The following is a 55,397-nucleotide window of genomic DNA, read 5'->3' as shown; positions in this document are numbered from 1 at the left end:
ATCAGCACCGCGTCGTCGCCGAAGCTGTTGATCGCTTCGCGCTGGCACGAGGCCAGCGCGGCGGCGAAGTCTTGCGCCTTGTCGACCGCGCGCATGCCCTTGCCGCCGCCGCCGGCGCTGGCCTTGATGAGCACCGGGTAGCCGATGCGGTCGGCCTCGCGCTGCAGCAGCGCCGGGTTCTGGTCATGGCCGTGGTAGCCGGGCACCAGCGGCACGCCGGCCTTTTCCATCAGCTGCTTCGACTCGGCCTTCAGGCCCATGGCCTTGATGGCCGAGGGCGGCGGGCCGATGAAGACCAGGCCCGCGTCGGCGCAGGCCTGCGCGAACTCTTCGTTCTCGCTCAGGAAGCCGTAGCCCGGGTGCACCGCCTCGGCGCCCGTGGCCTTGGCGGCTTCGAGGATGCGCTCCCAGCGCAGGTAGCTGTCCTTGGGCGCGCTGCCGCCGATGTGGACCGACTCGTCGCAGGCGCGCACATGGTTGGCATGCGCGTCGGCATCGGAATACACGGCCACGGTGCGAATGGCCATGCGGCGTGCGGTGGCGGCAACGCGGCACGCGATTTCACCGCGATTGGCGATCAGGATCTTCTTAAACATTCGGAGTGTCTCCCGGAGGATTCTTTTTCAGTTGAAACGCGGGCACCACGCCCGGATCGGATCGGCCGCTGAAGATGCGGGCCACGCGGGCGAACAGCGCCTTGAGGAAACGCCAGCTCTTGCGAATGAGCCACACGCTCGCCACAAGCACCAGCACGAACAGCACCAGAAAGACGAAAGGGTGCGCCACCGCGAGCCACAGCCCCGCCGGCACCATCGTGTCCTCGACCAGCGAAGCGCCCACGTTGGAGAACGGCTCGGGCGAGGTGTTGATGGCCGCGCGCGTGGTGGCCTTGGCCGCATGCGCCGTGGCCGCGAAGCCGCCGCCCAGCAGCGCGGCGACGACGGCCAGCGCGCTGTGGTCGGCGCCGAACACGCTGGCCGCGAGCGCCGCGCCGGCCGGGATGCGGATGGCGGTGTGCACCATGTCCCACAGCGAATCGAGGCCGGGAATCTTGTCGGCGAAGAACTCGATGAACACCATGAAACCGCTGGCCGCGATGACCACCGGATGCGCCAGCAGCTGCAGCCCGCTGGGCAGCGGCACCCAGCAGAAGTAGCCGACCACGCCCGTCAGCAGCACGACCAGGTAGAGCCGCACGCCGCTGGCCCAGCCGATGGCAGCGGCCAGTGCGAGCAGTTGGGGCATGTCGAGGCTGGTGTTCATGGGCGGCCCTCAGTCGAATTCGATCGTGCCGGCTTCCATGGAAGCCACGAGGTCCGCGAGCCATGCATCGACGGACGCATGCTCCACGGGGCGGTCTTCGTCGGCTTTCCAGAAGGCGACGAGTTGCCCCGGCTGGCCGCCGCCTTCCGCATCGATGTCCACGCACAGGTAGCTGCCACCGCCGTTCGACAGAAAAGGCACCCAGCCGCGCCGCCAGGTGGCAGGGTCTTCGAAGTCGGTGCCGATCATGTCGTCCAGCATCTCCTTGGTGTCGGCGATGTCCCCGAGCGCGCTGAACATGCGGTTGTGCTGCAGGCTGTCGAAGTTGCTGTTCGGCTGGCCGTCGCGCCAGCGGTAGAGCGCGCGGAAAGCCTCGGGCAGCTTGAGCGAAAACTTCGCCTCGAAGGCATCGAGGTCGTCATCGCCCACGCCGGGCCGCAGCGACGCGTGGTAGTCCGCGCGGTGGGCGGACAGCCACGTGTCCATGCGTTCGATGAGTGTGTGCGGCATGGGCGTCAGGCCTTGGCTGCCAGCCATGACGGCTTGCGCTTCTGCAGGAAGGCCTGCACGCCCTCGCGGCCTTCGTCGCTCGCGCGGATGTCGGCGATGCCCTCGACGGTCCTGGCGATCAAGGCGTCGTCGATCTCGCGGCCGTCCACCTCGGCAATCAGCTGCTTGCAGGCGCGCACGGCGGCCGGGCTCGCGCCGGTGAGTGCCTTGACGAGTTCGTCGACCTTGGCATCGAGCGCGTCGGCGCCGACCACTTCGTGCACGAAGCCGATGCGGTGCGCCTCGGCGGCCGTGAAGCGCTCGGCCGTGAGGAAGTAGCGCTGCGAGGCGCGCGTGCCCATGGCGCGAAGCACGTAGGGGCTGATGGTCGCGGGCACGAGGCCGATCTTCACTTCGCTCAGGCAGTACCAGGCGGTGTCCACGCTCACCGCCATGTCGCAGGCCGCGACCAGCCCCATGCCGCCTGCATACACATCGCCCTGCACGCGCGCGATGGTGGGCTTGGGGCACTCGGCGATGGTGCGCAGCATGGCGGCCAGCTTGCCCGCGTCGGCGATGTTCTCGTCGCGCGTGTAGTCGGCCATGCGACGCATCCAGTTGAGGTTGGCGCCCGCGCAGAAGGCCGGGCCGCTCGCGCCGAGCACGATGGCTTTCACCTGCGCGGTGGCGCCGGCCTCCGTGAAGGCCCGCGTCAGCTCGGCGATGACGACATCGTCGAAGGCGTTGCGTGCGTCGGGCTGGTCGAGCCAGATGCGCGCCACGGCGCTTTCGCCGTCGATGGAAAGTTTCAGCTTGGTGTAGTCGCTCATGTCCGTTGTGTCTTGTCTGTCTTCATTGCACCTGCCGGGCCAGGCCCAGCTTCGCGAGGAACTGGTCCACCATGGGCACCCAGATCGCGGCCTTGTCGCGGCCTTCGAAGAAGGCGTGGCCGTCGTTGCCGTAGGGCGGCACGCCCTCGAAGCGCACGTCCACACCCTGGGCCTTGTACGCCGCCAGCAGGCGGCTCGCCAGCGCGGGCCCGAAGAAATGATCGTTCTCGGAATAGACCCACAGCATCGGCACCTTCGTGGTCGAGGCGTAGCGGCCGAAGGCATCGACCAGCTTCGCCTCGTTGCACACGTCGTCCGGACCGCGCGAGCCACGTCCGCCCGCGAAGTTGATGGTGCCGACCACGCCGGCCGGGTTCAGGCTCGACAGCGCCAGCACGCCGAAGCCGCCGGCCGACTTGCCCAGCAGCACCATGTGCTGCGCATCGGCGTACGGCAGCGAGCGCGCGTAGTCGAGCGCCGCGCCGATGTCCTTCGCGGTTTCGAGCCCGGCGTGCACGTAGTCGGGGTTGGCGCAGCTGAAGTAGTTCTCGGCCCACGGCCCGTCGGACTTTCCGTAGCCGCGGCGCAGCGGGTTGATGACCAGGAAGCCACGCTTCGCGAAGAACTCGGCCTGCCGCGCATAGCGGTCCTGCATCTTCGGAAAGTCGGTGGGCGAGCGCGGCGTGCCGTGGTTGATCACCAGCACCGGAAACGGGCCGTCGCCCTCGGGCCTGTATTCGGTGGCGGCGAGCTTGATGTGCGACTCGCCGAAGAAGCCTTTGACCGCCATCGGTATCTCGACGTCGCGGCGCGCCACGTTCTGCGCGTGCGCGCCCAGCGACATGCAAAGCAAGGCGGTGATGAGCGAGAGGCGGCGCAGCGTCATGAAAGCGTCTCCGTGCGGTTCCTACATGCGGAAGATGCCGAACTTCGGCTCGGGAATCGGTGCATTGCGCGACGCCGCCAGGCCCAGCGCCAGCACGCGGCGCGTGTCGGCCGGGTCGATGATGCCGTCGTCCCACAGCCGCGCGGTGGCGTAGTAGGGGTGGCCCTGGTCTTCGTACTGCTGGCGGATGGGGGCCTTGAAGGCTTCTTCCTCGTCCTTGCTCCAGCTGCCGCCCTTCAGCTCGATGCCGTCGCGCTTCACCGTGGCCAGCACGCTCGCGGCCTGCTCGCCGCCCATGACGCTGATGCGCGCGTTGGGCCACATCCAGAGAAAGCGCGGGCTGTACGCACGCCCGCACATGCCGTAGTTGCCGGCGCCGAAGCTGCCGCCGATGATGATGGTGAACTTGGGCACGTTGGCGGTGGCCACGGCCGTCACCATCTTGGCGCCGTGGCGCGCGATGCCTTCGTTCTCGTACTTGCGGCCCACCATGAAGCCGGTGATGTTCTGCAGGAACACCAGCGGGATCTTGCGGTGGCAGCACAGCTCGATGAAGTGCGCGCCCTTCTGCGCCGACTCGCTGAACAGGATGCCGTTGTTGGCGATGATGCCCACCGGCATGCCTTCGATCTCGGCAAAGCCGCAGACCAGCGTGGCGCCGAAGCGGGCCTTGAACTCGTGGAACTCGCTGCCGTCGACGATGCGCGCAATGATCTCGCGCACGTCGAAGGGCTTGCGGGTGTCGGTGGGGATCACGCCGTAGAGCTCTTCGCGCGGGAACGCGGGCTGGCGCACCTCGGCACCGCCCTTGGCTGCTGCCGGCGCCTCGGGCGCCTTCGCATTGAGGTTGGCCACCGCGGTGCGCGCCAGCGCCAGCGCATGCAGGTCGTTCTGCGCCAGGTGATCGGCCACGCCCGACAGGCGCGTGTGCACGTCGCCGCCGCCCAGGTCTTCCGCCGTGACCACTTCGCCGGTGGCCGCCTTCACGAGCGGCGGGCCGCCCAGGAAGATGGTGCCCTGGTTCTTCACGATGATCGATTCGTCGCTCATCGCCGGCACGTACGCGCCGCCGGCCGTGCACGAGCCCATGACCACCGCGATCTGCGGGATGCCCTGGGCGCTCATGTTGGCCTGGTTGTAGAAGATGCGGCCGAAGTGGTCGCGGTCGGGAAACACCTCGTCCTGGTTCGGCAGGTTGGCGCCGCCCGAATCGACGAGGTAGATGCAGGGCAGGCGGTTCTGCTCGGCGATTTCCTGCGCGCGCAGGTGCTTCTTCACCGTGAGCGGGTAGTAGGTGCCGCCCTTCACGGTCGCGTCGTTGCAGACGACCATGCAGTCGACGCCGTTCACCCGGCCAATGCCCGCGATGAGGCCCGCGCCGGGCGCCGACTCGGCCCCCTTGGCGTCGAGGTACATCGCATGCGCGGCCAGCGGCGCGATCTCCAGGAAGGGCGTGCCCGGGTCCAGCAGCTCGGCCACGCGGTCGCGCGGCAGCAGCTTGCCGCGTGCCGTGTGCTTGGCGCGCGCGGCCTCGCCGCCGCCCTGCTCCACCTTGGCGAACTGCGCCTGCAGGTCATCGACCAACGCGCGCATCGCCGCGGCGTTCGCCTGGAAATCGGCCGAACGCGCATTCAGTTTGGTTTCGAGTTTGCTCATGCTGTCTTTTCTTTCGTCAGACCGAGCTGCTCGGTCATGGCGTCGCGGATCTTGAATTTCTGGATCTTGCCGGTCACCGTCATCGGGAACTCGGTGACGAACTGGATGTACTTCGGCACCTTGTAGTGCGCGATCTGGCCCTTGCAGAAGCTGCGGATGTCTTCGTCGGTGGCGCTCTGGCCGGGCTTGACGATGATCCAGGCGCACAGCTCCTCGCCGTACTTCCTGTCGGGCAGGCCGACGACCTGCACGTCCTGCACCTTCGGGTGGCGGTACAGGAACTCCTCGATCTCGCGCGGGTAGATGTTCTCGCCGCCGCGGATCACCAGGTCCTTGATGCGCCCGACGATGTTGACGTAGCCCTCGGCGTCCATCGTCGCCAGGTCGCCCGTGTGCATCCAGTGCTCGGCGTCGATGGCTTCGCGCGTGCGCGGCTCGTCTTCCCAGTAGCCGTGCATCACCGAGTAGCCGCGGGTGCACAACTCGCCCGATTGGCCGGTCGGCACGATCGCGCCGGTCTCGGGGTCGATGATCTTCACCTCCAGGTGCGGCTGCACCGTGCCCACGGTGGACACGCGCTTGTCCAGCGGCGTGTCGGTGCTGCTCTGGCAGCTCACGGGGCTGGTCTCGGTCATGCCGTAGGCGATGGTGATCTCACCCAGGTGCATCTGGTCGACCACGCGCTTCATCACCTCGGTGGGGCACGGCGAGCCGGCCATGATGCCGGTGCGCAGCGTGGACAGGTCGAACTCCTTGAAGCGCGGATGGTCGAGCTCGGCGATGAACATCGTGGGCACGCCGTGCAGCCCGGTGCATTTCTCGGCCTGCACGGTCTCCAGCACGGTGAGCGGATCGAAGCCGTCGTTCGGGTAGACGATGGCCGAGCCGTGCGTGAGGCAGGCCAGGTTGCCCAGCACCATGCCGAAGCAGTGATACAGCGGCACCGGAATGCAGAGTTTGTCAGCGGGCGAGAGCTTCATGCACTCGCCGATGAAGAAGCCGTTGTTCAGGATGTTGCGGTGCGTGAGCGTCGCGCCCTTGGGAAAGCCCGTGGTGCCGCTGGTGAACTGGATGTTGATGGGGTCGGTGGCCTTCAGCGTCTTCTGGACCTGCGCGATGCGCGCGTCGGTCGCGTCGCCGCTCGCGAGCAGCTGCGAGAAGCGCTGCATGCCGGCCTGTTCTTCGCCTTGGCCGGGCTTGTCGATCCAGAACGTGTGCAGCAGCTGCGGCAGCTTCGCCGGGCCCAGCTCGCGCAGCATGCCGAGGTAGTCGCTGGTCTTGAACTGCGCCATCGTCACCAGCGCCTTGCAGCCGACCTTGTTGAGCGCGTACTCGAGCTCGGAGGTGCGGTAGGCCGGGTTGATGTTGACGAGGATCAGGCCGACCTTGGCGGTGGCGATCTGCATCAGCACCCACGGCACGTTGTTGTGCGACCAGATGCCCACGCGGTCGCCGGGAGCGAGGCCGAGGTTCAGCAAGGCGCTCGCGAGCTTGTTCGACTCGGTCTGCAACTCGCGGTAGGTGTAGCGCCGGCCTTCGTGGCGGCTGATGAGCGCTTCGCGGTCGGGGTGTTTCTCGACCATGTCGTCGAAGAAGTCGCCGATGGGTTTTTCGATGAGGGGGACGTCGGTGGCGCCCTTGCCGTAGCTCTCGGTCAACGAAACAGTCATGTTCATGTCCTTGTCTCCTTTGTCTGGCTCCTTCCCCCTTTGGGGGAAGGTTGGGATGGGGGCAAGCGGCGTCTGTTCGGCGCTGCGCCTCGTCGAAGGCCGCGTGCCCCCACCCCTGCCCTCCCCCGGAAGGGGAGGGAGAAAGCAGCCTACGCCGTTTCCGCGAACAGCTCGCGACCGATCAGCATCCGGCGAATCTCGCTCGTGCCCGCACCGATCTCGTACAGCTTGGCATCGCGCCACAGCCGCTCGACCGGAAAGTCCTTCGTGTACCCCACGCCGCCCAGCGCCTGGATCGCCTCGCCGGCCATCCATGTCGCCTTCTCGGCCGAGTACAGGATGGCGCCGGCCGCGTCCTTGCGGAAGGTGCGCGCATGGTCGTTGCGGTCGCAGGCCTTGCCCACGGCGTACACGTAGGCACGCGTGGCCTGCCAGGTCGAGTACATGTCGGCGAGCTTGCCCTGCATCAGCTGGAACTCGCCGATGCTCTGGCCGAACTGCTTGCGCTCGTGCACGAAGGGCAGCACCGCGTCCATGCACGCGGCCATGATGCCCAGCGGTCCGCCGGACAGCACCGCACGTTCGTAGTCGAGCCCGCTCATCAGCACCTTGGCGCCCAGGCCTTCGCCGCCCAGCACGTTTTCTTCGGGCACTTCGCAGTTGTCGAAGAACAGCGGATAGGTGTTGGAGCCGCGCATGCCGAGCTTGTCGAGCTTGGTGCCGGCCGAGAAGCCCTTGAAGTTCTTCTCGACGATGAAGGCCGTCATGCCGCGCGCGCCCATCTCGGGCTCGGTCTTGGCGTAGATGACCAGCGTGTCGGCGTCGCCGCCGTTGGTGATCCACATCTTGCCGCCGTTGAGCACGTAGTAGCCGTTCTTCTTCTCGGCCTTGAGCTTCATGCTCACCACGTCGGAGCCGGCGTTGGGCTCGCTCATGGCCAGCGCGCCGACGTGCTCGCCGCTCACCAGCTTGGGCAGGTATTTCTTCTTCTGCGCGTCGCTGCCGTTGCGGTGGATCTGGTTCACGCACAGGTTGGAGTGCGCGCCATACGACAGGCCCACCGAGGCCGAGGCGCGCGAGACTTCTTCCATGGCCACGATGTGGGCCAGGTAGCCCAGCTCGGTGCCGCCGAACTCTTCCTTCACCGTCATGCCGTGCAAGCCGAGCTCGCCCAGCTTCTGCCAGAGGTCGTGCGGGAACAGGTTGTCGCGGTCGATGTCGGCGGCGCGCGGGGCGATTTCGTTCGCAGCGAAGTCCTGGATGGCGCTGCGCAGCGAGTCGATGTCCTCGCCCAGGTCGAAGTTCAGGCCGGGATCGTGCATGTGTCTTGTCTCCTCTGAGGGGTCGGCGCGCAGGGCTGCCCACGCGGTATGGCGCTTGGAACAGCACAGCTTACGCCCGGTCGCGCCGCAATTGGCGCCACAATGGTTGCAAATTGCGCCACGCCCGGCCCGCCCAACCATGTCGTCCCCTTCGTTCCTCAGACCCGCCCGCGCCGTCACGCCGATGGCCTTCGTGAGAGCCATCGTGCAGGGCTACGTGCGTTATGGCAAGGACCCGGCCGAGGCGCTGAAGGCGGCACAGATCACGCCGCGCGAACTGGCCCGGCCCGGTGCGCGGGTGACGGCCGCGCAGTTCGAGGCACTGTCGGACCATGCCATGCAGGAGCTCGACGACGAGGCGCTCGGCTGGTTCTCGCGGCGCCTGCCCTGGGGCAGCTACGGCATGCTGTGCCGCGCCTCGCTGAGTTCGCCCGACCTGGGCGTGGCCATCAAGCGCTGGTGCCGACACCACCGGCTGCTGACGGAGGACATCGGCCTGGCGCTCGACGTGGCGGGCGGCATGGCGACGCTGCGCATCACCCAGAACCGCCCGCTGGACGATGACTTTCGCGAGTTCTGCCTGGTGACCAGCCTGCGCTTCATGCACGGCTACATGTGCTGGGCGATCGACTCGCGCATTTCGCTGCGCCACGCGAGCTTTCCGTTCGCCGCGCCGGCGCATGCCGACGCCTATGCGCCGATGTTCACGCCCGATGTGCGCTTCGATGCGCCGCAGGCGAGCATCAGCTTCGACGAGCGCTACCTCGCCCTGCCGCTGCAGCGCGACGAGCGGGCGTTGCGCGCGATGCTCAAGCGCGCGCTGCCGCTGACGATCCTGCAGTACCGGCGCGACCGGCTGCTGGGCCGGCGCGTGCGCGAGCTGCTGCGTTCACGCGCCAGCGAGGCGACCACGGCCGAGGCGCTGGCCGGTCTGCTCAACGTATCTAGCCGTACGCTGCACCGGCAACTGCACGAGGAAGGCACTTCGCTGCAGGCGCTGAAGAACGAAGTGCGCCACGCGATGGCGGTAGAGCAGCTGCGGCGCACGACGCGGCCGATCAAGCAGGTGGCGCTGGCCGTGGGATTTCGCAACGAGAAGAGTTTTTCGCGTGCGTTCCTGCAGTGGACGGGGCATGCGCCGCGCGATTTCCGCCAGCAGGGGCTGTAGCGCGTCAGCCGGGTTGGGCGATTTTGGCCAGCGCGTCGGCGATCGACTGGCTGTCTTCCGGACGCACCAGCTTCGCGATCTCCTTGCCATCGCGCATGAACACCAGCGTGGGCCAGAGTCGCACGTTGAACGAGCGGCCCAGCGGGCGGCCGCTGCCGTCTTCCACCTTGATGCGCGGGATATCGGGGTACTTGGCGAAGGCCTCGGCAATATGGGGTTGCGCGGCCTTGCAGATGCCGCACCAGTTGGTGCCGAACTCGACCACGGCGGGGCCGGTGCGTGCGTCGATCTCGGTGCGTTCGGGTTGCTCGGTCTTGTATTCGGAGGTCATGGGGGTGGCGTTCCTTGCTGTGTGCCTTGTGGCGCGGCGGTCGAGCCGCTCATTGCATCAGAAACTCAGGCCGCCTGCAGTCCGTAGCCCGAAAGCAGCGCGGGCAGTTCGGCCATGTCGCTGAACACCCGCGCCACGCCCACGCTCAGCAGCGGGCCGGGGCCGCTGTGGCCCGACTCGCCGGTGCTGTAGCCGAACACCGTGGCGCCCGCGGCCACGCCGGCCATCGCGCCGGTAACGGTGTCCTCGACCACGGCGCAGCGCTTCGGGTCCACGCCGAGGGCTTCGGCCGCGGCAAGGTACACGTCGGGGTGCGGCTTGGAACGGGGCATTTCATGGCCGCTGAAGATGCGGCCCTGGAAGCAGTCGAGCAGGCCGACCTTGGCGAGCTGCAGTTCGACCTTGTGGCGGTCGGCGCCCGAGGCGCAGGCGATGCGGCCCTTGAGCAGCGCGTGGATCTGGCGGATCGCCGCCGGGGCGTGCGGGATGGCGACGAGGTCGCGCTCCAGCGCCTCGTTGCGGCGCGCGCGAAAGCGCTTGAGCCACTCGTCGGTGATCTTTACGCCGGTCTTCGACTCGATGAGCGCGGTTTCGTCCTTCACGGCCTTGCCGGTGAAGGTGTTCATCGACTCTTCGGTGGTGAGGTGCCAGCCGAGTTCGCCGAGCATGTCGGCGAGCACGCGGTTGGTGATGGGTTCGGAGTCGACCAGGACGCCGTCGCAGTCGAAGAGGACTGCGGCGAAGGGGAATTGGGGCATTTGGGGTTCTTGGCTGATGGCTTGGGGGGATGGTAGCAATTGGTTTTTTCCCGGGGCCGGGTCTCGCCCCGGCGGGCGACTTACTTTCTTTGCTTCGCCAAAGAAAGTAAGCAAAGAAAGGCGACCCCTACTGGCTGCGTCCCTTCGCTTCGCTACGGGCAACCTGCGGTGCTCACGTTTCGCGGGGTCTCGCCCAAACTCGCTTCGCTCAAACAAGGGCGAGCCCTGATCCGCGAAACGCTGCGCTCCTCGGCGCATCCAGAAGGGGTGGGGATACCGAAACGCCTTCGCTGCGCTCGGCTCCAAACAGCCAACAACCAAAACCTAACACCCGATACCAAGCCTCTGCAGGCGCGAAGCGCCTGCAGAGGCTTGGGGGCCGAGCGAAGCAATGGCCCGATTGGTCTGCACCCCCTCTGGCTGCGCCGAGGAGCGGAGTGTTTCGCGGATCAGGGCTCGCAGCTGTTTGAGCGAAGCGAGTTCTGCGAGACCCCGCGAAACACGAGCACCGCAGGTTGCCCGTAGCGAAGCGAAGGGTCGCAGACAGTGGGGTCGCCTTTTCTTTGCTTACTTTCTTTTGGCGAAGCAAAAGAAAGTAAGTCGCCCGCCGGGGCGAGTCCCGGCCCCGGAAAACAAACTAAGACAAAGCCCGAATAGGAATGTAGATCTCCCCACCCCCCGCCATGAACTCCTTGGACTTCTGCTCCATCCCCTCAGCCACAGCAGCAGCCTCAGCCACCCCCTTCTTGGCCGCGTACTCCCGCACTTCCTGAGTGATCTTCATGGAGCAGAACTTCGGCCCGCACATAGAGCAGAAGTGCGCCACCTTGCTAGAGTCCTTAGGCAGCGTTTCGTCATGGAATTCACGCGCAGTGTCCGGGTCCAGGCCCAGGTTGAACTGGTCCTGCCAGCGGAACTCGAACCGCGCCTTGCTCAGCGCATCGTCGCGAGACCGCGCCCCCGGATGCCCCTTGGCCACGTCCGCAGCATGCGCCGCGATCTTGTAAGCAATGATCCCCTGCTTCACGTCATCGCGATCAGGCAACCCGAGATGCTCCTTGGGCGTCACGTAGCAAAGCATCGCAGTGCCGGCCCAACCGATCATCGCGGCCCCGATGGCACTGGAGATGTGGTCGTAGCCCGGCGCGATGTCGATGGTCAGCGGCCCGAGCGTATAGAACGGCGCTTCGTGGCAGTGCCTGATCTGCTCGTTCATGTTGGCCTGGATCATGTGCATCGGCACATGGCCCGGCCCTTCGATCATGGTCTGCACGTCGTGCTTCCACGCAACCTGGGTGAGCTCGCCCAGCGTGCGCAGCTCGGCGAACTGCGCCTCGTCGTTGGCGTCCGCGCCCGAGCCCGGACGCAGCCCGTCGCCCAGCGAAAAGCTCACGTCGTACGCCTTCATGATGTCGCAGATGTCCTCGAAGCGCTCGTACAGGAAGCTCTCCTTGTGATGCGCGATGCACCACTTGGCCATGATCGAGCCGCCGCGCGACACGATGCCCGTCATGCGGTCGGCCGTCAGGTGAATGAAGGGCAGCCGCACGCCCGCGTGGATGGTGAAGTAGTCGATGCCCTGCTCCGCCTGCTCGATCAGCGTGTCGCGGAAGATCTCCCAGGTCAGGTCCTCGGCCACGCCGCCCACCTTCTCCAGCGCCTGGTAGATCGGCACGGTGCCGATGGGCACCGGCGAGTTGCGCACGATCCAGTCGCGCGTGGTGTGGATGTTCTTGCCGGTCGACAGGTCCATCACGTTGTCGGCGCCCCAACGGATCGCCCACACGAGCTTCTCGACCTCTTCCTCGATGCTCGAGGTGACGGCCGAGTTGCCGATGTTGGCGTTGATCTTCACCTTGAAGTTGCGCCCGATCGCCATCGGCTCGACCTCGGGGTGGTTGATGTTGGCCGGAATGATCGCGCGGCCCCGGGCCACCTCGTCGCGCACGAACTCGGGCGTGATGATGCGCGGAATGCTGGCGCCCATCGGGTTGCCGGCCACGCGCTTGGCACGCTCCTCGTTGGCGAGGTACTCGGCCATCCACTCGCGCTTGCCGTTCTCGCGCAGGGCCACGTACTCCATCTCGGGGGTGACGATGCCGCGGCGTGCGTAGTGCATTTGTGTGACATTGGCGCCCGACTTTGCGCGGCGCGGCGTGCGCTGCAAGGCCGAGGCGGCGGCGCGCAGCTCGGCCAGGCGCAGGGCGTCATGGTCGTGGGCGTGCTTCAGGCCCTCGTCGAGCGCCTGGTGCGAGCGGCCTTCGTAACTTTCGGTGTCGTTGCGCTCGGCGATCCATGCGCCGCGCACGTCGGGCAGGCCGCGGCGCACGTCGATGTCGACCTTGGCGTCGGTGTACGGGCCCGAGGTGTCGTAGAGCGACACCGTCTCGCCGTTGGTCAGCAGCACGTCGCGCACCGGCACGTTGAGGTCGGGCCGGCTGCCCGGAATCAGGCACTTGTGGGAGGCGGGGAAAGGCTCTCGCGTGAGCGAAAGCAGGGAAGTGAACTTGTCGGGCGCATTCATCGGGGGGCACTCCTTGTTGAGGGAAAGGGTGCTCCGCAATCGCTCGGTGGACTTCGGCAAAAGCCCGTCACGGAAGGGGGAGTGACGGACCGAAGTCAGGGAGTGCAGCTCTTCTTACGCCGGTATGACCCGGATCAAGTTCGCGGGTCGGCAGCTTTGCCATCTCAGCACACCACATGTGTGCACCCCGGAGCGGGGCTGATTGTGCGAGCCCCGGCCCGGCGCGTCAACCCGCAGGCTGCTGCAGGTCGCCGTCGAGGTAGTACCAACGGTCGCCTTCGCGCACGAAGCGGCTGCGCTCGTGCAGGCGGGTGGCCGTGCCGGTGCTGCTGCGCTGGCGGGCGACGAACTCGACCTCGGCATGGTCGGAGTCGAGCACCGAGCGCGAACGGATGTCCAGCCCCAGCCATTTGACGCCCGGCTCGAATTCGATCGAGGCCGGCCGTCTGGCGGCGTCCCAGGTGGCGAGCAGGTACTCGGCGCGTTCCAGCACGAAGGCCGAATAGCGCGAACGCATCAGCGATTCGGCGTCGGGCGCGGGGGTGTTCTCGAAATCGTCGAGATAGCGGCCGCAGCACAGGGCATAGCCGATGGGCTTGTCGCGGCGGTCGGTGCGGCCGCAGGGGCAAGGTCCGGTGGGAGGGTCGATGGCGCTCATGAAGACCGCTATTGGAACACCTCGCGGGCCCCGGGCCGAGAGGGCAAGCCCGAAGCCGCCCGGGAAGGCCCTCGCAGCCCCGGCCCGCCGCCCCTCGTTCAAGCCAGCGCGCGTTGGATCAGCAGCTTCTGGATGTCCGACGTGCCCTCGTAGATCTGGCACACGCGCACGTCGCGGTAGATGCGCTCCAGCGGAAAGTCGTTCACGTAGCCATAGCCGCCCAGCGTCTGGATGGCGGCGCTGCACACGCGCTCGGCCATCTCGCTCGCGAAGAGCTTGGCCATGGCAGCCTCCTTCAGGCACGGCCGGCCGGCATCGCGCAGGCTGGCGGCGTGCCAGATCAGCTGGCGCGCAGCCTCGATCTGCGTCGCGCAGTCGGCCAGGCGAAAGCCCACGGCCTGCTGGTCGAAGATCGCGCCGCCGAAGGCCTGGCGTTCCTTGGCATAGGCCAGCGCCACGTCGAAGGCGCTGCGCGCCATGCCCACGCTCTGCGCGGCGATGCCGATGCGCCCGCCCTCGAGCGCGCCGAGCGCGATCTTGTAGCCCTCGCCTTCCGCGCCGATGAGGTTCTCGCGCGGGATGCGGCAGCCGTCGAAGTTGATCTGCGCGGTGTCGCTGCTGTGCTGGCCCAGCTTGTCTTCCAGCCGCGCCACGTGGTAGCCCGGTGCGTCGGTCGGCACGATGAACGCGCTCATGCCGCGCTTGCCAGCGCCCTTGTCGGTCACGGCGATGACGATGGCCACCTGGCCGTTCTTGCCGCTGGTGATGAACTGCTTCACGCCGTCGATGACGTAGCCGTCGCCGTCCTTGCGCGCCGTGGTGCGCAGGCTCGATGCGTCGCTGCCGGCCTGCGGCTCCGTGAGGCAGAACGCGCCGAGCATCTGCCCTTGCGCCAGCGGCTCCAGCCATTGCTTCTTCTGCGCGGCATTGCCGTAGCGCATCAGGATGGCGTTGACCGGGCAGTTGGTCACGCTGATGGCGGTGCTGGTGCCGCCGTCGCCGGCCGCGATTTCTTCCAGCACCAGCGCCAGCGTGAGGTAGTCGAGGCCGGCGCCGCCATGCTCTTCCGGCACGCAGATGCCGTAGGCGCCCAGCGCGGCCAGACCCTGGTGGGCCTCCTTGGGAAAGCTGTGTTCGCGGTCCCACGTGGGGGCGTGGGGCCAGAGTTCGGCTTGCGAAAAATCGCGCACCGCGTCGCGAATGGCTTCCTGGTCGGCGCTGAGCAGCATGGCGTTGTCTCCTGTCTTTGTTTTCGGTTCGGGGACTGCCGGCTTACTTGCCGGCGCCCAGGTCCATGATCAGCCGCGCGGCCATGTACAGGCGGCGCGGAATGGCGCTGATGTCCACGTACTCGGCCTTGTCGCTGTGGTAACCGAAGCCCGGCAGCCCCAGGCTTTCGATCACCGGCTTGCCCGAGAGCGCCGCGTAGGCCGCGTCGGTGCCGCCGCCGGTGCGCTCTTCCACGCCCAGGGTGCCGCCGGCTTCCTTGTAGAAACCCACGGCCTTGTCGACCAGCTTCTTGCCGCCTTCGCCGGCATTGAAGGCCGGGCGGCCGCGCGTGATGAGCACCTTGACGTCGGCGTCGGGCAGCTTCTTCTGCTGCGCACGCTCTTCGAGCGTCTTCATGGCGGCGTCGAAGTCTTCGTTGCGCGCGTAGCGCACGTCGGCGTTCAGCGTGGCGCTGGCGGGGATGATGTTCGACACGTTGCCGGCCTTGGCAATGGTCCAGTTGAAGCGCAGGTTCTTGGCCTTGTCGTCGATGTTCATCGTGCGCAGCACGAGGTCGGACGCCTCGACCAGCGCATTCACGCCCAGCTCCGGCGCAGCGCCCGCGTGCGAGGCCTTGCCGGTGATGTTGACCTGCACGTAGGCGATGCCCGAGGTGCCCAGCGAGAGCTTCTCGTCGCCGGCGCCGGTGGGCTCGAAGGAGAGCACGTAGTCGGCCAGCTTGGCTTCTTCCTGGATCAGGTCGCGCGAACCGAAGGAGCCCTTTTCCTCGTCGGTGTTGAACAGCACGGTGATGGTGCCGTAGTCGCGCACGCCGTAGTCCTTCAGCAGCTTGAGCGTGTGCAGGATGACGGCGTTGCCGCCCTTGTCGTCGGCGATGCCGGGGCCATAGGCCTTGTCGCCCTCGACCTTGAACGGCGCCTTCGCGAGGATGCCCTTCAGGTACACGGTGTCCATGTGCGACAGCAGCAGCAGGTTCTTGCCGCCGCGGCCCTTGATCTTGCCCACGATGTTGTCGCCGACCACGATGCCGGCCGACTTGCTGCGCGTGACGGTGAAGCCCAGGTTCTTGAGTTCGCCTTCGAGGTAGCTGCCGGCGGCGGCGATGCCTTCGGCGTCACCGGTGCCGGTCTCGATGTTGACCAGCTTCTCGAGCGTCTTGATCACCGCGGGCTGCTCGTCGGTGGCAGCCTGGAACAGCACGTTGTCGCGTTTCTGGGCCCAGGCGGCAGGCGCCAGGAAGGCGGCGGCCAGCACGGCGCTGATGGCGGTAACGGCGGAACGGTGGATGGATGGGCGCATGAAATCTCCTGCTCTACGCATGTTTTGAAATATCCGAATAAGAAAAAAGCCGGCGGGCGCCCGTTGTCCGGACGCCCGCCGACCTTGGCCGTTATAGCAATTCGAGTGCCACCGCCGTGCCTTCGCCCCCGCCGATGCACAGCGTGGCCACGCCGCGCTTCTTGCCGCGCGCCTTCAGCGCATGGATCAGCGTAACCATGATGCGCGCGCCGCTTGCGCCGATCGGGTGGCCCAGCGCGCAGGCGCCGCCGTGCACGTTCACGATCTCGTGCGACACGTCGAGTTCGTGCATCAGCGCCATCGGCACCACCGCGAAGGCTTCGTTCACTTCCCACAGGTCGACGTCCTTCACCGACCAGCCGGTCTTCTTGAACAGCTTGGCGACGGCACCCACGGGCGCGGTCGAGAACCACTCGGGCTGCTGCGCATGCGTGGCGTGGCCGACGATGCGGGCGATGGGCCTGGCGCCGATCTTCTTGGCGTGCGACTCGGTCATCATGACCAGCGCGGCGGCACCGTCGTTGATCGACGAGCTCGAGGCGGCGGTGATGGTGCCGTTCTCTTTCTTGAACGCGGGCTTGAGCGTGGGGATCTTGTCGAGCTTGACCTTGCCCGGGCCTTCGTCGATGGAAATCACGGTGTCGCCGCCGCGGCCCTTGACCGTGACGGGGGTGATCTCGTCCTTGAACAGGCCCGTTTCGGTCGCCTTCTTCGCGCGCTCCACGCTGGCGATGGCGAATGCGTCCTGCTGCTCGCGCGTGAACTTGTACTTGGCCGCGCAGTCTTCGCCGAAGGTGCCCATGGAGCGGCCGGGCTGGTAGGCGTCTTCCAAGCCGTCGAGCATCATGTGGTCGAAGATGCGGTCGTGGCCCATGCGGTAGCCGCCGCGGCCCTTGAGCATGAGGTAGGGCGCGTTGGTCATGCTTTCCATGCCGCCCGCCACCATCACGTCGTGCGTACCGGCCAGCAGCAGGTCGTGCGAGAGCATGGCGGCCTTCATGGCCGATCCGCACATCTTGCTGAGCGTGACGGCGCCCGCGCTGTCGGGCAGGCCGCCCTTGTAGGCCGCCTGGCGCGCCGGTGCCTGGCCCTGCCCGGCCATCAGGCAGTTGCCGAACAGCACCTCGCCCACGCTGTCGGGCGCGATGCCGGCGCGCTCCACAGCGGCCTTGATGGCGGCGCCGCCCAGGTCGTGCGCGGAAAGCGAAGAGAAGTCGCCCTGGAAGCTGCCCATGGGGGTGCGGGCCAGGCCGACGATGACGATGGATTCGGACATGTGGAGGTCTCCTTCAGGAATGTGGAAGCGAAGCAAAAAACAAAAAAACCGGTTGCTCAGAAATGCGTTGCGTGGCCTTCGTGCTGGAAGCGCTGCGATTCTTCGTACGGGAACACATCGAGCATCTGCCCGGCCTGGATGCGTTCCTTGTGGTGCTGCCAGAAGGCGGCGTCGAGCAGGTCGGCATGGTGCGCCATGAAGGCGGCGCGCACGTCGGGGTTGCCCAGCAGGAAGGGCTCGAAGGTTTCGGGGAACACGTCCTTCGGGCCCACCGAGTACCAGACCTCGCCGCTCATTTCTTCTTCCTCGTTGCGCGGCGCGGGCACCTTGCGGAACTTGCAGTCGGTGACGTATTCGATCTCGTCGTAGTCGTAGAACACCACCTTGCCGCCGCGCGTGACGCCGAAGTTCTTCCACAGCATGTCGCCGGGAAAGATGTTGGCCGCGACCATGTCCTTGATGGCGTTGCCGTATTCGACCACCGCACGCTCCAGCTGGTCTTTCGCGCGCTTCGCATGCGCCGGGCTCTCGGGGGCGGCCAGCGTGTCGAAGGCTTCCTGCAGGTAGATGTTCAGCGGGATCATGCGGCGTTCGATGTAGACGTGCCGCAGCACCACCTCCATCTCCCCGTTGCCGTCGCGGTCGCCGATCTCGAGCTGGCTGGGCGCGAACTTCTGGATCTCCTCGATCAGCCCGGGCTCGAAGCGGTCGAGCGGAAAACCCACGTCGCTGTACTCCAGCGTGTCGGCCATGCGACCCACGCGGTCGTGCTGCTTCACGAGCATGTACTTGCCCTTGATCTGCTCGCGCGTGGTGTCCTTCTGCGGCGGATAGAAGTCCTTGATGAGCTTGAACACGAACGGGAACGACGGCAGGTCGAACACCAGCATGACCATGCCCTTGATGCCGGGCGCGATGCGGAAGCGGTCGCTCGAATAGTTCAGGTGCGACAGGAAGTCGCGGTAGAACAGCGTCTTGCCCTGCTTGGCCAGGCCGAGCGCGTTGTAGATCTCGGCGCGCGGCTTGCGCGGCATGAGCGAACGCAGGAACTGCACCCATGCCGAGGGCACTTCCATGTCGACCATGAAGTACGCGCGCGCAAAGCTGAACAGCATCTGCAGGTCGTCTTCGCCGAACAGCGCGGCGTCGATGTAGAACCTGCCGCGGCTGTCGTGCAGCACGGGCAGCGAGAACGGGATCTCGACGAAGCCGTTCATGATCTTGCCGACCACGTACGCGCCCTTGTTGCGAAAGAACAGCCCCGAGAGCACCTGCAGCTGGAAGTTGGCGCGCAGCTTCACCTGGTGAAAGCGGTTCAGGATGACCTGCGCCACGCGCTCGGCGTCGCGCCGCTTGTTGGCGAAGGTGCCCAGCAGCGCGAAGTCGTCGAGCATCTGCTCGACGGTGTCGGCCAGCGTCTCGGGCTTGGGGTAATACGGCCGGTAGGTGCGCGCGCCGCGCGGCTCGATGTACTCGGTGCTGATGGCCGGGCGCACGAAGATGAAGTCGTTCTGGAAGTACGCGCGGTGCAGGATCTTGGTGGTCACCGAGTTGAAGAAGCTCTCGGCCAGCTCGGGCTGGTGGTGGTCCACCAGCAGCCCGATGTAGTGCAGCTTGACCTGGTGCCACACATCCATCGGCTGCTCGCCGGCCTTGAACTCCTTCTCGAGCCGGGCCACGGCCTCGCTCACGCGCAGGTCGTAGAACTCGATGCGCTCGCGCTGCGCGCGCTGCTGGCCGTGCCAGTCGGCGGTTTCGAAGCGGTGCTTGGCGCGCGCCGACTCGGCGCGAAACAGCCGGTAGTGGCGGTTGAAGCCGTCCATCATCGCCTTGGCGATCTCATAGGCCAGCGGCGAGTCGAGGCGCTGCGGGAACATGGACGGGCCGAAAGGGAAACCGCTGGGTCAGGTTGCGGCGGCAGCGCCCGTGCCACCCGCCTCGGGCTGCGGCGTCATGGCCTGTGCTTCCTGCACGGCCTGGTTCACCTGCGCGCCCTGCGTGGTCAGCGCCTGCATCACCTCGCCCGGGCGGCTCCACTTGTAGCGGATGCGCTGCACCGCGGCCTTGTAGACGGAGTCCAGCGGCTTGGCGCCGTCGACGCTCAGGCCCAGGTCCTGCAGCAGGCCGTCGTGCACGCCGAAGGTCCAGCCGTGGATGCGCACCTTCTGGCCGCGCGCCCAGGCGTCGACCATCACGGTGCTCACGGCCACGTTGACCACCTGCTCGGCCACGTTCAGTTCGCACAGCGCATCGACGCGCGCCTCTTCGTCGGGCAGGCTCTCGAGCATGACGTGGTGGCGGTCGCGCACGTCCTGGATGTGGCGGATCCAGTTGTCGGCCAGGCCGATGCGCTTGCCGCTCAGCGCGGCCTTCACGCCGGCGCAGCCGTAGTGGCCCACCACCATGATGTGCTCGACCTTCAGGTGCTCCACGGCGAACTGGATCGCCGACAGCGCATTCAGGTCGGAGTGCACAACGATGTTGGCAACGTTGCGGTGCACGAACACCTCGCCGGGCTCCAGCCCGGTGATCTGGTTGGCGGGCACGCGGCTGTCGGAGCAGCCGATCCACATGTAGCGTGGCGTCTGCTGCTTGACCAGGCTGGTGAAGAAACCGGGGCGGTCGCGCTCCATTTGCGCGGACCACGCACGGTTGTGGGCAAAGAGGTCGTCGAGGTTGTCAGTGTTGTCGGCCATAGTGCGTCTATTGTCGATGAGTCGTGTGTTCAGGTCCTGGCGCCGGCAAGCTTTGCGGGTCGCGCCGCCTTGCCTGCCTTGTTCGCCTTCTGGGCCTTGGCCAGCGTGGCCTGTCCCTTTTTCTCGTGCTCGCGCACCTCCGCGAGGTTGGCCTGCAGTTCGGCCAACTGCGCCTCGAGCTGTGCCCGGTGGGTACCCAGCACGCCGAGGAATTTTTCCAGCTGCGGCACCGTGTCGCGCGGGCTGTCGTACATGTCGAGGATGTCCTTGGCCTCCGTGAGGCTCAGGCCGAGGCGCTTGGCGCGCAGCGTGAGCGTGAGCCGCGCCCGGTCGCGCGCGCTGTACACGCGCTGCAGCCCGGCGCGCTCGGGCGTGAGCAGGCCCATGTCTTCATAGAAGCGGATGGCCCGCGTCGTGAGGTCGAACTCCTTCGCGAGCTGGCTGATGGTGAAGGTGGACGCGGGCATGGCAGCGGGCAGCGGTGGTGGCAAAAGGGGCGTTGCAGAAGGGGCGTTGCGGGGGCGACAGCACATTCATGCGGCGATCCCTACAATGGTGCCCTTAACCCATGACGTTTACGTAAACGTCAATCTTACATGAACCTTCTCGAACGCGAACTCCACTACCCCCTGGGCGACACGCTGCCCCAGCCCGGCGAAGCGATGGAAGTGGCGCCCGGCGTGCGCTGGATCCGCATGCGGCTGCCCTTTGCGCTCGACCACATCAACCTCTGGCTGCTGCGCGACACCCTCGACGGCGTGGCCGGCTGGACGGTGGTCGACTGCTGCATTGCCCACGACGAGTCGCGCGCGCAGTGGGAGCAGATCTTCGAGACCCAGCTGCAGGGCCTGCCGATCCTGCGCGTGATCGTCACCCACATGCACCCCGACCACATCGGCCTGGCCCACTGGCTGTGCGAGCGCTGGAACGCGCCGATGTGGATCAGCGCCACCGACTACAACGTGGCCCGCGTGCTGAGCGCCAACGGCGACACCCTGGCGGGCGGCGAGCAGGCGGCGCGCTTCTTTGCCTCGCACGGCATGACCGACCCCGAGGCCATCGCCAAGATCCGCGGGCGCACCAACTACTACGCCGAACTGGTGCCCTCGGTGCCGGACACCTTCGTGCGCATGCTCGACGGCGACACCGTCACCATCGACGGCCACGCCTGGCGCTGCATCGTCGGCTACGGCCACGCGCCCGAGCACATCGCGCTGTACTGCGACGAACTCAAGCTGCTGCTGGGCGGCGACATGATGCTGCCGCGCATTTCCACCAACGTGAGCGTGCACGCGGGCGAGCCCGAGGCGAACTCGCTGCGCCTGTTCCTGGACAGCATCGACAAGTTCAAGGCGCTGCCCGCCGACACGCTGGGCCTGCCTTCGCACGGCAAGCCGTTCACCGGCATCCACCGCCGCGTCGACCAGCTGCAGGAGCACCATCGCGACCGGCTCGCCGAACTGCTCGAAGCCTGCACGGCGAGCCCGATGACCGCGGCCGAAGGCCTGCCGATCCTGTTCAAGCGCGCGCTCGACCTGCACCAGATGACCTTTGCCATGGGCGAGTCCGTCGCCCACCTGCACCTGCTGTGGTTCGCGGGCCAGGTGAAGCGCGAGCTGGGCAAGGACGGCATCTACCGTTTCGGCGCCAGGTAAGGCGCCAACCGGGGCACCGCCGGCGGACATTGCAGGCCATTTAGACTCCCCCGCATGAACACGCTGGCTGAGCTCCGCGCGGGCCAGTTGGCAGGCGCACAACGAATCGATCTCTCGTGCGGGCTCACCGAGTTTCCGCGCGAAATTTTTGACCTTGCCGATTCCCTCGAGGTGCTGAACCTGTCGGGCAATGCGCTGGCCACGCTGCCCGACGACCTGCACCGACTGCACCGCCTGCGCGTGTTGTTCTGCTCGGACAACCGCTTCACCACGCTGCCCGAAGCCCTCGGCCGGTGCCGCGGCCTCGACATCGTCGGCTTCAAGGCCAACCGGATCCGCACCGTGCCGGAGGCCTCGCTGCCTGCGTCGCTGCGCTGGCTGATCCTGACCGACAACCTCATCGAGGAACTGCCCGATTCACTCGGCCACTGCACAGGCATGCAGAAGCTGATGCTGGCCGGCAACCGGCTGCGCACGCTGCCGCCTTCGGTGACCGGCCTGGCCCGGCTGGAGCTGCTGCGCATCTCGGCCAACCGCTTCGAGACGCTGCCCGCCTGGCTGCTGTCGCTGCCGCGCCTGTCGTGGCTCGCCTGCGCGGGCAACCCCTTCGACACCCGGGCCGAGGACGCGGCCATCGCCGCGCAGTCGGTGCCGCACGTCGGCTGGCGCGAGCTGACGCTGGGCCGCAAGCTCGGTGAAGGCGCCTCGGGCGTGATCCACCAGGCCACGCTCGGCAAGGCGCAGCAGGTGGCCGTCAAGCTGTTCAAGGGGGCCGTCACCAGCGACGGCTGGCCGCACAGCGAAATGGCGGCCTGCATCGCGGCCGGCGCGCACCCCACGCTGATCGCCGCGCAAAGCCGCATCGACGGGCATCCCGAGGGCACGCAAGGCCTGGTGATGGGGCTGGTCGATCCGGCCTTCGTCACGCTCGCGGGGCCGCCGAGCCTGGCGTCGTGCACGCGCGACGTCTACGCGGGCGACGCGCGCTGGCCGTGCGACGTGGCCCTGCGCATCGCACGCGACATCGCCTCGGCCATGCAGCATCTGCATGCGCGCGGCATTCTTCACGGCGACCTCTACGCGCACAACATCCTGTGGCATGCGCAGCGCGGCGGCCGGCTCGGTGACTTCGGCGCGGCCTGGATGACCGGCGCGCTGGCCGCCGCGCAGGCGCGCGCGTTCCAGGGCCTGGAGATGCGCGCCTTCGGCTGCCTGCTGGAGGAGTTGATCGAACGCTGCACCGACGCCGTGCCGGCCTCGGTGGCGGCGCTGAAAGACCGCTGCCTGCAGCCCGACGCGACCGCGCGGCCGTCGTTCGCAGAGGCGCTGCGGTTGCTGCAGCAGGCGTCTTCCTCGCCATGAGCCGACGCCCGCCGCCCCAACTGCCGCTGCCCACGCGCGACGGCGTCGGCCCGAGCTGCGTCGGCCTTCCGTACGGCCCCTGGCCCACCATCGCCGAGTTCCTGATCGAGCGCTTTCCCGCCATCACGCGCGAGGCCTGGATCGAACGCATCGAAGCCAACGACGTCGTCGACGAGCACCACGTGCCCGTGACCGTGGCGCGGCGCTACCAGTCGCCGCTGCGGGTGTACTACTACCGCGCGCTCGACAACGAGGTGCGCATTCCGTTCGAGGAGCACATCGTGTTCCAGGACGACGAGCTGCTGGTGGTCGACAAGCCGCCCTTCGTGCCCGTCACGCCCACCGGCAAGTACCTGCAGCAGAGCCTGCTCGTGCGGCTGAAGCGCAAGCTGCAGATCGACGAGCTCGTGCCGATGCACCGCATCGACCGCAGCACCTCGGGGCTGGTGCTGTTCTCGGTGCGCCAAGCCACGCGCGGCGCCTACCAGGCGATGTTTCCGGAGCGCCGCATCGACAAGCACTACGAGGCAGTCGTGCCCTGGCAGGAGGGCGTGTCGTCGGTGCCCGAGGTCTACCGCAGCCGGCTGGTCGACGACGACCACTTCATGCGCGTGCGCGAAGAACCCGGCGAGCCCAACTCCGAGACCCGCATCGAGGTGCAGGAGGTGCGCGACGGTCGCGCGTTGCTGAGGCTGTCGCCGGTCACGGGCCGCAAGCACCAGCTGCGCGTGCACTGCCAGGCGCTGGGCATGGCGATCGTGAACGACCCGATCTACCCCGTGCTGCTGCCCGAGGGCGCGGACGATTTCGGCAAGCCCTTGCAGCTGCTGGCGAAGTCGCTCTCGTTCGTCGACCCGCTCACCGGTGCGCTGCGCAGCTTTGAGAGCCCGCGGAGCCTGTCGCTGACACCGAGGTGACGCGCGCGCGGCGGTGCGCGCACTAAGCTCGTTTCCTGAAAATATTTCATTCAGGAGACACCCGCACCATGGACACCACCCAACTCTTCTCGCTGAAGGGCCGCACCGCCCTGATCACCGGCGGCTCGCGCGGCATCGGCCGCATGATCGCCGAGGGCTACCTGGCCCAGGGCGCGCGCGTGTACATCTCGGCGCGCAAGGCCGCGGCCTGCGACCAGACGGCGAAAGAGCTGTCGGCCTTCGGCCACTGCGTGTCGCTGCCGGCCGACGTGTCGACGCTGGAAGGCGCGCAGGCGCTGGTCGCGGCCTATGCGAAGCACGAAGACTCGCTCGACATTTTGGTGAACAACGCCGGCGCCGCCTGGGGCGCGCCGTATGAAGAGTTTCCCGAGAGCGGCTGGGACAAGGTGGTCGACCTGAACCTGAAGACGCCCTTCTTCCTGACGCAGGCACTGACGCCGATGCTGAAGAAGGCGGCGACGGACCATCTGTCGAAGGTGATCAACATCGCATCGATCGACGGGATCTCGGTGAACCCGCAGGAGACGTACTCCTATGCGGCCAGCAAGGCGGGACTGATCCAGCTGACGCGCCGCATGGCGCTGCGCCTGGCGCAGGACCGGATCGTGGTGAGCGCGATCGCGCCCGGGGCGTTTGCTTCGGACATGAACAAGGATGCGCGGGATCACGGCGACGTGGTGAAGGACCGCATTCCGGCGGGGCGCATCGGGGTGGCTGAGGATATGGCCGGGGCTGCTATCTACCTGGCTTCGCGTGCGGGGGACTATGTGATGGGGTCTACGCTGGTGGTGGATGGGGGGGTTACGCACGCTCGGTGAGTTTTTGTGTTCCGGGGCCGGGTCTCGCCCCGGCGGGCGAGCTACTTTCTTTTGCTTCGCCAAATGAAAGTAGCCAAAGAAAAGGCGACCCTGCTGGCTGCGTCCCTGCGCTTCGCTTCGGGCAACCTGCGGTGCTCGCGTTTCGCGGGGTCTCGCCCAAACTCGCTTCGCTCAAACAAGGGCGAGCCCTGATCCGCGAAACGCTGCGCTCCTCGGCGCATCCAGAAGGGGTTGGGATACCGAAACGCCGTCGCTGCGCTCGGCTCCAAACAGCCAACAGCCAGCAGCCAAGACCGAAGACCCCCTTGCCAACCGCCGCAGGCGCGAAGCGCCAGCGACGGCTTGGTGGCCGAGCGAAGCAAAGGCCCGGGTGGTCTCCACCCCCCTCTGGCTGCGCCGAGGAGCGGAGCGTTTCGCGGATCAGGGCTCGCAGCTGTTTGAGCGAAGCGAGTTCTGCGAGACCCCGCGAAACGCGAGCACCGCAGGTTGCCCCGTAGCGCAGCGMAGGGGTCGCAGACAGTGGGGTCGCCTTTTCTTTGCTTACTTTCTTTTGGCGAAGCAAAAGAAAGTAAGTCGCCCGCCGGGGCGAGTCCCGGCCTCAGGAAACAAAAAAACCCTTCACCACCGAGGAACAGCCTCATCCTTCAGCCGCCGCCGCAGCAGGTCGTAATCAGGCATGACGCTCTCTACCGTCTCCCAGAACCGGTGCGAGTGGTCCATCACCCGCAGATGCGCCAGCTCATGCGCGACCACGTAGTCGATCACCCGCGGCCCGAAATGAATCAGCCGCCAGTTCAGCCGGATCGACCCATCCGCACTGGCACTCCCCCATCGCGTGGCCGCATTCGACAACGACAGCTTCGCCCACCGCACCCCCAGCAAGGGCGCGAAGTGGTCCAGCCGCTCGATGAACAGCTTGCGCGCCTGCCGCATGAGCCAAGCCTGCGCCGCATCGCGAATCTGCGAAGGCTCCGCGTTCTGGGCAACGGCGAGCCGCAGCACGCGCGGACCGTCGGCTTCGGCCGCATCGAGCGTGCCGCCGACGCTCGCGAACCCGTGCTTCGGGTCGAGCCGGATCACCACCGGCTCGCCCATGAACGGAAACTGCGCGCCGTCGCGCCAGTCGATGCGCGTGGCCTCGACGCGCGCATGCCGCTGCTGCGTTTCGGTCAGCTTGCGCAGGATCCAGTCGGCCTTCTCATGAATGGCCGCATCGACATCGCGCAGCGTGACCCAGCGCGGCGCGCGCACCGACAGCCCCTCGGCGCCGACGAGGAAACCGATGGTCTTGCGCTTGCCGCGCTTGAACTCGTAGGCCACGCGCGCGGCGCCGATCACCACCTCGCGCGAGGCCTGCGGATGCGCGAAGCGCGCGAGCGCCAGGGTGTCGGCCAGCGGCACCGCGGGCGGTGCGTGCGGGTCCAGGGGTTCGGGCGGCGCGGGCGCAACGAAAGGCATGGCGGGGGGCGCCCCCCGCCTGGGCTTCTTCACGCGCGGCGGCCGCGCCGGTGCGGGCGCCGGCGGCGCAAGCTCGCTCCCCAGCCCCTCGAACAGATCCAACGTGAACTGAAGCAGTCCCGCCATGTCGCGTTCTCCGGTGGCCCTCAGCGCACCGCTTCCTGCACGGGCTTCGGGCTGTCGACGTAGGCCTCGGGGTCGAGGCGGCGCATCTCGGCCTCGATCCAGGCCTCGACCTCGCGCATCAGCTCGTCGGGCTTGCGCCCCACGCTGGAGATGGCGGGCCCGATGGACACGTCGACCACGCCGGGGCGCTTGATGAAGGCCTTGCGCGGCCACACCCTGGCCGAGGTGACGGCAATGGGAATCACCGGCACGCCGGTCTCGCACGCGAGCCGCGTGCCGCCGCTCTTGTAGGTGCCCTTCTGCCCGCGCGGAATGCGCGTGCCCTCGGGGAACATGATGATCCAGATGCCCTGCGCGAGCAGCTTGCGGCCCTGGTTGACCACCTTGTTGAAAGCCTGCGCGCGCTGGCTGCGGTCGATGTGGATCATGTCCAGCCGCGCCATCGCCCAGCCGAAGAAGGGCACGTAGATCAGCTCCTTCTTGAACACGTAGGCCAGCGGATGCGGCATCAGCGTGGGCATCAGGAAGGTCTCGAGCGTGGACTGGTGCTTCACCAGCAGCACCGCGCCGGCGAGCGCGTCGGTGGGCAGGTTTTCCATGCCGCTCACGCGGGTCTTGATGCCCAGCAGCACGCGCGCGCCGCCGATGGCCCAGCCGAGCCAGCGCTCGGCCATCCAGTACAGCGGAATGCCGCGCTTCCAGATCGAGCTGACGCACATGATGATGCCCCAGGGCACCACGGTGACGAGCATCCAGAGTGCATGGAGAACGGAACGAAGAAACGCCATCAGACAGCCACCTGCAGTGCAGCCCGCGCTTCGCGCGCAAGCAAGAAATCGACAAAGGCGGGGAGGTCGTCGTGGACCACCGTGTTCGCCGGGTATTCGGAAGGCAGCGGATCGACGCCGCGGCAGGCCGCGCCCATGCCCGTGAGCAGCAGGTGCGGCTCGCAGCCGGCGGCCGCGCCGGCCTGCAGGTCGCGCAGGCTGTCGCCGCAGGTCGGGACGCCCTTCAGATCGATGCCGTAGCGGTCGCCGATCTGCAGGAACAGGCCCGGCTTCGGCTTGCGGCATTCGCAGTCCTCGTCGGGGCTGTGCGGGCAATAGAACACCGCGTCCACCTTGCCGCCCACGGCCGCGAGCATCTTGTGCATCTTGGCGTGCATGGCATTGAGCGAGGCCATGTCGAACAGGCCGCGGCCCAGGCCCGACTGGTTGGACGCGATCACCACGTGCCAGCCCGCATGGTTCAGCCGCGCCACGGCCTCGAGCGCGCCGGGCAGCGGGGTCCACTCGATGTCGCTCTTGACGAAGTCTTCGCGGTGCACGTTGATGGTGCCGTTGCGGTCGAGGATGACGAGTTTCATGGGGTGGTCCTTTCAGACTCCAGCTTGCGTCGCTCCGCCCAGGCGATCAGATGCGACAACGGATACTTCGCCGCGTCGAGCATTCCGATGCGCTCAGCCAGCGTGGCTGCCGAAACCAGCCCGTGCTTCAACAGCTCGCGGACAAAGTCCGCATCCTTTTCACGACCGGCCACACACTTGGAAACGACCAGGTCATGAAGGTCTGGGCAGATGGCGGTGATCTCGCCCACGTAGTGCAGGCTGGCGCGACTCATCCAGTCGCTCGGCATGACGGCGGTCTCCGGTCCGACGCCATCGGCGAAATAGCCGAAGGTTTCGTGGAAGCTCGAATGCATGCCGATCGCGCCGTCGATCAGGTCCGCGCGTTCCGGATGCAATGCGGGGTAGAGATCGATCTCGCGTGACACAAGCACTGCTTCAGGCGGCCGATCGAGCAAAAGCAGGATGGCTTGGCTGCCGACGACGACAAAAGAAGTTTCCTTTGAAATCGCAGCGCAGGCTCGCAGCACGTGCTGCAGTTCGTCAAGCTTCATTGCGGTGCAGCTTGCTCGCGCGCGCGCCTGAGCAATGCCATTCTTTCGGCCTGCGAGACGAGGCCGCCCAGCGGCGACACGCTGCGCATGAGCTGTCCATGGTCGGACTCGACAAGGGCGGCGCTTTCAAGAATGCCAACGTCGCCGCAGAGAAGTTGCTCCCACTCGTCCCACAGGACATCGGAGCGCGATTCACCCGACTGAAGGCGCCAACGCGCCAGCGTTTGGCGCGCATGCTCGCGCAGCCCCGGCTGATGCCGCAAGGCATCCAGCGCTCGCCGGTGAAGGGCGAGAGAGAACGCATCCAGTTGCTGTTGCCGGTTCATGCGCAATTATCGAGCGATGGGCTTCAGACAGCCAGCCGCTCGAGCTGCGCCACGCGGTTCATCGCGGCGTGCAGCGACATCAGCAGGCCCAGGCGGTTCAGCCGCAGGTCGGCCTGATCGGCGTTGACCATCACGCCGTCGAAGAAGGCGTCGACCGGCTCGCGCAGCGCGGCGAGCGTCTGCAGCGAGGCGGTGTAGTCGCCGGCGTCGAACTGGGCGTTGGCGGCGGGCACGACCTGCGCCATGGCCGCGTGCAGTGCGCGCTCGGCGGGCTCCTGCAGCAGCAGCTCGCTGACATGCGCGTCGGCCTCAGGGGCCTTCTTCAGGATGTTGCCGATGCGCTTGTTGGCAGCCGCCAGCGCCGCGGCGGCGGGCAGTGCGGCAAAGGCGCGCACCGCAGCCAGCAGCTTGGGCACTTCGCCCAGGCGCTGCGGGCGCGGGGCCAGCACGGCATCGACTTCCTGCGCGCTCGCGCCCTGCTCGCGCAGGCTGCCGGCAAGGCGGTCGAGAATGAAGTCCTGCAGCTCGACGGTGGCCTTGCCGCTGTCGAAACCCGCGATGTCCTTGAACTGCGCGGCAGCGTCCTGCAGCAACGCGTCGAGCCCCAGCGCGAGGTCTTTCTCGATCAGCATGCGCAGCACGCCCAGCGCATGGCGGCGCAGCGCGAACGGGTCGCGGTCGCCGGTGGGCAGGTTGCCGATGCCGAACATGCCGACCAGCGTCTCCAGCTTGTCGGCCAGCGCCACCACCAGGCCCACGGTGTTGCGCGGCAGTTCGTCGCCGGCAAAGCGCGGCTTGTAGTGGTCTTCGATGGCGTCGGCCACCGCGGCATCGAGCCCGTCGTGCAGCGCGTAGTAGCGGCCCATGGTGCCCTGCAGCTCGGGGAACTCGCCGACCATGTCGGTCACGAGGTCGGCCTTGGCCAGCTGGGCGGCTTGCGTGGCCTGCGCGGCCACGGTGCTGTTGCCGAGCTTCTCCGCAATGCCGCGCGCGATGTGCATCACGCGCTGCACGCGTTCGCCCTGCGTGCCCAGCTTGTTGTGATAGACCACCTTGCCCAGCGACTCGACGCGCGAAGCCAGCGACTTCTTGCGGTCCTGGTCGAAGAAGAACTTGGCGTCGGCCAGGCGCGGGCGCACCACGCGCTCGTTGCCTTGCACGACCGCGCTCGCGTCGTCGGGCGTGATGTTGCTGACGACAAGAAACTTGTTGGTCAGCTTGTCCGACGCGTCGAGCAGCGGAAAGTACTTCTGGTTGGCCTTCATCGTGAGGATCAGGCATTCCTGCGGCACCTCGAGAAACTCGCGCTCGAAGCTGCAGACCAGCACGTTGGGGCGTTCGACCAGCGCGGTCACTTCGTCAAGCAGCGCGTCGTCGTGAATGGGCACGGAGCCGCCGCCGACCTTGACGGCCGCCGCCGCGAGCTGGCGTGCGATTTCGGCACGACGGGCCTCGAAGCTCGCGATGACCGCGCCTTCTTCCTGCAGCTGCAGCGCATAGCTGTCGGCGTCGCGCAGCACGACCGGATCGACCGCGGCCTCGAAGCGGTGGCCGTGCGTGTCGCGCCCGGCCTTCAGGCCCAGCGCCTCGATAGGCACCACGGTGCCGCCGTGCAGCGCCACCAGGCCGTGCGCGGGGCGCACGAAGCTCACGCTGCTCCAGCCCGGCAGCTCGCAGCCGCTTTCGAGCTGGTAGCTCATGACCTTCGGAATCGGCAGCTTGGCGATGGCTTCGGCCAGCGCCTTCTGCAGGCCTTCGGCCAGCGTGGCGCCCTTGGCGGTGCTTTCGTAGAACAGGGCTTCGGCCTTGCCGTCCATCGCGCGCTTCAGGCCGGGCACGGCCGAGGCGTCGGCGCCCAGCGCACCCAGGCGCTTGAGCAGCGCGGGCGTGGGCTGGCCGGCGGCGTCGAGCCCCACGGCCACGGGCATGAGCTTTTGCGACACGGCCTTGTCGGCGGCGCGCTCGGCCACGTGGCTGAGGCGCGCGGCCAGGCGGCGCGGGGAGGCGTAGGCGGTGAGCACAGCACCGGCTTCGGCCAGGCCCTGCGCCACCAGCTGGTCGCGCAGGACGCCGGCAAAGGCGTCACCGAGCTTCTTCAGCGCCTTGGGTGGCAATTCCTCGACAAACAGTTCGACAAGAAGGCTGGCAGACGACATGGCTCAGAGCGTTGTTGGAGAGGGGCCGCAAGCGGCACCGGTCACGGCCGCGCAGGAAAGCGGCGCCGTGGAGGGGAGAGAAGAAAGAATCGAATTCATGCGGCCACGGCGCCGCGGCGCCGCTCCACCGTGTGGCGCGCAACCAGCACGGCCACCGAGGCCACCAGCAAAGGTGCCCACACGACGAGCATCTCGTTGAGCAGCACCGAAGCGCCGCGCGGCGAGAAGAAGCGCTTCAGCGCGATCGGCGACACCTCGATGGGGCGCCACGGGCTGAAGTGGCGCACGTCGCTGAACGGCCAGAAGATGGCAATGCCGATGCCGCCGTTGGTGAGCATGTCCAGCAGCGCATGCGACAGGGTGCACAGCGCGATCCATGCCCAGCCGACCGCCCGGCGCATGCCCCAGCGCGGCGCGAGCCACCAGCCGGCAAGGCCCAGCAGCAGCGCGAACGCCAGCGTGTGCGTGAAGCCGCGATGCCCCGTCATGCCGCCATAGGCGATGCCGAGCTTGAAGGCCAGGCCGTCGAAATCGGGCGCGATGGACGCGAGCATGCCCGCGAGCAGCGCCGACACCGGCACGCGCCGCGTGCCCAGCGCAATGGCTGCGCAGACGGGAACGGCGACGTGGGTGAAGACGGTTGGCATGGCGGCTGTGCGCGCAGACGGTCAGGCGGCCTTCTTCGGTGGCATCTGCGCGACCCATTCGCGCGGCGCCATCGGGAAGCCCAGGCGCTCGCGGCTCTCGTAGTAGCTCTGCGCCACGCTGCGCGCCAGGTTGCGGATGCGACCGATGTAGGCGGCGCGCTCCGTCACGCTGATGGCGCCGCGCGCGTCCAGCAGGTTGAAGCTGTGCGCGGCCTTGAGCACCTGCTCGTAGGCCGGTAGCGCCAGCTGCTCGGTCATGAGGTGCTTGGCCTGCTTTTCATGCGCGTTGAAGGCGGTGAACAGGAACTCGGCATCGCTGTGCTCGAAGTTGTAGGTCGACTGCTCGACCTCGTTCTGCTTGTAGACGTCGCCGTAGCTCAGGCCGTCGGTCCACGTGAGGTTGTAGACGTTGTCCACGCCCTGCAGGTACATCGCCAGGCGCTCCAGGCCGTAGGTGATCTCGCCGGTGATCGGCTTGCAGTCGATGCCGCCGACCTGCTGGAAGTAGGTGAACTGCGTCACCTCCATGCCGTTGAGCCAGACCTCCCAGCCCAGGCCCCAGGCGCCGAGCGTGGGGTTCTCCCAGTCGTCTTCCACGAAGCGGATGTCGTTCTTCTTCAGGTCGAAGCCCAGGGCCTCGAGGCTGCCGAGGTAGAGCTCCAGGATGTTGCTGGGCGCGGGCTTGAGCACGACCTGGTACTGGTAGTAGTGCTGCAGGCGGTTGGGGTTCTCGCCGTAGCGGCCGTCCTTGGGGCGGCGGCTGGGCTGCACGTAGGCGGCTTTCCAGGGCTCGGGGCCGAGGGCGCGAAGGAAGGTGGCGGTGTGCGAGGTGCCCGCGCCCACTTCCATGTCGTACGGTTGCAGCAGCGCGCAGCCCTTGTCGGCCCAGTACGACTGCAGTTTGAGAATGATTTGCTGGAAGGTCAACATGAAGCTGGCCGGCGTGGGCCGGACATTGGACGGTAGCGCGGCGAAGCACCGCGAAAGCGGGCGATTTTACGGTCGGAGGGCAACTCTCCCACAGCGGCTCGGGAAGTCGCCTGCTGGCCGGGCCGGCCGGCCGGTGCGACAACACCCAACCCGTCGCGTGCGACGGGCCCGCTGCAAGCGCTTCCCTGCCTTTTTGGCCCTGTTCCACCTCCCGCCTTCCCTGCCATGCCTGTGCCCGAGACCGCACCCGACGCCCCCCTGTTCATCGTGCTCAACGCCGGCTCCGGCAGCGAGGACGCGGCCGAGGCCCGCCGGGTCATCGAGGAGGGCTGCGCCGCGGCCGGCCGTCGGCACCGCATCTTCGTGATCGACGGCCCCGACCGCGTGCAGGCGCTGGCGCGCGAGGCGGTCGAGCGGGCGCGCGCGGCCGGCGGCGTGGTGGTGGCCGCGGGCGGCGACGGCACCATCAACGCGGTGGCGCAGGCCACGCTGGGCAGCGGCTGCGCCTTCGGCGTGCTGCCGCAGGGCACCTTCAACTACTTCAGCCGCACCCACGGCATTCCGCGCGACACGGCGCAGGCGCTGCACATCTTGCTGACCGAGCAGCCCCGCCCGGTGCAGGTGGGACTGGTGAACGACCGGGTGTTCCTGGTCAACGCCAGCATGGGCCTGTACGCCGAATTGCTGGAAGAACGCGAGACCTACAAGGCGCGCTACGGCCGCAGCCGCTGGATCGCCTTCGGCGCCGGGCTGCTGACGGTGCTGCGCGGCCGCCACCGGCACTGGAACCTGCGCATGGCCTGGCGCGGCAAGGAGCGCGACATCCGCACGCCCACGCTGTTCGTCGGCAACAACCCGTTGCAACTTCACCAGGTCGGCATTCCCGAGGCCGACGTGCCCGAGCAGGGCCAGCTGGCCGCCATCGCGCTCAAGCCGGTGGGGCCGCTGTCGATGCCCGGGCTGCTGGTGCGCGGGGCGCTGGGCCGGCTCGGCGATGCCGACCAGGTGCTGAGCTTTCCGTTCGAGTCGCTCACCGTGAAGACAGGCCGAGGGCTCGGCCCGCGCCGCGTCAAGGTGGCGACCGACGGCGAGGTCGGCTGGGTCGACATGCCCCTGCTGTTTCGCGTGTCGCCCGAGCCGCTGTGGCTGGTCAGGCCGCAGGAAACGGCGCCCGAGCTCGAAGCGGCCCGCGAATGAGCTGCCTGCTGCAGATTTCCGACCCCCATTTCGGCACCGAGCGGCCCGAGGTGCTGCAGGCGCTCGAACGGCTGTCGCTCGCGTTGGCGCCCGGCCTGGTCGTGCTGTCGGGCGACGTCACCCAGCGCGCCACCTCGGCGCAGTTCGCGGCGGCGCGGGCCTTCGTCGACCGGCTGGGCGCGCCGGTGCTGGCGATTCCCGGCAACCACGACATTCCGCTGTACCAGCTGGCGGCGCGCGTCTTCGCGCCCTACGCCCGCTACCGCAAGGCCTTCGGCGACATGCTGGAGCCGGTGTTCGAATCGCCCGAATGGCTGGTGGTCACGGTGAACACCACGCGCTGGTACCGGCACGAAGACGGGGCGGTCTCCGCGGCGCAGGTGGAGCGGGTGGCGCAGCGGCTGGAAGCGGCCGCGCCTTCCCAGGTGCGGGTGGTGGTGACGCACCAGCCGGTGATGGTCACGCGCACGCAGGACCTGGGCAACCGCCTGCACGGGCGCGAACGGGCCGTGGCGCGCTGGAGCGCGGCCGGCGCCGACCTGATCATGGGCGGGCACATCCACCTGCCCTTCGTGCGGCCGCTGCACGACGCGTTCTCGGGCTGCGCGCGCACGGCATGGGCGGTGCAGGCCGGCACGGCTATCTCGTCGCGCGTGCGGGCGGGCCATCCCAATTCGGTGAACGTGGTGCGCGCGGACATGGCCGGCGGCAAGCGCGCATGCCGGGTGGAGCGCTGGGACTACGTGGCGAGCGACAAGGCCTTCGGCTGCGCCGAAGTATTCGGGCTTTCCCTTGCCAGTGAAGCGACGCGGCCTTAGGGTGCGCCGCATGTCGACCGAAGCCTCCCTTTCTCACCCCCTTTCTCACCCCCTTTCTCCCCCCCTTGTCATCGCTGCCCAGCAGCTCGGCGCGCACGCGCTGCCCTGGTTCCTCTCACTCCTCGCGGTTGCGGTTCTCGGTGCAGGCGCGGTCTGTCATGTGCTGCAGAAGCGCCACTTCAAGGCGCAGGACACCGAAGAGCCCAGCGAACCGCGCATCGCGCTCGGGCTCGCGTCGGGCTTCGTGCTGATTCTTCTGGCCTCGAGCCTGTTCGCCTGGATCGCCTCGAACATTTCCGACGGCCGCGTGCTGGGCCAGGCCGACCATGCGCTGACCGACACCATCGCCGCGCAGTTGCCGTGGACGGCGCTGGTGGTGTTCAGCTGGGTCACGCACCTGGGTGACGCGGCCTTCCTCGCACCGGTGTGCGTCCTGGTGGCGGCCACGCTGTGGTGGCACCGGCACCGCGCCCTGGCACTGGGCTGGGTGCTGGCCTTGGGCGGCATCGTGGTGCTGAACCCCGCCCTCAAGCACATCTTTGCGCGGGCGAGGCCGCTGCACGACCACGGCCTGGCGCTGGAGACGAGCTACAGCTTTCCCAGCGGCCACAGCGCGGGCGCGATCGTGAGCTACGGGATGCTGCTGTACCTGCTGCTGCGCACGCTGCCGCCGCGCTGGCACGTGCCCGGCGCGATGGCCGCCGCGGGGGCCATCGTCACCATCGCCTGCAGCCGCATCTTCTTGCAGGTGCACTTTGCAAGCGACGTGGCGGCCGGCCTGCTGACCGGCCTGGCCTGGCTGCTCGTGTGCGTGAGCAGCCTGGAATACGCGCGGCACCGGGAGCTGCGGCGCGCGCTGGCCTGAGCTCGGCGCTCCGGGTTTCACCAGAAACACCGCGGAACCGGCTTCGCCGGGCCGCAGGTGTTGCCCCCGGAAGGGGGAAGGAGGCTACGCGAAGCGAGCAAGCCTGGGGGAGATCAGTATTCCCAGAAGATGCGCTGCAGTTCCTTGGTGTCGCTGGTCTTGGTCAACGCGACCATCGCCAGGATGCGCGCCTTCTGCGGACGCAGGTCGTGCGCCACCACCCAGTCGTACTTGTCGTCGGGCTGCTCGGCGTTGCGGATCACGAAGCCGTCGGGCACGCGCGAGCTGCGAATGACGATCACGCCGTCGGCGCGCGCCTTCTGCAGGTTCGGCACGATGCGATCGGCCACCGAGCCGTTGCCCGTGCCGCCGTGGATCAGCGCCTTGACGCCGCTCCTGGCAATGGCGTCGATGGCGACGGAAGACACGCCTTCATAACCCATGGCAATTTCCACCGGCGGCAGCGCGCTGATGCTGTCGATGTCGAACTCCGAGTTCATGGTGTGGCGCTTGACCGGCGCGCGGAACCAGTAGTTCTTGCCCTCGACGATCATGCCCAGCGGGCCCCATTGGCTGGAGAAGGCGCTGGTCTTGATGTTGACGTTCTTGCTCACGTCGCGGCCGCTGTCGATGTTGTCGTTCATCGTCACCAGCACGCCCTTGCCCATCGCGTCCTTGCTGCCCGCCACGTTCACCGCGTCGTACAGGTTGAGCGCGCCGTCGGCCGACAGCGCCGTGCCCGGGCGCATCGAGCCGACCACCACGATCGGCTTGGCGGTGTGCACCGTGAGCGTCAGGAAGTAGGCGGTTTCCTCGAGCGTGTCGGTGCCGTGCGTGATGACGATGCCGTCCACGTCGGGCTGCTTCGACAGCGCCGAGACGCGCTTGGCCAGCGTCAGCAGGTTGTCGTTGGTGAGGCTTTCGGACGCGACCTGGAACACCTGCTCGCCGCGCACGTTGGCGACCTTGGCCAGTTCCGGCAAGCCGGCGATGAGCTTTTCCACACCGACCTTGGCCGCCGCGTAGGTGGCGCTGTTGACAGCCGAGGCGCCGGCGCCGGCGATGGTGCCGCCGGTGGCCAGGATCACCACGTTGGGTAGAGCCTGCTGGGCCTGTGCGAGCGCGCTGGCCGCCAGCAGTGCGGTGCCGGCCGCGAAGGCCCTGAAACGGGGAGAAAGGTACATGGAGAGCTCCTGTGTTGAAGTGGATTCTTTCGAGGCGGCGAGGAAGATACATGAACCATGCCCGCGCGCTCCGCGCACTCATGCCGCCATGGCATGCGGCCATGCGCCAGGGTTACCATCGACCGCGCGCGACCACTCCACGCGCCGCGCACCCAGCCGCCTTTGCCCGTCATGAACGCCGATTCCGCCGCCCTTCCCGCCTCCACAGCCCAGGAAATGCCCGCCCCCGACGGCCCGCTCTCGCGTGCGCGTCCCGGGCGCGAACGCATCATGGCGGCGATCCGCACCGCGGCGGTCGCCGAGTTCAGCCTGCACGGGCTGAAGGGCACCTCGACCCAGGCCATCGCGGCGCGCGCGGGCCTGACCAAGCCCCAGCTGCACTACTACATCGTCGGCAAGGAAGAGCTCTACGAAGAGCTGCTGATGCAGGTGCTGCACGCGTGGAAGGTGGTGTTCTCGTTCGAGGACGCCAGCGACCCGGCCACGGTGCTGGGCGACTACATCCGCAAGAAGCTCGACCACGCCATCGACAGCCCCGAGATGTCGCGCATCTTCACGCGCGAGATTCTCGACGGCGGGCGCAACCTCGACCGCTACTGGCCCAACGCGCGGGCCTGGACGCAGAAGAAGGTGGACATCATCAACGGCTGGATCGCGCGCGGGCAGATGCGGCCGCTGGACGCGCGCATCCTGCTGATGCACATCTGGGCCATGACCCAGAGCTATGCCGACTACGCCATTCAGGCGCGCGTGATGCTCGGCCTGCCGCCCGATGCGCCCATCGAACGCGAACCGATCGCGCGCGAACTCGTGGCGTTCGTGCTGGGCGGCTGCGGCATCAAGCCCTGAGCAGAGGCTGCACCGCCTACAGCCCGTAGACGATCCACGCGCCGTCCGGCGACGCGGGCAGCTTGAGCGTGGTCTCGCCGATGCGCTCGAACCGGTAGGCGCGCCCCCCGATGACGATCGACTTCATATTGGTCCACACCCTGTAGTCGTAGCCCTCGGCCGTCGGCGTGACCTGCAGCACCCGGAACACGGGCGGCACGACCACGGTGATGCGCAACCGGGCACTTGCGCTTTCACCGCCGTTGCCGGACTCCGCCGCGCACGGCAGCGGCACAAGCACCAGCGCCGCAACGAGCAGCGCGGCTGCCGCGACATGAAAGCGGCGCCCGGTTGGAAGCCGACTTCCCGTCATGCAAGCCCGATCCGTCAATTGAGAGGTGAGGGGCGCCACCACGGCACCCTGCTCTCGCATATCGGCAGCGCGGGGGAAAGTTGAAGGCTGCCGGCGCGCACTGCAGGCGTTCGGCGTCATCGCAACCGGCCCTGCGGCCTACGTACGGGGCGCGATACCGGGGCTAGAACCGAAGGTTTCCAACGTCCCCTCCAGGAGCACCCCCATGGCCAGCCAACCGAAAACCACACCCGCGCGCGCAGAGGTCCAGCCGGACCTGAAGCAACCCAGCCACGAGACCCAGCGCTACGGCGAAATCGTGAAGCTGCCCAACGGCCTGTCTGAAAAGGTCTGCAAGCAGAGCGTGGCGTTGCTGAACCAGTGCCTGGCCGACACCATCACCCTGCGCGACATGTACAAGAAGCACCACTGGCAGGTGGTGGGCCCGACCTTCAACCAGCTGCACCTGATGTACGACCAGCACTTCGAAGCGCAGGTGCTGCTGGTCGACATCCTGGCCGAACGCATCCAGCTGCTGGGCGGCATCGCGCTGGCCATGGCGGGCGACATCGCGGAGACCACGAAGATCGCGCGCCCACCGCGCGGACGTGAACCGGCCGCGGTGCAGCTGCGCCGCCTGGCCGAAGCGCACGAGCACATCATCATCGAGGCGCGCAAGGCGGCCGACGAGGTCGACGAGGCGGGCGACCCGGGCAGCAACGATGTGTTCGTGAGCAATGTGCTGCGCACCAACGAGCTGCAGGTGTGGTTCCTGACGGAGCACCTCGTCGCGGCCTCGCCCGTGACCTCCTGATCCTCTGAACGCCTGGCGGGGCGCAGCAGCCCCGCCGGATGGTGCCTTTTTCGCGCAGGGCCCCGGCCCGTCGCGCGCCCCAAGCCGGTGCACCCGGATTGGCACGTCGCTTGCATAACCTGACCACTTGCTCTGATTAAGCGGTCAAACACACCATGCGCGTGCTCGTCGTCTACTGCCACCCGGTCGAAACCAGCTTCCATGCCGCCCTGCACCAGGAGGTGCTGAAGAACCTGCGCGCCGGCGGGCACGAGGTGGACGACTGCGACCTCTATGCCGAGGGCTTCAACCCGGTGCTGTCGCGCGAGGAGCGCCTGGGCTACCACGACGTGCCGGCCAACCAGCTGCCGCTGAAGTCCTACGTGGACCGGCTGCAGTGGGCCGAGGGCATCGTGTTCTGCTTTCCGACCTGGTGCTTCGGCCTGCCGGCCATGCTCAAGGGCTACTTCGACCGGCTCTTCATGCCGGGCGTGGCCTTCGACATCAGCGACCCGGCCAACGTGAAGCCGATGCTCACGCACATCAAGCGCATCAGCGCCGTGGTCACCTACGGCCGGCCGCGCTGGGTGGCCATGTACATGGGCGACCCGCCGCGCAAGATCGTGACGCGGTACATGAAACGGCTCACCGGCTGGGGCGCCAAGGTGGACTACCACGCCCACTACCACATGAACGTGGCGACCGAGCCCCAGCTCAAGCGCTTCATGGCGCGCGTGGGCCAGGCCATGGCGCGCTTCGCATGAGCGCGCAAGGCCCCGCCCCCACGCGCCTCGACAACGTGCGGCTGCCGCGCTGGCTGCTGCCGACCGACTGGCCCCAGCACGACGGTGTGCCTGTACTCGCGCGCGTTGCAATCGAAGCCGGCCGCGTTCAATCGGTGTGCCCGGTGGCTGACGAAGACACCGGCCCCCCCTCGGGCTGGGACGTGGCCGGCACGCTCGCCCTGCCCGGCTTCGTGGACGCCCACACGCACCTGGACAAGGCTTTCACCCTGCCGCGCATGAAGCAGGTGCAGCCCGGCCTGCTGGGCGCCATCGACGCGATGCTGGCCGACCGCGTGCACTGGACGCCCGCCGACGTGCGCGAGCGCGCCGCGCGCGGACTGCAGTGGGCCTGGGAATGCGGCACCACGCACGTGCGCACGCACGTCGACTGGTGGGAGCCCGACACCCTGCCCATGGCCTGGCCCGTGATGGCCGAGCTGGCGCAGGAGTGGGCCGGCAGGGTGCGCCTGGAGCAGGTGAGCCTCATCAAGCTGCCGCTGTTCGAAGACGCGGCGCAGGCCCTGCGGCTCGCCCGGCAGGTCAAGGCCACCGGGCCGCATGCGCTGCTGGGCGGCTTCGTGCACTCCACCAACTGGAGCGAGAACGCGCTGCGCAACCTGCTGGTGTCGGCGCAGGCCTGCGACCTGGACGTCGACCTGCACGTGGACGAGGAGCTCAACGCCGCGGCGGTCGGCCTGCAGACCACGGCACGCATCCTGCGCGAGATCGGCTACGAAGGCCGCGTGGTCTGCGGCCACATCTGCGCGCTGGCGGCCCAGCCCGAGGCGCAGGCCCTCGCCACGCTCGACGCGGTGGCGCGCGCGCCGATCACGGTGGTCTCCCTGCCCGCCACCAACCTGCTGCTGCAGGACGCCGTCACCGGGCGCACGCCGCGGCTGCGCGGCATCACGCTGGTGAAGGAAGCGCGCGAGCGCGGCATTCCGCTGCTGTTCGCGAGCGACAACGTGCAGGACCCCTTCTGCCGGCTCGGCAGCTTCGACCCGGTCGAGGCGCTGGGCACGGCCGCGCTGGTGGCGCAACTCGACGAGCCCTTCGACACCTGGTCGCAGGCGCTGTGTCGCGGCGACTGGCTGCGGCGCTCGCCGGCGCCGGCGCACCCCACGCTGGTCGGCCAGGCGGCCGACCTGGTGCTTTTCACCGACGCCGACCGCCACGGCTGGCCCTCGCGCACCGCGAGCCGCGTGGTGCTGCGCGACGGCCGCGTGGCGCACGGCGCCGTGCCCGCGGCGTGGCTGCAGCGCACCGGCGACGCACTTTGCGTTCAGTGACCCCACACACGAACCACCGACAAGGACCCCCATGCTCCACGGCTACATTCCGCCCCACCGCTTCCTGCCCTACCTGAGCTGGACCGAGATCGCCGCGCTGCCCGACCGCGAGAACACCGTCATCGTGCTGCCCTGCGGCGCCATCGAGCAGCACGGCCCGCACCTGCCGTGCTCGGTCGACAGCGTGATCAGCTCGGGCGTGATGGGCAAGGCGCTGGAGAAGCTGCCGGCCGACGTGCGCGCCTTCGCGCTGCCGACCATCACCTACGGCAAGTCGGAAGAGCACCTGCACTTTCCCGGCACCATGACGCTGACCGGCACCACGCTGCTGTCGACGGTGATCGAGATCGGCGAGTCGGTCTACCGCTCGGGCTTTCGCAAGCTGCTGTTCGCCAACGGCCACGGCGGCCAGCCGCAGGTGCTGGAGATGGCGGCACGCGAACTGCGGCTGCGCCACGGCGACTTCGTGATCGTGCCGCACGGCGTGTCGCGCCTGCCCAGCGCGGCGAGCAAGCAGGTGAGCGAGCAGGAAAAGAAGCTCGCGATGCATGCGGGCCACTCCGAGACCGCGCTGATGCTGGCCCTGGCGCCCGACACGGTGCACATGGAGCGCGCGGTGGCCAACTTTCCGCCACCCTTTCCCATCAAGCTGCTGTCGGCCGACGGCCGCCCGGCCTGCGCGTGGACCGCGCGCGACTTCGGCCCGAGCGGCGTGATCGGCGACCCGACCACGGCCACGCGCGAGCAGGGCGAGGAAATTCTGGACACGCTTTCCGACAGCTGGGCCCAGGCGCTGACCGAGCTGTACGCGCTGCGCTGGGTGGTGCGCGAAGAGGCGACCTGGGAGCGCGGCCACCAGCAGGGTTTCATCCAGCAGCACTTCGAACCGGCCTGAGCCCGCCTGAGCCCGGTTTTTGCATCGCCCCCTTCACCGTTTTCCCTTTTTCAACGTTCCCAGCCTTCGAGAGGTCTACTTCATGCGCTCCTTCGCACTGTCCCTGGCCGGCGCCGCCGCCATCGCCTTCCTTGCCGCGGCGCCCGCGCAGGCCGAAGACAAGTTCACCTACATGACCAACTGGTACGCGCAGGCCGAGCACGGCGGCTTCTACCAGGCGGTGGCGCAGGGCATCTACAAGAAGTACGGCCTGGACGTGACCATCAAGATGGGCGGCCCGCAGGTCAACATCACGCAGATGATGGCCGCCGGCCAGGCCGACTGCATCATGGGTTCGAGCGACATCCAGATGATGCAGGTGCGCGAAGGCGGCGTGCCGGTGGTGAACGTGGCGGCCTTCTTCCAGAAGGACCCGCAGGTGCTGATCGCGCATGAAGACGTGAAGAAGTTCGAGGACCTCAAGGGCAAGACGCTGCTCATCGGCGCGCAGGCGCAGCGCGGCTACTGGCCCTGGCTGAAGGCCAAGTTCGGCTTCACCGACGAGCAGACGCGCCCCTACACCTTCAACATCCAGCCCTTCGTGGCGGACAAGAACGCCGCGCAGCAGGGCTACCTGACCTCCGAGCCCTACGCCATTCAAAAGGCCGGCGTGAAGAGCACGGTGCTGATGTTCAGCGACCACGGCTTCCCGGCGTACGCCACCACGGTGTCGTGCATGGAGAAGACGCTGAAGGACCGCAACAAGCAGGTCGCCGCGTTCGTGAAGGCCTCGGCCGAAGGCTGGAAGAGCTACCTGGCCGACCCGGCGCCCGCCAACGCGCTGATCAAGAAGGACAACCCCAACATGACCGACGACCAGCTGGCCTACAGCGTGGCCAAGCTCAAGGAGATGGGAATGATCACCGGCGGCGACGCAGCCAAGCTGGGCATCGGCGTGATCACCGACGCGCGCACCAAGGCGAGCTACGACTTCCTGGTGACGGCCAAGCTGCTCGACCCCGCGAAGGTGGACCTGGCCAAGACCTACACGACCGAGTTCGTGAAGGACGCCAAGGTTCTGCCCTGACACCCTGGACCTTGTTCAGCCCTGAAACCAGGCGGCCGCGCGTTGCGGCCGTTCTCGAAAGGCCCTTTGCATGAATCGCATCGAACCCCACACGCTGGCACCGCCGCCGGAACTCGCGCCGTCGGTGCCCGCCGTCGAAATTCTCTCGGCCGAGAAGACCTACCCCAACGGCACGCAGGCGCTGCTGCCGGTGGACCTGTCGATCGCCGAGGGCGAGTTCGTCACCTTGCTGGGGCCCTCGGGCTGCGGCAAGAGCACGCTGCTGAAGATGGTGGCGGGCATGCTCGAACCCAGCGACGGCCGCCTGCTGGTGTGGCGCAAGCCGGTGAGCCAGCTGCACGACAGCCAACGCAAGATGTCGTTCGTGTTCCAGTCGGCCACGCTGATGCCCTGGGCCAGCGTGCAGACCAACGTGCGCCTGCCGCTCGACCTGGCCGGCGTGCCGCGCAAGGAAGCCGATGCGCGCGTCGCGGAATCGCTCGCGCTGGTGGGGCTGGAGAAGTTTGCGAATGCGCTTCCCCGTGCGCTCTCGGGTGGCATGCAGATGCGCGTGTCGATTGCGCGCGGCCTGGTCACGCAGCCCGACCTGCTGCTGATGGACGAGCCCTTCGGCGCGCTCGACGAAATCACGCGCCACAAGCTCGACGCCGACCTGCTCGACCTGTGGCGCAAGAAGAAGCTCACGGTGATCTTCGTGACGCACTCCATTCACGAGGCGGTGTTCCTGTCGAGCCGCGTGGTGATGATGGCCGCGCGGCCCGGCCGCGTGGTGGAGCAGTTCCAGATCGACGAGCCCTATCCGCGCAGCGCCGACTTCATGGTCACGCCCGAGTTCGCGCGCTACGCCAAGAAACTGCAGGACAGCCTGCTGCGCGCCAGCACCACCGAAGAGGAGGCGGCGCCATGAAAACCGCGAAGAAGCCGAGCCGCCCCCTGCTGAGCCAGCCGCGCGTGCAGCGCGTGCTCTACCCGGTGCTCATCGGCGTGGTGCTGGTGGCGCTGTGGCAATGGATGGTGGTGGCGATGGAGCTGCCGCCCTACCTGGTGCCCTCGCCCTACCTGATGATGCAGACGCTGGTGACCGACTGGGCGCCGCTGGGCAACGCGCTGCTGGTCACGCTGAAGATCACGGTGCTGTCGTTCCTGCTGGCCACGGTGGCGGGCGTGCTGATCTCGTTCCTGTTCGTGCAGAGCAAGCGCATCGAGACCGCGCTCTTTCCGTACGCGGTGCTGCTGCAGGTGACGCCCATCGTGGCAGTGGCGCCGCTGATCATCATCTGGGTGAAGAACCCGGTGGCCGCCATGACGGTGTGCGCGGCGCTGGTGGCGCTGTTCCCCATCATCAGCAACACGACGCTGGGCCTGCGCAGCATCGACCCCGACCTGCAGAGCTACTTCAAGCTGAACCGCGCCACGCGCTGGCAGCAGCTGGTGCGCCTGCGCATTCCGAGCGCGCTGCCGTACTTCTTCGGCGGGCTGCGCATCTCCAGCGGGCTGGCGCTCATCGGTGCGGTGGTGGCCGAGTTCGTGGCCGGCACGGGCGGCTCGGGCGCGGGCCTGGCGTACCAGATCCTGCAGGCGGGCTTCCAGCTGAACATTCCGCGCATGTTCGCCGCCCTGCTGCTCATTTCCCTTACCGGCGTCGCGCTCTTCGTGCTGATGGCCTGGCTCACCAAGGTGGCGCTGGGCTCGTGGCATGCGAGCGAACTTTCCCAGGATTGACCTCACCATGAACGCTCCCGCTTCCGTCATCGAGCAACTGCTGCTCGAACTCCCCGACCTCGACTGGATCACCGACGAAGGCCGCGTCACGCGGCTGTCGCAAGACTTTTCGTGGTTCAGCCCGGTGCTCACGCGCCAGCTGAAGGACAAGCGCGCCGACGTGGTCGTGCGCCCGCGCACTGAAGAAGAAATCCGTTCGGTGGTCGGCGCCTGCGCTCGCCGCGGCGTGCCGATCACCATCCGCGGCAGCGGCACCGGCAACTACGGCCAGACCACGCCGCTCGCGGGCGGCGTGGTGCTCGACATGACGGGCTACAACACCTGCCTGTGGGTGCGGCCCGGCGTGGCGCGCGCGCAGGCAGGCATCCGCCTGGGCGAGCTCGAGAAACAGACCCGGCCTACCGGGCAGGAGATGCGCTGCGTGCCCTCCACCTACCGAAGCGCCACGCTGGGCGGCCTGTTCGGCGGCGGCTTCGGCGGCGTGGGCTCCATCAACTACGGACCGCTGAGCGCGCCGGGCAACGTGATCGGCATTCGCGCAATGACCATCGAGGCGGAGCCGCAGATGGTCGAGCTGCGCGGTCCCGACGCCATGCGCATGCACCACCTGTGGGGCACCAACGGCCTCGTGCTGGAGCTGGAGATCGCACTGGCACCCGCGCACCCGTGGCTGGAGACGCTGGTGACCTTCGACAGCTTCGAGAACGCGCTGAACTTCGCGGACAAGCTGGCGAACGCGCCCGGCATCGTGAAGCGCGGCGTCACCTTCTTTGCGGCGCCGGTCGGCGACCACCTGGCGCAATTGGCGGCGCATTTGCCCAAGGGCTGCCACACGGTGCTCTCGCTGGTGGCCGAGTCGAACGAGCCCGCCATGATGCTGCTGGTGGAAGCGCACGGCGGCACGGTGGGCTACCGCAAGACGGCCGCCGAAGTGCAAAAGAGCAACCGCACGCTGATGGAGTTCACCTGGAACCACACCACGCTGCACGCACTGAAGATCGACCCGACGCTGACCTACCTGCAGAGCGGCTTCATTCCCGGCAAGCATGTCGAGCAGATCATCGAGATGGAAAAGCTGCTGGGCGGCGAGGTGATGATGCACGTCGAGTTCCTGCGCAACGTGGGCGGCCTGCTGACCTGCAGCGGCCTGCAGCTGGTGCGCTTCAGCACCGAGGAGCGGCTGAACGAGATCATCGACATCCACCGCGCGCACAACGTGCACATCAACAACCCGCACGTGAACATCGTGGAAGACGGCAAGGCCGGCGGGCCGCTGCCGCCGGAAGTCATCGAGGTGAAGAAACGCTTCGACCCGATGGGGCTGCTGAACCCGGGCAAGCTGCGCGACTGGCCGGTGAAGGCCGCGCAGCCCGCCTGAGCGTCAGCGCCGGCGGCGGCCGAGCACGAAGGCCGCGGCCACGATGGCCATCGCGAGGAGCCACAGCGGCCACAGGCCGAAGGGCGCCACCCAGCGCGCATAAGGCGTGAGCCCGCGCCGGCCTTCGACGCTGGCCTCGAGCACACCGCGCGTGAGGCGCGGCAGCGCGTGCGTCACGCGGCCTTCGGCGTCGATGACGACCGTGGCGCCGGTGTTGGTGGCGCGCACCATGGGCCGTGCGAATTCGAGCGCGCGCATGCGCGAGATGGACAGGTGCTCGTCGATGGCCACCGAGTCGCCGAACCACGCGATGTTGCTCACGTTGAGCAGGATGGTGGGGGCGGTGGCCTCGTCCTTGAAGTTGGCGCCGATCTCGTCGCCGAACAAGTCCTCGTAGCAGATGTTCGGCGCAATGCGCTGGCCCTGCCACAGGAACTGCGCCTGCGCGAGCCCGCCGCGCGCGAAGTCGCCCAGCGGAATGTTCATCATCTGGATGAACCAGCGAAAGCCCATGGGAATGAATTCGCCGAAGGGCACGAGGTGGTGCTTGCTGTACGTGTAGGCCTGCGCGGCGCCGGGCCGGAAGCCGAGCACCGAGTTGCTGTAGGTGCCCTGCCCGCCCATCGGCAGGCCGACGATGGCGGCCTGCGTGCCCTGGCTGTAGCGCGCCTGGATGGCTTCGAGGTAACCCGCCGGCAACTGCTGCGGCAGCAGCGGCAAGGCGGTCTCGGGCGTCACCACGAGCGAGGCCTTGGCGTCGCGCAGCTGTTCGCCGTACCAGCGCAGCGCGGTCTCGATGCCGCCACCGGGAATGAATTTTTCGTCCTGCGGGATGTTGCCCTGCAGCAGCGCGACCTGGAGCTTGCCGGTCGCGCCCTTGTCGCCTTGCACGTCGCTGCGCAGCGAAGGCACCAGGTGCGGCACGGCGAACACCAGCGCGATGAGCACCAGACCTTGCGCGAACTCGGCGGTGCGAACGGGCCGATGCAGCGCGACCAGGGCCGCGACCAGCGCCGCCGCCGCGCCGATGCCATACACGCCCACCCACGGCGCCAGCGCAGCCAGCGGCCCCTCGACATGCGCATAGCCGCCGGCGCCCCACGGAAAACCCGTGAACCAGCTGCCGCGCACCAGTTCGGCCAGTGTCCACAGCGCCGCGAAGACGAGCGCCCCCGTCACCCGCCCCTTGGGGCCGCGCACCACGAACCATGCGGCAGCCGCAGCGTAGTAGAGCCCGAGCGCCGCGGCCAGCGCCACCACGGCGATGACGGCCAAGGGCGCCGGCAAGCCGCCGTAGGTGTGCAGGGAAATGAAGAGCCACCAGAAGCTGCCGGTGAGCCAGGTGGTCGAGAAGAGCCAGCCGTGCAGGCCGGCACGGCGCCAGCCCGCGCCTTGCGCGCGCAGCCCGTCGAGCAGCCACACCAGCGCGCCGAGTGACAGGAGCTGCAGCCACCAGAGCGGCCGTCCGTCGGCCGGCCATGCGATGGAGAGCGCCTGCGCCAGCCCGGCCAACCCGAAACCGAGGATGCGGAACCAGGCGGCCTGGGGAGAGGCGGGCACACCTCGCGCGGTGCGCGCCGTCGCTGCTGCGGGCAGCGGCATCAGTCGGCCGCGTCGCCGCCGCGGGCCGGCGACACCTTGAACCAGCGCACGGCGCCGCCCTTGGTGTGCAGCACCACGAAGTCGAAGCCGCCCATGGCGTGGTGCTCGCCGCGCTTGGGCACGTGGCCCATCTCGTGCGCGATGAGGCCGCCGATGGTGTCGAAGTCTTCGCTGAGCTGTTCTTCGTCGAAGGTGATGCCGAAGGCCTCGGCCACGCGCTCGATGGGCGTGTCGCCCGAGACGCGGTAGGTGTGGTCGGCCAGGCCGAAGATGTCGCCCTCGTCCTCTGCGATGTCGAACTCGTCCTCGATCTCCCCGACGATCTGCTCGAGCACGTCCTCGATGGTGATGAGGCCGGCCACGCGGCCGAATTCGTCGATGACGATGGCCAGGTGGTTGCGGTTGCCGCGGAACTCGCGCAGCAGGTCGTTCAGGCCCTTGCTTTCTGGCACGAAGGTGGCCGGGCGCAGCAGCGCGCGGATGTTCAGGCCTGGCGCGCGCTGCAGCTTGAGCAGGTCCTTGGCGAGCAGGATGCCGATGATGTTTTCTTTTTCGCCCTCGTACACCGGAAAACGCGAGTGCGCGGTGTCGATGACGAGGTGCAGCAACGCGTCGTAGGGCGCGTCGATGTTCACCAGGTCCATGCGCGGCGCGGCGACCATCACGTCGCCGGCGGTCATGTCGGCCATGCGCAGCACGCCTTCGAGCATCACGCGCGACTCTGCGCCGATCACCTCGTTGTCCTCGGCGTCCGCCAGGGTTTCGATCAGCTCGTCGCGCGAGTCTGGTCCGGGGTGGATGAATTCGGCGAGCTTCTGCAGAAAGCCGCGTTTGTCTTCCCGTTCAACGGGAGCGCGTTCAGGGTGAGGTTCGGCCACTGCGGGAGGGCTTAGTTGAGGAGGGGCAAGGATAACGGATTGCACATGACCGGCGCCATCGCACGGGCGTCACACGCCGTTCGGCGCCCCTGCGCGGGCTCAGGAGCCCGATTTTCTGCGTGCGGCTCGCATGCCGCTGCGCACTTCCTGCAGGCTGCCCAGGAAGGACCAGAACTGCTTGGCGCGGCTCTTGAGGGCGAAATCGACCGCGGCGTAGTGCGCCAGGGCAATTTCGCTCATGCGGCTGTCGAAGGTGGCGCTGGGCAGTTGCAGGTGGGCTTCGGCCTCGGCGCCGCTGCGCACCACGGTCGCGCCGGCGTTGCGGGCGATTTTCAGCATGGCGGCGTTTTCGCTCAGCGCATGAATGAAGAGCATGCCCACGCCTTCGTTGCGGGCCACCACCACGGCGCGCTCGAACAGGCGCGCACCGTAGCCCCGGCCGCGGGCGTGCGCCGAGACGGACACGCCGAACTCGGCGCAGTCGCTGTGCTGGTCGCCGGGCGCGAAGGCCAGGTGCGCCATCGCAATGAGGTCGAGTCGACGGTTGTAAATGCCGAAGAGCTCGTCGCGCTCGAAATCGAGGCCGTCTACGTAGCGCTGCACCTGTTCATCGGCCGCCGCATAGCCGAAGCGCAGGTAGCGGTCGTGCGGGGTCAGGTCGAGCAGGTGGCGCGCGATGCGCTCGCGTTCGCGCGGGCCGATCGAGCGGATCGGCACCATCACGGGTTGAGGCGCGCTGGCGGCGCGTGGTTGCGCCTCAACCATCGGCGCCCTGAGGAAAGAGCCGAGGCCGAGAGACGCTTTGAGGAGGGTCTTGGCGGTGAGCATGGTTCGAATTTAAGGGTTTTCCCTTAATCAACAAGTCCGCAAGGTCAATCGCCGGACACATTCGTGAACCAATGCCGCAGCGCGTGGCGCTCGCGCAACCGGATGTGGCTAAACCGGCACAGCTGTGGTGGCCTTGACACGGTCGAGCACGAAGCTGGTCTTGCAGTCCTGCACGCTGGGGTGCTTGAGCAGGGTGTCCATGATGAAGCGGCTGTAGTGGGCCATGTCGGCCACCACCACGCGCAGCAGGTAGTCCATGTCGCCGGTGAGCGCGGCGCACTCCACCACCTCGGGCCAGGTCTGCACGCTGGCGCGGAACAGGTCCATCGGGTTGCGCTTGTGGCTTTCGGTGTGCTTCTCGAGCCGCACGTTGAGGTAGGCGGTAAGCCCCAGGCCGACGGCTTCGGGCTGGACCAGCGCCACGTAGCGGTCGATGACCTTGTGCTCCTCGAGCCGCTTGACGCGGCGCAGCACCGCGCTGGGCGACAGGCTGACCTGCTCGGCGATCTGGTCATAGGTGGCGCGCCCGTCTGCTTGCAGCATGCGCAAAATGAGCCTATCAATCTTGTCCAGTGCTTCCATTCTTCTATTTTTGCAGTTTTACTGCGCGAGGGCCAGGCTGAGCGCCCGGAAACGCAGAAAACCTGAGAGGCATTCGGCCTACATTGCATGACCGGCCGACTTCGCCCCGACGTCGCGCCTTATTCATCGAAACCCCACCTCTTTCGGAGACCGCACATGAGCCATGCCGACGCACCCGCCTTCACCCCCTGGGACAACCCCATGGGCACCGACGGTTTCGAATTCATCGAGTACGCGGCACCCGATCCGGTCGCCATGGGCAAGGTGTTCGAGCGCATGGGCTTCACGGCCGTCGCCAAGCACCGCCACAAGAATGTGCTGCTGTACCGCCAGGGCACCATCAACTTCATCCTGAACGCGGAGCCCGACTCCTTCGCGCAGAAATTCGCGCGCGAGCACGGTCCGAGCGTGTGCGCCATCGCGTTCCGCGTGCAGGACGCCAAGCAGGCGTACGAGCGCGCCACCTCGCTCGGCGCCTGGGGCTTCGCAGACAAAGCCGGCCCTGGCGAGCTGAACATCCCCGCCATCAAGGGCATCGGCGACAGCCTGATCTACCTGGTGGACCGCTGGCCCGGCAAGAACGGCGCCAAGCCCGGCGACATCGGCAACATCGGCTTCTACGACGTCGACTTCGAGGCCTTGCCCGGCATCGCGCCGGAGCAGGCGCTGTCGCCGTTCGGCAACGGGCTGACCTACATCGACCACCTGACGCACAACGTCTACCGCGGCCGCATGAACGTCTGGGCCGGCTTCTACGAAAAGCTCTTCAACTTCCGCGAGATCAAGTACTTCGACATCGAAGGCCAGGTCACGGGCGTGAAGAGCAAGGCCATGACCAGCCCCTGCGGCAAGATCCGCATCCCGATCAACGAAGAGGGCAAGGAACAGGCCGGCCAGATCCAGGAGTACCTGGACATGTACAAGGGCGAAGGCATCCAGCACATCGCCATGGGCTCGGACGACCTGTACGCGACCGTCGACCAGCTGCGCGCCAAGGGCGTGACGCTGCTGGACACCATCGACACCTACTACGAGCTGGTGGACAAGCGCATTCCGGAGCATGGCGAGAGCGTGGCGGAACTGCAGAAGCGCAAGATCCTGATCGACGGCAAGAAGGATGCGCTGCTGCTGCAGATCTTCAGCGAGAACCAGCTCGGCCCGATCTTCTTCGAGTTCATCCAGCGCAAGGGCGACGACGGCTTCGGCAACGGCAACTTCAAGGCGCTGTTCGAGAGCATCGAGCTCGACCAGATGCGCCGTGGCGTGCTGAGCGCCGCAAAATAAGCCTCCTTCTCTACTGGTTCAGGAGCCCGGCATGCGCAGCTGCACGTTTTCGATCGGTCTGACTTCCATCGCGGCGGCAGCCGCCGTTCTTTCCGGCTGCGCGATGTCGCCCTCGGGGCCGGTGGCCCCCGCGGCCATGCCGCTGGTGGCCGGCTCGCACCTCGATTCCGTGCAGAAGGCTGCGGTGCTTCGCATCTGCACGCCGGGCGACTACAAGCCCTTCAGCTTCCAGAAAACCGACGCCTCGTTCGAAGGCATCGACGTCGACCTGATGACGGGTTTCAGCGCCAGCCTGGGAGCCAAGCCCGAGTGGGTCAAGACCACCTGGGCCAACCTGCTGCCCGACCTGGCCGCCGGCAAGTGCGACATCGCCGTGGGCGGCGTGTCGGTCACCACGGAGCGGCAGAAGCGCGCCTTCTTCAGCGCGCCCTACATGGTCAACGGCAAGACGCCCATTGCGCGCTGCGCCGACGTGGGCAAATACCAGAGCGTGGCGGCCATCGACCAACCGTCGGTGCGCGTCATCTTCAACCCGGGCGGCAGCAATGAACGCTTCGCCCGCGCCAACTTCAAGCAGGCCAAGCTCACGCTGCACGGCGAGAACGTGACGATCTTCGACGAGATCCTTGCCAACCGCGCCGACGTGTTCGTGACCGAAGCGGCCGAGGCCATCACGCAGCAAAAGCTCAAGCCGGGCCTGTGCGCGGTCAACCCCGACAAGCCGCTGCAGTACGGCGAAATGGCCTGGATGCTGCCGCGCGACGACGTGGCCTTCAAATCGTACGTCGACCAATGGCTGCACCTGCAGCAGGCCGGCGGTGACTTCCAGCGCACGATGGACCGCTGGCTCAAATAACTCTCTAGCGATCGTTTTAATTCATGGACACCCCTGCCGCCGCCGTCGTCACCCCTGCCGTCTATGGCGCTTCGGACCGCCCGCCGCGCGGCGACTACTCGCGCGGCGGCACCGTGCTGGCCGACTACACCTGCCCGCAGGACTGGGCGAGCTACACGCCGGCCGACCATGACACCTACAAGCGGCTCTACGAGCGGCAGGCAGCGCAGCTGCCGGGGCTGGCATGCGACGCCTTCATCAAGGCGCTGCCGTCGCTCGGCGTGAAAGACCGCATCCCGCGCTTCGACGAACTCAACGAGCGGTTGCACCGCGCGACCGGCTGGGAGATCGTGGCGGTGCCGGGGCTGATTCCGGAGCTGCCTTTCTTCACGCTGCTGGCCAACCGCAAGTTCCCGGTGACCGACTGGATCCGCAAGCCCGAGGAGTTCGACTACATCGTCGAGCCCGACGTGTTCCACGACCTCTTCGGCCACGTGCCGATGCTGTTCGACCCGACCTTCGCCGACTACGTGCAGCGCTACGGCGCGGGCGGCATCAAGGCGCACGAACTGGGCGCGGGCGAGAAGCTGGCGCGGCTCTACTGGTACACGGTGGAGTTCGGCCTGATTCGCCAGCCCGACGGGCTGCGCGCCTATGGCGCCGGCATCCTGAGTTCGGTGGGCGAGCTGAAGCATGCGGTGCTCAGCGACGAACCGCGCCGGCTGCCACTGGACCTGCTGCGCACCATGCGCACGCGCTACAAGATCGATACGTACCAGGCCAACTACTTCGTGATCGACAGCTTCGCGCAGCTGTTCGACCTGACGGCGCCCGATTTCACGCCGCTGTACGGGTCGCTGGAGGCCGCGAGCGACATCGAGGCCGGGGTGCTGCTGCCGGGCGAGTCGGGCAGGGCCTGATTCTTTTGCGGGGGGCGGTCGGCCCGCAGCTATCGCGAGCGCGACACCCCATGCGCGGCTCCTAGGACAAGCCCGCTGGCGGGGGAGGCACGGTGCCTCCCACAATCCGCGCCAAAGGAGCTTGCATGCAAACATCCGCGCAACACAGTTATCCGGCGGGCGTACCGCTCGAGATCGATCCCGAGCAGTACCGTTCCCTGTCTCACATGTTCGACGAGGCGTTCGGCCGCTATGCCGACCGGCCGTTCTCGGTCTGCATGGAGCGCTGGATGTCGTACGGCGAGCTCGATACGCTGTCGAAGGCGCTGGGCGCGTGGCTCCAGTCGCGAGGGCTCGAGCCGGGCGCGCGGGTGGCGATCATGCTGCCCAACATCCCGCAGTTCGCCGTGACCATGTGCGGCGTGCTGCGCGCGGGCTACACCTGCGTGAACGTGAATCCGCTGTACACGGCGCGCGAGCTCGAGCATCAGCTGAAGGACTCTGGCGCCACGGCGATCGTCATCCTGGAAAACTTCGCGTCGACGCTCGAGAAGGTCATCGAGCGCACGCCCTTGAAGCATGTGGTCGTGACCTCGATGGGTGACCTGCTGGGCGGGCTGTATGGCGCCTGGATCACGACGGCCGTGCGGCATCTGGCGAAGATCGTGCCGGCCTACAAGCTGCCGTTGAGCGACGGTCGCACCGTGACGCCGTTCAACGAGGCGATTTCCGAAGGACGCGGCCGCACGCTGGGTCCCGACCAGAGCACGCTCGATTCGATCGCGTTCCTGCAATACACGGGTGGAACGACCGGGCTGTCGAAAGGCGCAGTGTTGACGCACCGGAACATCGTCGCCGCCACGCTGCAGGCCGAGGCCTGGTTCACGCCGGCACTGGCACGCGCCGGAGATTTGGCAAAGGTCAACAGCATCGCGGCGCTGCCGCTGTATCACATCTTCGCGCTGACCCTTTGCCTGCTGGTCATCCGCCAGGGCTCGCACATGACGCTGATTCCGAACCCGCGCGACTTCGACAAGTTCATCGCGGTGCTCAAGAAGCGGCCGTTCCACATGCTGCCGGCGGTGAACACGCTGTTCAATGCGCTGCTCATGCACCCGGAGTTCAAGTCGATCGACTTCTCCACGCTGTTCGTCTCGCAGGCGGGCGGCATGGCCGCCTCGGAAGGCACTGCGCGAAAGTGGTTCGAGGCCACGGGCTGTCCGATGATCGAGGGCTGGGGCATGAGCGAGACCTGCGCAATTGGCACCAACAACCCGGTGTCGAACACGAGCTTCACCGGGACCATCGGCCTGCCGTTGCCGAGCATCGAAATCGCGATCAAGGACGACGACGGGAATTCATTGCCCGCGGGTCAGTCTGGCGAACTCTGCATCAAGGGTCCCAACGTGATGACGGCGTACTACAACCAGCCTTCCGAGACCGCAGCCGCGTTCACTGCGGATGGCTTCATGCGGACTGGTGATATCGCCGTGATGCAGGAAGATGGCTACAGCCGCATCGTCGACCGCAAGAAGGACATGATCCTGGTCAGCGGCTTCAACGTGTTCCCGAACGAGCTCGAGAATGTGATTTCGCTCTGCCCTGGGGTGGTCGAATGCGCGGCCGTCGGTGTGCCGGACGAGAAGCAAGGCGAGGCCATCAAGGTGTTCGTGGTTCGGCGGGATCCCGCGCTCACGGAAGACGCGGTGCTTCAGTATTGCCACTCGCGACTCACTGGCTACAAGCGACCGAAGCACATCGAGTTCAGGGAGTCTCTGCCGAAGACCAACGTCGGGAAGATCCTGCGGCGTGAACTTCGCTCCAGTGCGAGCGCCTGAATGAGCAGCCATCCAGCGGCGAGCGCCGGATTGCCGGCGAATGTCGTGGTGCTCGAGCGGGGCTGGCTGTCGTCGAACAATGTGCTGTTCGTTGGGCGCGAGGAGACGGCAGTGGTCGATACCGGGTACTCGACGCATGCCGAGCAAACGGTGGCACTTGTCGCGTCGGTGCTCGGCGAGAGGCCGCTCCAACGCATCCTGAACACACACCTTCACAGCGATCACTGCGGCGGGAACGCCGCATTGCAGGCGCGCTACCCTGGCGTTCGCACCGACATTCCGCCGGGAGAGGCGCAGCTCGTCGAACGGTGGGACGAAGAGGCCCTGAGTTTTGTGGCGACCGGGCAGGTTTGTCCGCGTTTTGAGCTGACGGGCTTGCTGCAACCGGGAACGGATTGCTGGCTGGGTGACCGGCGCTGGCAGATTCATGCAGCGCCAGGACACGATCCTCACTCGGTCATTCTGTTCGAGCCGGTGTCACGGACGCTGATTTCCGCAGATGCCTTGTGGGAGAACGGGTTCGGGGTGGCATTTCCGGAGTTGGCCGGCGAGCCCTCTTTCGGGGATATGGCGGCCACGCTGGATTTGATCGAGACCTTGGCGCCGCGCCAGGTCATTCCTGGGCACGGCGCAATCTTCGGTGACGTTGAAAGATCTCTCTCGGTGGCTCGTCGCCGACTCGATGGTCTGCGCCGGGCTCCTGTGAAGCACGCTCGCCACGCCATCAAGGTACTGATGAAGTTCAAGTTGCTTGAACTGCAGTCAATCGGTCTTGAGCAGTGGAACGGCTGGCTCAGAAGCACGCCTTATCTTGCGAGCATTCACGCGCGCTTTTTCAGCGGCGTTGAATTGGATTTATTGACAGGCGATATCCTGGGTGAATTGATTGCCGTTGGTGCGGCTTCAATGGACCACTCATTTGTTCATAACGCCTGAGTTCTCAGCATTGCCTTTCAGAGGCGCAAAGCAAAAAACCCCAGTCATATTCTGACTGGGGTTTTCTGGGCTGTAAGAGCCTGACGATGACCTACTTTCACACGGGAACCCGCACTATCATCGGCGCTGAGTCGTTTCACTGTCCTGTTCGGGATGGGAAGGAGTGGTACCA

Annotated in this window: 54 protein-coding genes, 1 rRNA gene and 1 riboswitch (1 of these 56 running past the window's edge); of the genes, 22 read left to right on the top strand and 33 right to left on the bottom strand. The window is 67.4% G+C overall.

Annotation, left to right across the window (positions count from 1 at the left end; translation table 11 throughout):
• From AC1DJH_RS17890 to AC1DJH_RS17855, 8 genes are all read right to left on the bottom strand, one after another.
• A protein-coding gene (locus AC1DJH_RS17890; RefSeq protein WP_478186595.1) for an acetyl/propionyl/methylcrotonyl-CoA carboxylase subunit alpha crosses the window boundary here: on the bottom strand, positions 1-596 show its start. It extends 1,408 nt beyond the left edge of the window; the window shows 596 of its 2,004 coding nt (coding positions 1-596); its start codon is at positions 594-596; its stop codon lies off the left edge, out of view.
• Entirely contained in the window at positions 589-1,263 is a 675-nt protein-coding gene (locus tag AC1DJH_RS17885; RefSeq protein ID WP_478186594.1) for a DUF4126 domain-containing protein, read from the bottom strand. The genes AC1DJH_RS17890 and AC1DJH_RS17885 overlap by 8 nt, the downstream gene beginning before the upstream one ends.
• A 9-nt stretch (positions 1,264-1,272) precedes the next feature.
• Positions 1,273-1,773, bottom strand: coding sequence for an SMI1/KNR4 family protein (locus tag AC1DJH_RS17880; protein ID WP_478186593.1), 501 nt, complete (start codon positions 1,771-1,773; stop codon positions 1,273-1,275).
• Positions 1,774-1,778: 5 nt separating this feature from the next.
• Positions 1,779-2,582, bottom strand: coding sequence for an enoyl-CoA hydratase/isomerase family protein (locus AC1DJH_RS17875; protein ID WP_478186592.1), 804 nt, complete (start codon positions 2,580-2,582; stop codon positions 1,779-1,781).
• A 22-nt stretch (positions 2,583-2,604) separates the two neighbouring features.
• Positions 2,605-3,468, bottom strand: a complete 864-nt coding sequence (locus AC1DJH_RS17870) for an alpha/beta hydrolase family protein (RefSeq protein WP_478186591.1) — start codon at positions 3,466-3,468, stop codon at positions 2,605-2,607.
• 21 nt (positions 3,469-3,489) lie between these two features.
• Entirely contained in the window at positions 3,490-5,124 is a 1,635-nt protein-coding gene (locus tag AC1DJH_RS17865) for a carboxyl transferase domain-containing protein (protein ID WP_478186590.1), read from the bottom strand.
• Positions 5,121-6,800 carry an AMP-binding protein gene (locus tag AC1DJH_RS17860; RefSeq protein WP_478186589.1) on the bottom strand — a complete coding sequence of 560 codons (1,680 nt, stop codon included), beginning with the start codon at positions 6,798-6,800 and terminating at the stop codon, positions 5,121-5,123. The genes AC1DJH_RS17865 and AC1DJH_RS17860 overlap by 4 nt, the downstream gene beginning before the upstream one ends.
• A 143-nt stretch (positions 6,801-6,943) precedes the next feature.
• Positions 6,944-8,116, bottom strand: coding sequence for an isovaleryl-CoA dehydrogenase (locus tag AC1DJH_RS17855; protein ID WP_472126702.1), 1,173 nt, complete (start codon positions 8,114-8,116; stop codon positions 6,944-6,946).
• A 139-nt stretch (positions 8,117-8,255) separates the two neighbouring features.
• Here AC1DJH_RS17855 and AC1DJH_RS17850 point away from each other — a divergent pair, with 139 nt between their 5' ends.
• Positions 8,256-9,284 (top strand): AraC family transcriptional regulator, encoded by a 1,029-nt coding sequence (locus tag AC1DJH_RS17850; protein WP_478186588.1) that lies wholly within the window; start codon positions 8,256-8,258, stop codon positions 9,282-9,284.
• Between the two features lie 4 nt (positions 9,285-9,288).
• Here AC1DJH_RS17850 and AC1DJH_RS17845 read toward each other — a convergent pair whose 3' ends face one another.
• From AC1DJH_RS17845 to AC1DJH_RS17800, 10 genes are all read right to left on the bottom strand, one after another.
• Positions 9,289-9,615, bottom strand: a complete 327-nt coding sequence (locus AC1DJH_RS17845) for a thioredoxin family protein (protein WP_472126697.1) — start codon at positions 9,613-9,615, stop codon at positions 9,289-9,291.
• A 65-nt stretch (positions 9,616-9,680) separates the two neighbouring features.
• Positions 9,681-10,373 carry an HAD family hydrolase gene (locus AC1DJH_RS17840; protein WP_478186587.1) on the bottom strand — a complete coding sequence of 231 codons (693 nt, stop codon included), beginning with the start codon at positions 10,371-10,373 and terminating at the stop codon, positions 9,681-9,683.
• 637 nt (positions 10,374-11,010) lie between these two features.
• A complete protein-coding gene (thiC, locus tag AC1DJH_RS17835) occupies positions 11,011-12,897 on the bottom strand; it encodes a phosphomethylpyrimidine synthase ThiC (protein WP_478186586.1) in 1,887 nt (628 codons plus the stop codon).
• A 94-nt stretch (positions 12,898-12,991) separates the two neighbouring features.
• Positions 12,992-13,097, bottom strand: a riboswitch (TPP riboswitch).
• A gap of 26 nt (positions 13,098-13,123) precedes the next feature.
• Entirely contained in the window at positions 13,124-13,555 is a 432-nt protein-coding gene (locus tag AC1DJH_RS17830) for a YchJ family protein (RefSeq protein ID WP_472126781.1), read from the bottom strand.
• A gap of 98 nt (positions 13,556-13,653) precedes the next feature.
• Complete coding sequence (locus tag AC1DJH_RS17825) at positions 13,654-14,784, bottom strand: acyl-CoA dehydrogenase family protein (protein WP_472126783.1); 1,131 nt, start codon at positions 14,782-14,784, stop codon at positions 13,654-13,656.
• A gap of 43 nt (positions 14,785-14,827) precedes the next feature.
• Positions 14,828-16,084, bottom strand: coding sequence for a glutamate carboxypeptidase (locus tag AC1DJH_RS17820; protein WP_478186585.1), 1,257 nt, complete (start codon positions 16,082-16,084; stop codon positions 14,828-14,830).
• A gap of 91 nt (positions 16,085-16,175) precedes the next feature.
• Positions 16,176-17,360 (bottom strand): acetyl-CoA C-acyltransferase, encoded by a 1,185-nt coding sequence (locus AC1DJH_RS17815; RefSeq protein WP_472126789.1) that lies wholly within the window; start codon positions 17,358-17,360, stop codon positions 16,176-16,178.
• A gap of 56 nt (positions 17,361-17,416) precedes the next feature.
• Complete coding sequence (gene aceK, locus AC1DJH_RS17810; RefSeq protein WP_478186584.1) at positions 17,417-19,237, bottom strand: bifunctional isocitrate dehydrogenase kinase/phosphatase; 1,821 nt, start codon at positions 19,235-19,237, stop codon at positions 17,417-17,419.
• A 27-nt stretch (positions 19,238-19,264) separates the two neighbouring features.
• The gene (gene can / locus AC1DJH_RS17805; protein WP_435484829.1) at positions 19,265-20,056 is read right to left on the bottom strand and encodes a carbonate dehydratase; all 792 of its coding nucleotides are present in this window, start codon (positions 20,054-20,056) and stop codon (positions 19,265-19,267) included.
• Positions 20,057-20,085: 29 nt separating this feature from the next.
• Entirely contained in the window at positions 20,086-20,523 is a 438-nt protein-coding gene (locus AC1DJH_RS17800) for a MerR family transcriptional regulator (RefSeq protein ID WP_472126794.1), read from the bottom strand.
• A 129-nt stretch (positions 20,524-20,652) separates the two neighbouring features.
• On the opposite strand from AC1DJH_RS17800, the gene AC1DJH_RS17795 reads away from it, so the two are divergent.
• From AC1DJH_RS17795 to AC1DJH_RS17780, 4 genes are all read left to right on the top strand, one after another.
• The gene (locus AC1DJH_RS17795; protein WP_478186583.1) at positions 20,653-21,711 is read left to right on the top strand and encodes an MBL fold metallo-hydrolase; all 1,059 of its coding nucleotides are present in this window, start codon (positions 20,653-20,655) and stop codon (positions 21,709-21,711) included.
• 54 nt (positions 21,712-21,765) lie between these two features.
• Entirely contained in the window at positions 21,766-23,073 is a 1,308-nt protein-coding gene (locus tag AC1DJH_RS17790) for a leucine-rich repeat-containing protein kinase family protein (RefSeq protein WP_478186582.1), read from the top strand.
• Complete coding sequence (locus tag AC1DJH_RS17785; RefSeq protein WP_478186581.1) at positions 23,070-23,990, top strand: pseudouridine synthase; 921 nt, start codon at positions 23,070-23,072, stop codon at positions 23,988-23,990. Before AC1DJH_RS17790 ends, AC1DJH_RS17785 begins: the two co-directional genes overlap by 4 nt.
• Before the next feature lie 68 nt (positions 23,991-24,058).
• A complete protein-coding gene (locus AC1DJH_RS17780; protein ID WP_478186580.1) occupies positions 24,059-24,829 on the top strand; it encodes an SDR family oxidoreductase in 771 nt (256 codons plus the stop codon).
• Between the two features lie 618 nt (positions 24,830-25,447).
• Here the strand turns inward: AC1DJH_RS17780 and AC1DJH_RS17775 are convergent.
• From AC1DJH_RS17775 to glyQ, 8 genes are all read right to left on the bottom strand, one after another.
• Entirely contained in the window at positions 25,448-26,413 is a 966-nt protein-coding gene (locus AC1DJH_RS17775) for a M48 family metallopeptidase (protein WP_478186579.1), read from the bottom strand.
• A 20-nt stretch (positions 26,414-26,433) separates the two neighbouring features.
• Positions 26,434-27,201, bottom strand: a complete 768-nt coding sequence (locus AC1DJH_RS17770) for a lysophospholipid acyltransferase family protein (RefSeq protein ID WP_478186578.1) — start codon at positions 27,199-27,201, stop codon at positions 26,434-26,436.
• The gene (gmhB, locus tag AC1DJH_RS17765; RefSeq protein ID WP_478186577.1) at positions 27,201-27,779 is read right to left on the bottom strand and encodes a D-glycero-beta-D-manno-heptose 1,7-bisphosphate 7-phosphatase; all 579 of its coding nucleotides are present in this window, start codon (positions 27,777-27,779) and stop codon (positions 27,201-27,203) included. The genes AC1DJH_RS17770 and gmhB overlap by 1 nt, the downstream gene beginning before the upstream one ends.
• Positions 27,776-28,312 (bottom strand): DUF6036 family nucleotidyltransferase, encoded by a 537-nt coding sequence (locus AC1DJH_RS17760; RefSeq protein WP_478186576.1) that lies wholly within the window; start codon positions 28,310-28,312, stop codon positions 27,776-27,778. The genes gmhB and AC1DJH_RS17760 overlap by 4 nt, the downstream gene beginning before the upstream one ends.
• Positions 28,309-28,638, bottom strand: coding sequence for a hypothetical protein (locus tag AC1DJH_RS17755; protein ID WP_472126572.1), 330 nt, complete (start codon positions 28,636-28,638; stop codon positions 28,309-28,311). The genes AC1DJH_RS17760 and AC1DJH_RS17755 overlap by 4 nt, the downstream gene beginning before the upstream one ends.
• A 23-nt stretch (positions 28,639-28,661) precedes the next feature.
• A complete protein-coding gene (gene glyS / locus AC1DJH_RS17750; protein ID WP_478186575.1) occupies positions 28,662-30,794 on the bottom strand; it encodes a glycine--tRNA ligase subunit beta in 2,133 nt (710 codons plus the stop codon).
• 95 nt (positions 30,795-30,889) lie between these two features.
• Positions 30,890-31,441 (bottom strand): metal-dependent hydrolase, encoded by a 552-nt coding sequence (locus AC1DJH_RS17745; protein WP_478186574.1) that lies wholly within the window; start codon positions 31,439-31,441, stop codon positions 30,890-30,892.
• A 21-nt stretch (positions 31,442-31,462) separates the two neighbouring features.
• A complete protein-coding gene (glyQ, locus tag AC1DJH_RS17740) occupies positions 31,463-32,371 on the bottom strand; it encodes a glycine--tRNA ligase subunit alpha (protein WP_093130572.1) in 909 nt (302 codons plus the stop codon).
• Between the two features lie 225 nt (positions 32,372-32,596).
• On the opposite strand from glyQ, the gene AC1DJH_RS17735 reads away from it, so the two are divergent.
• From AC1DJH_RS17735 to AC1DJH_RS17725, 3 genes are all read left to right on the top strand, one after another.
• Positions 32,597-33,568: a diacylglycerol/lipid kinase family protein gene (locus AC1DJH_RS17735; protein ID WP_478186573.1), complete on the top strand. Its 972-nt coding sequence runs from the start codon at positions 32,597-32,599 to the stop codon at positions 33,566-33,568.
• Positions 33,565-34,386: a metallophosphoesterase family protein gene (locus AC1DJH_RS17730; RefSeq protein ID WP_478186572.1), complete on the top strand. Its 822-nt coding sequence runs from the start codon at positions 33,565-33,567 to the stop codon at positions 34,384-34,386. Before AC1DJH_RS17735 ends, AC1DJH_RS17730 begins: the two co-directional genes overlap by 4 nt.
• A gap of 160 nt (positions 34,387-34,546) precedes the next feature.
• Entirely contained in the window at positions 34,547-35,251 is a 705-nt protein-coding gene (locus tag AC1DJH_RS17725) for a phosphatase PAP2 family protein (RefSeq protein ID WP_478186571.1), read from the top strand.
• A 113-nt stretch (positions 35,252-35,364) separates the two neighbouring features.
• Here AC1DJH_RS17725 and AC1DJH_RS17720 read toward each other — a convergent pair whose 3' ends face one another.
• A complete protein-coding gene (locus AC1DJH_RS17720; protein ID WP_478186570.1) occupies positions 35,365-36,435 on the bottom strand; it encodes an asparaginase in 1,071 nt (356 codons plus the stop codon).
• Positions 36,436-36,606: 171 nt separating this feature from the next.
• On the opposite strand from AC1DJH_RS17720, the gene AC1DJH_RS17715 reads away from it, so the two are divergent.
• A complete protein-coding gene (locus AC1DJH_RS17715; protein ID WP_472126590.1) occupies positions 36,607-37,284 on the top strand; it encodes a TetR family transcriptional regulator C-terminal domain-containing protein in 678 nt (225 codons plus the stop codon).
• A 16-nt stretch (positions 37,285-37,300) separates the two neighbouring features.
• Here AC1DJH_RS17715 and AC1DJH_RS17710 read toward each other — a convergent pair whose 3' ends face one another.
• Entirely contained in the window at positions 37,301-37,636 is a 336-nt protein-coding gene (locus tag AC1DJH_RS17710; RefSeq protein WP_478186569.1) for a hypothetical protein, read from the bottom strand.
• 205 nt (positions 37,637-37,841) lie between these two features.
• Here AC1DJH_RS17710 and AC1DJH_RS17705 point away from each other — a divergent pair, with 205 nt between their 5' ends.
• From AC1DJH_RS17705 to AC1DJH_RS17670, 8 genes are all read left to right on the top strand, one after another.
• On the top strand, positions 37,842-38,429 hold the full coding sequence (locus AC1DJH_RS17705; RefSeq protein ID WP_472126596.1) for a Dps family protein: 588 nt from the start codon (positions 37,842-37,844) through the stop codon (positions 38,427-38,429).
• Between the two features lie 155 nt (positions 38,430-38,584).
• A complete protein-coding gene (locus AC1DJH_RS17700) occupies positions 38,585-39,172 on the top strand; it encodes an NAD(P)H-dependent oxidoreductase (RefSeq protein WP_478186568.1) in 588 nt (195 codons plus the stop codon).
• Positions 39,169-40,482: an amidohydrolase family protein gene (locus tag AC1DJH_RS17695; protein WP_478186567.1), complete on the top strand. Its 1,314-nt coding sequence runs from the start codon at positions 39,169-39,171 to the stop codon at positions 40,480-40,482. Before AC1DJH_RS17700 ends, AC1DJH_RS17695 begins: the two co-directional genes overlap by 4 nt.
• 31 nt (positions 40,483-40,513) lie before the next feature.
• A complete protein-coding gene (locus AC1DJH_RS17690; RefSeq protein ID WP_435484814.1) occupies positions 40,514-41,377 on the top strand; it encodes a creatininase family protein in 864 nt (287 codons plus the stop codon).
• A gap of 82 nt (positions 41,378-41,459) precedes the next feature.
• Positions 41,460-42,443 carry an ABC transporter substrate-binding protein gene (locus AC1DJH_RS17685; RefSeq protein ID WP_478186566.1) on the top strand — a complete coding sequence of 328 codons (984 nt, stop codon included), beginning with the start codon at positions 41,460-41,462 and terminating at the stop codon, positions 42,441-42,443.
• A 70-nt stretch (positions 42,444-42,513) separates the two neighbouring features.
• Complete coding sequence (locus tag AC1DJH_RS17680) at positions 42,514-43,350, top strand: ABC transporter ATP-binding protein (RefSeq protein WP_435484812.1); 837 nt, start codon at positions 42,514-42,516, stop codon at positions 43,348-43,350.
• Entirely contained in the window at positions 43,347-44,165 is an 819-nt protein-coding gene (locus AC1DJH_RS17675; protein WP_478186565.1) for an ABC transporter permease, read from the top strand. Before AC1DJH_RS17680 ends, AC1DJH_RS17675 begins: the two co-directional genes overlap by 4 nt.
• A 7-nt stretch (positions 44,166-44,172) precedes the next feature.
• Positions 44,173-45,543 carry an FAD-binding oxidoreductase gene (locus AC1DJH_RS17670; protein WP_478186564.1) on the top strand — a complete coding sequence of 457 codons (1,371 nt, stop codon included), beginning with the start codon at positions 44,173-44,175 and terminating at the stop codon, positions 45,541-45,543.
• Positions 45,544-45,546: 3 nt separating this feature from the next.
• On the opposite strand, the gene lnt is transcribed toward AC1DJH_RS17670, so the two are convergent.
• The 4 genes from lnt to AC1DJH_RS17650 form a co-directional block, all read right to left on the bottom strand.
• A complete protein-coding gene (gene lnt / locus AC1DJH_RS17665) occupies positions 45,547-47,145 on the bottom strand; it encodes an apolipoprotein N-acyltransferase (RefSeq protein WP_478186563.1) in 1,599 nt (532 codons plus the stop codon).
• Positions 47,145-48,023, bottom strand: coding sequence for an HlyC/CorC family transporter (locus tag AC1DJH_RS17660; RefSeq protein ID WP_435436714.1), 879 nt, complete (start codon positions 48,021-48,023; stop codon positions 47,145-47,147). The genes lnt and AC1DJH_RS17660 overlap by 1 nt, the downstream gene beginning before the upstream one ends.
• 99 nt (positions 48,024-48,122) lie before the next feature.
• Positions 48,123-48,851: an N-acetyltransferase family protein gene (locus AC1DJH_RS17655; RefSeq protein WP_478186562.1), complete on the bottom strand. Its 729-nt coding sequence runs from the start codon at positions 48,849-48,851 to the stop codon at positions 48,123-48,125.
• 108 nt (positions 48,852-48,959) lie between these two features.
• A complete protein-coding gene (locus AC1DJH_RS17650) occupies positions 48,960-49,433 on the bottom strand; it encodes an Lrp/AsnC family transcriptional regulator (protein ID WP_435436712.1) in 474 nt (157 codons plus the stop codon).
• Positions 49,434-49,589: 156 nt separating this feature from the next.
• Between AC1DJH_RS17650 and hppD the strand changes: the two genes are divergently transcribed.
• From hppD to AC1DJH_RS17625, 5 genes are all read left to right on the top strand, one after another.
• Entirely contained in the window at positions 49,590-50,717 is a 1,128-nt protein-coding gene (gene hppD / locus AC1DJH_RS17645; RefSeq protein WP_478186561.1) for a 4-hydroxyphenylpyruvate dioxygenase, read from the top strand.
• Between the two features lie 31 nt (positions 50,718-50,748).
• Complete coding sequence (locus tag AC1DJH_RS17640) at positions 50,749-51,573, top strand: transporter substrate-binding domain-containing protein (protein WP_472126620.1); 825 nt, start codon at positions 50,749-50,751, stop codon at positions 51,571-51,573.
• A gap of 23 nt (positions 51,574-51,596) precedes the next feature.
• On the top strand, positions 51,597-52,472 hold the full coding sequence (phhA, locus tag AC1DJH_RS17635; protein WP_435484806.1) for a phenylalanine 4-monooxygenase: 876 nt from the start codon (positions 51,597-51,599) through the stop codon (positions 52,470-52,472).
• Positions 52,473-52,597: 125 nt separating this feature from the next.
• Entirely contained in the window at positions 52,598-54,289 is a 1,692-nt protein-coding gene (locus AC1DJH_RS17630; protein ID WP_478186560.1) for an AMP-binding protein, read from the top strand.
• Positions 54,290-55,225, top strand: coding sequence for an MBL fold metallo-hydrolase (locus AC1DJH_RS17625; RefSeq protein ID WP_478186559.1), 936 nt, complete (start codon positions 54,290-54,292; stop codon positions 55,223-55,225). It begins immediately after the preceding gene.
• Positions 55,226-55,303: 78 nt separating this feature from the next.
• Here AC1DJH_RS17625 and rrf read toward each other — a convergent pair.
• Positions 55,304-55,397, bottom strand: a 5S ribosomal RNA gene (rrf, locus tag AC1DJH_RS17620); the annotation flags it as partial.

The sequence above is a fragment of the Variovorax sp. 10N412 genome (genome assembly GCF_056394985.1).
Note: the sequence above shows the minus strand (reverse complement) of the source record. Positions and strands in the feature narration are given on the sequence as shown.

Coding starts and splice junctions, on each gene's coding strand:
- phhA (WP_435484806.1), top strand. CDS start 51,597: ATGGACACCCCTGCCGCCGCCGTCGTCACCCCTGCCGTCTATGGCGCT.
- AC1DJH_RS17775 (WP_478186579.1), bottom strand. CDS start 26,413: ATGGCGGGACTGCTTCAGTTCACGTTGGATCTGTTCGAGGGGCTGGGG.
- gmhB (WP_478186577.1), bottom strand. CDS start 27,779: ATGAAACTCGTCATCCTCGACCGCAACGGCACCATCAACGTGCACCGC.
- AC1DJH_RS17865 (WP_478186590.1), bottom strand. CDS start 5,124: ATGAGCAAACTCGAAACCAAACTGAATGCGCGTTCGGCCGATTTCCAG.
- AC1DJH_RS17885 (WP_478186594.1), bottom strand. CDS start 1,263: ATGAACACCAGCCTCGACATGCCCCAACTGCTCGCACTGGCCGCTGCC.
- AC1DJH_RS17815 (WP_472126789.1), bottom strand. CDS start 17,360: ATGTCCGAATCCATCGTCATCGTCGGCCTGGCCCGCACCCCCATGGGC.
- AC1DJH_RS17850 (WP_478186588.1), top strand. CDS start 8,256: ATGTCGTCCCCTTCGTTCCTCAGACCCGCCCGCGCCGTCACGCCGATG.
- AC1DJH_RS17630 (WP_478186560.1), top strand. CDS start 52,598: ATGCAAACATCCGCGCAACACAGTTATCCGGCGGGCGTACCGCTCGAG.
- glyQ (WP_093130572.1), bottom strand. CDS start 32,371: ATGTTGACCTTCCAGCAAATCATTCTCAAACTGCAGTCGTACTGGGCC.
- AC1DJH_RS17685 (WP_478186566.1), top strand. CDS start 41,460: ATGCGCTCCTTCGCACTGTCCCTGGCCGGCGCCGCCGCCATCGCCTTC.
- thiC (WP_478186586.1), bottom strand. CDS start 12,897: ATGAATGCGCCCGACAAGTTCACTTCCCTGCTTTCGCTCACGCGAGAG.
- AC1DJH_RS17875 (WP_478186592.1), bottom strand. CDS start 2,582: ATGAGCGACTACACCAAGCTGAAACTTTCCATCGACGGCGAAAGCGCC.
- AC1DJH_RS17790 (WP_478186582.1), top strand. CDS start 21,766: ATGAACACGCTGGCTGAGCTCCGCGCGGGCCAGTTGGCAGGCGCACAA.
- AC1DJH_RS17855 (WP_472126702.1), bottom strand. CDS start 8,116: ATGCACGATCCCGGCCTGAACTTCGACCTGGGCGAGGACATCGACTCG.
- AC1DJH_RS17690 (WP_435484814.1), top strand. CDS start 40,514: ATGCTCCACGGCTACATTCCGCCCCACCGCTTCCTGCCCTACCTGAGC.
- AC1DJH_RS17880 (WP_478186593.1), bottom strand. CDS start 1,773: ATGCCGCACACACTCATCGAACGCATGGACACGTGGCTGTCCGCCCAC.
- AC1DJH_RS17680 (WP_435484812.1), top strand. CDS start 42,514: ATGAATCGCATCGAACCCCACACGCTGGCACCGCCGCCGGAACTCGCG.
- AC1DJH_RS17795 (WP_478186583.1), top strand. CDS start 20,653: ATGAACCTTCTCGAACGCGAACTCCACTACCCCCTGGGCGACACGCTG.
- AC1DJH_RS17870 (WP_478186591.1), bottom strand. CDS start 3,468: ATGACGCTGCGCCGCCTCTCGCTCATCACCGCCTTGCTTTGCATGTCG.
- AC1DJH_RS17720 (WP_478186570.1), bottom strand. CDS start 36,435: ATGTACCTTTCTCCCCGTTTCAGGGCCTTCGCGGCCGGCACCGCACTG.
- AC1DJH_RS17735 (WP_478186573.1), top strand. CDS start 32,597: ATGCCTGTGCCCGAGACCGCACCCGACGCCCCCCTGTTCATCGTGCTC.
- AC1DJH_RS17845 (WP_472126697.1), bottom strand. CDS start 9,615: ATGACCTCCGAATACAAGACCGAGCAACCCGAACGCACCGAGATCGAC.
- AC1DJH_RS17700 (WP_478186568.1), top strand. CDS start 38,585: ATGCGCGTGCTCGTCGTCTACTGCCACCCGGTCGAAACCAGCTTCCAT.
- AC1DJH_RS17625 (WP_478186559.1), top strand. CDS start 54,290: ATGAGCAGCCATCCAGCGGCGAGCGCCGGATTGCCGGCGAATGTCGTG.
- hppD (WP_478186561.1), top strand. CDS start 49,590: ATGAGCCATGCCGACGCACCCGCCTTCACCCCCTGGGACAACCCCATG.
- AC1DJH_RS17695 (WP_478186567.1), top strand. CDS start 39,169: ATGAGCGCGCAAGGCCCCGCCCCCACGCGCCTCGACAACGTGCGGCTG.
- AC1DJH_RS17785 (WP_478186581.1), top strand. CDS start 23,070: ATGAGCCGACGCCCGCCGCCCCAACTGCCGCTGCCCACGCGCGACGGC.
- AC1DJH_RS17770 (WP_478186578.1), bottom strand. CDS start 27,201: ATGGCGTTTCTTCGTTCCGTTCTCCATGCACTCTGGATGCTCGTCACC.
- AC1DJH_RS17755 (WP_472126572.1), bottom strand. CDS start 28,638: ATGAACCGGCAACAGCAACTGGATGCGTTCTCTCTCGCCCTTCACCGG.
- AC1DJH_RS17840 (WP_478186587.1), bottom strand. CDS start 10,373: ATGCCCCAATTCCCCTTCGCCGCAGTCCTCTTCGACTGCGACGGCGTC.
- AC1DJH_RS17640 (WP_472126620.1), top strand. CDS start 50,749: ATGCGCAGCTGCACGTTTTCGATCGGTCTGACTTCCATCGCGGCGGCA.
- AC1DJH_RS17800 (WP_472126794.1), bottom strand. CDS start 20,523: ATGCCCGCGTCCACCTTCACCATCAGCCAGCTCGCGAAGGAGTTCGAC.
- AC1DJH_RS17825 (WP_472126783.1), bottom strand. CDS start 14,784: ATGCTGCTCAGCGCCGACCAGGAAGCCATTCGCGACGCGGTGCGCGAT.
- AC1DJH_RS17745 (WP_478186574.1), bottom strand. CDS start 31,441: ATGCCAACCGTCTTCACCCACGTCGCCGTTCCCGTCTGCGCAGCCATT.
- AC1DJH_RS17830 (WP_472126781.1), bottom strand. CDS start 13,555: ATGAGCGCCATCGACCCTCCCACCGGACCTTGCCCCTGCGGCCGCACC.
- AC1DJH_RS17715 (WP_472126590.1), top strand. CDS start 36,607: ATGAACGCCGATTCCGCCGCCCTTCCCGCCTCCACAGCCCAGGAAATG.
- AC1DJH_RS17820 (WP_478186585.1), bottom strand. CDS start 16,084: ATGCGCCCATCCATCCACCGTTCCGCCGTTACCGCCATCAGCGCCGTG.
- aceK (WP_478186584.1), bottom strand. CDS start 19,237: ATGTTCCCGCAGCGCCTCGACTCGCCGCTGGCCTATGAGATCGCCAAG.
- AC1DJH_RS17760 (WP_478186576.1), bottom strand. CDS start 28,312: ATGAAGCTTGACGAACTGCAGCACGTGCTGCGAGCCTGCGCTGCGATT.
- AC1DJH_RS17730 (WP_478186572.1), top strand. CDS start 33,565: ATGAGCTGCCTGCTGCAGATTTCCGACCCCCATTTCGGCACCGAGCGG.
- lnt (WP_478186563.1), bottom strand. CDS start 47,145: ATGCCGCTGCCCGCAGCAGCGACGGCGCGCACCGCGCGAGGTGTGCCC.
- glyS (WP_478186575.1), bottom strand. CDS start 30,794: ATGTCGTCTGCCAGCCTTCTTGTCGAACTGTTTGTCGAGGAATTGCCA.
- AC1DJH_RS17670 (WP_478186564.1), top strand. CDS start 44,173: ATGAACGCTCCCGCTTCCGTCATCGAGCAACTGCTGCTCGAACTCCCC.
- AC1DJH_RS17705 (WP_472126596.1), top strand. CDS start 37,842: ATGGCCAGCCAACCGAAAACCACACCCGCGCGCGCAGAGGTCCAGCCG.
- AC1DJH_RS17650 (WP_435436712.1), bottom strand. CDS start 49,433: ATGGAAGCACTGGACAAGATTGATAGGCTCATTTTGCGCATGCTGCAA.
- AC1DJH_RS17860 (WP_478186589.1), bottom strand. CDS start 6,800: ATGAACATGACTGTTTCGTTGACCGAGAGCTACGGCAAGGGCGCCACC.
- AC1DJH_RS17780 (WP_478186580.1), top strand. CDS start 24,059: ATGGACACCACCCAACTCTTCTCGCTGAAGGGCCGCACCGCCCTGATC.
- AC1DJH_RS17655 (WP_478186562.1), bottom strand. CDS start 48,851: ATGCTCACCGCCAAGACCCTCCTCAAAGCGTCTCTCGGCCTCGGCTCT.
- AC1DJH_RS17710 (WP_478186569.1), bottom strand. CDS start 37,636: ATGACGGGAAGTCGGCTTCCAACCGGGCGCCGCTTTCATGTCGCGGCA.
- AC1DJH_RS17675 (WP_478186565.1), top strand. CDS start 43,347: ATGAAAACCGCGAAGAAGCCGAGCCGCCCCCTGCTGAGCCAGCCGCGC.
- can (WP_435484829.1), bottom strand. CDS start 20,056: ATGGCCGACAACACTGACAACCTCGACGACCTCTTTGCCCACAACCGT.